Source organism: Microbacterium sp. CCNWLW41, from assembly GCF_037083505.1.
Genome location: NZ_JBAOJP010000019.1, coordinates 1 through 56256 on the forward strand (window position 1 = coordinate 1; position 56256 = coordinate 56256).

Annotated in this window: 48 protein-coding genes; 16 read left to right on the forward strand and 32 right to left on the reverse strand. The window is 72.1% G+C overall.

Going from position 1 to position 56256, the window contains the following annotated elements; all coding sequences use genetic code 11:
- Positions 1-373 (reverse strand): carboxylesterase family protein (locus V6R91_RS35695; protein WP_336399266.1); only part of this gene is annotated, 373 nt, incomplete at its 3' end.
- Between the two features lie 214 nt (positions 374-587).
- On the opposite strand from V6R91_RS35695, the gene V6R91_RS35700 reads away from it, so the two are divergent.
- Positions 588-1205, forward strand: a complete 618-nt coding sequence (locus tag V6R91_RS35700; protein ID WP_336399267.1) for a TetR/AcrR family transcriptional regulator — start codon at positions 588-590, stop codon at positions 1203-1205.
- Positions 1202-2776 (forward strand): carboxylesterase/lipase family protein, encoded by a 1575-nt coding sequence (locus V6R91_RS35705; RefSeq protein ID WP_336399268.1) that lies wholly within the window; start codon positions 1202-1204, stop codon positions 2774-2776. The genes V6R91_RS35700 and V6R91_RS35705 overlap by 4 nt, the downstream gene beginning before the upstream one ends.
- Positions 2777-3220: 444 nt before the next feature.
- On the opposite strand, the gene V6R91_RS35710 is transcribed toward V6R91_RS35705, so the two are convergent.
- Positions 3221-6703, reverse strand: a complete 3483-nt coding sequence (locus V6R91_RS35710; RefSeq protein ID WP_336399269.1) for a bifunctional proline dehydrogenase/L-glutamate gamma-semialdehyde dehydrogenase — start codon at positions 6701-6703, stop codon at positions 3221-3223.
- 271 nt (positions 6704-6974) lie between these two features.
- Here V6R91_RS35710 and V6R91_RS35715 point away from each other — a divergent pair, with 271 nt between their 5' ends.
- A complete protein-coding gene (locus tag V6R91_RS35715; RefSeq protein ID WP_336399270.1) occupies positions 6975-7862 on the forward strand; it encodes a LysR substrate-binding domain-containing protein in 888 nt (295 codons plus the stop codon).
- Positions 7863-7962: 100 nt separating this feature from the next.
- Here V6R91_RS35715 and V6R91_RS35720 read toward each other — a convergent pair whose 3' ends face one another.
- The 6 genes from V6R91_RS35720 to V6R91_RS35745 form a co-directional block, all read right to left on the reverse strand.
- A complete protein-coding gene (locus tag V6R91_RS35720) occupies positions 7963-9744 on the reverse strand; it encodes a sulfatase (RefSeq protein ID WP_336399271.1) in 1782 nt (593 codons plus the stop codon).
- 61 nt (positions 9745-9805) lie between these two features.
- Positions 9806-10552 carry an MgtC/SapB family protein gene (locus V6R91_RS35725; protein ID WP_336399272.1) on the reverse strand — a complete coding sequence of 249 codons (747 nt, stop codon included), beginning with the start codon at positions 10550-10552 and terminating at the stop codon, positions 9806-9808.
- Positions 10553-10576: 24 nt separating this feature from the next.
- Positions 10577-11431: an ATP-binding cassette domain-containing protein gene (locus V6R91_RS35730; protein ID WP_336399273.1), complete on the reverse strand. Its 855-nt coding sequence runs from the start codon at positions 11429-11431 to the stop codon at positions 10577-10579.
- Positions 11428-13260 carry a dipeptide/oligopeptide/nickel ABC transporter permease/ATP-binding protein gene (locus V6R91_RS35735; RefSeq protein ID WP_336399274.1) on the reverse strand — a complete coding sequence of 611 codons (1833 nt, stop codon included), beginning with the start codon at positions 13258-13260 and terminating at the stop codon, positions 11428-11430. The genes V6R91_RS35730 and V6R91_RS35735 overlap by 4 nt, the downstream gene beginning before the upstream one ends.
- The gene (locus V6R91_RS35740) at positions 13257-14198 is read right to left on the reverse strand and encodes an ABC transporter permease (RefSeq protein ID WP_271060179.1); all 942 of its coding nucleotides are present in this window, start codon (positions 14196-14198) and stop codon (positions 13257-13259) included. Before V6R91_RS35740 ends, V6R91_RS35735 begins: the two co-directional genes overlap by 4 nt.
- Positions 14199-14254: 56 nt before the next feature.
- A complete protein-coding gene (locus V6R91_RS35745; RefSeq protein ID WP_336399275.1) occupies positions 14255-15787 on the reverse strand; it encodes an ABC transporter substrate-binding protein in 1533 nt (510 codons plus the stop codon).
- 203 nt (positions 15788-15990) lie between these two features.
- Between V6R91_RS35745 and V6R91_RS35750 the strand changes: the two genes are divergently transcribed.
- Positions 15991-16659, forward strand: a complete 669-nt coding sequence (locus tag V6R91_RS35750) for a TetR/AcrR family transcriptional regulator (RefSeq protein ID WP_336399276.1) — start codon at positions 15991-15993, stop codon at positions 16657-16659.
- A 30-nt stretch (positions 16660-16689) separates the two neighbouring features.
- On the opposite strand, the gene V6R91_RS35755 is transcribed toward V6R91_RS35750, so the two are convergent.
- The 4 genes from V6R91_RS35755 to V6R91_RS35770 all read right to left on the reverse strand — a co-directional run bounded on the left by V6R91_RS35755 (position 16690) and on the right by V6R91_RS35770 (position 20605).
- A complete protein-coding gene (locus tag V6R91_RS35755; RefSeq protein WP_336399277.1) occupies positions 16690-17715 on the reverse strand; it encodes a DNA-methyltransferase in 1026 nt (341 codons plus the stop codon).
- Positions 17712-18761: a lipoate--protein ligase family protein gene (locus tag V6R91_RS35760; protein ID WP_336399278.1), complete on the reverse strand. Its 1050-nt coding sequence runs from the start codon at positions 18759-18761 to the stop codon at positions 17712-17714. Before V6R91_RS35760 ends, V6R91_RS35755 begins: the two co-directional genes overlap by 4 nt.
- Before the next feature lie 61 nt (positions 18762-18822).
- Positions 18823-19698, reverse strand: a complete 876-nt coding sequence (locus V6R91_RS35765) for an alpha/beta fold hydrolase (RefSeq protein ID WP_336399279.1) — start codon at positions 19696-19698, stop codon at positions 18823-18825.
- Between the two features lie 175 nt (positions 19699-19873).
- Positions 19874-20605, reverse strand: coding sequence for a copper homeostasis protein CutC (locus tag V6R91_RS35770; RefSeq protein WP_336399280.1), 732 nt, complete (start codon positions 20603-20605; stop codon positions 19874-19876).
- 183 nt (positions 20606-20788) lie between these two features.
- Between V6R91_RS35770 and V6R91_RS35775 the strand changes: the two genes are divergently transcribed.
- The 7 genes from V6R91_RS35775 to V6R91_RS35805 all read left to right on the forward strand — a co-directional run bounded on the left by V6R91_RS35775 (position 20789) and on the right by V6R91_RS35805 (position 28304).
- A complete protein-coding gene (locus V6R91_RS35775; protein ID WP_067250753.1) occupies positions 20789-21229 on the forward strand; it encodes a MarR family winged helix-turn-helix transcriptional regulator in 441 nt (146 codons plus the stop codon).
- Positions 21230-21234: 5 nt separating this feature from the next.
- Complete coding sequence (locus tag V6R91_RS35780; RefSeq protein WP_336399301.1) at positions 21235-22599, forward strand: MFS transporter; 1365 nt, start codon at positions 21235-21237, stop codon at positions 22597-22599.
- Positions 22600-22750: 151 nt separating this feature from the next.
- Positions 22751-24433: a molybdopterin-dependent oxidoreductase gene (locus V6R91_RS35785; protein ID WP_271060172.1), complete on the forward strand. Its 1683-nt coding sequence runs from the start codon at positions 22751-22753 to the stop codon at positions 24431-24433.
- Positions 24434-24515: 82 nt separating this feature from the next.
- Positions 24516-25493 carry an ABC transporter ATP-binding protein gene (locus tag V6R91_RS35790; protein WP_336399281.1) on the forward strand — a complete coding sequence of 326 codons (978 nt, stop codon included), beginning with the start codon at positions 24516-24518 and terminating at the stop codon, positions 25491-25493.
- Entirely contained in the window at positions 25490-27103 is a 1614-nt protein-coding gene (locus V6R91_RS35795; RefSeq protein ID WP_336399282.1) for an ABC transporter permease, read from the forward strand. The genes V6R91_RS35790 and V6R91_RS35795 overlap by 4 nt, the downstream gene beginning before the upstream one ends.
- Positions 27104-27172: 69 nt before the next feature.
- Entirely contained in the window at positions 27173-27682 is a 510-nt protein-coding gene (locus tag V6R91_RS35800) for a GbsR/MarR family transcriptional regulator (protein ID WP_231819849.1), read from the forward strand.
- 232 nt (positions 27683-27914) lie between these two features.
- The gene (locus V6R91_RS35805; protein ID WP_336399283.1) at positions 27915-28304 is read left to right on the forward strand and encodes a hypothetical protein; all 390 of its coding nucleotides are present in this window, start codon (positions 27915-27917) and stop codon (positions 28302-28304) included.
- A 126-nt stretch (positions 28305-28430) separates the two neighbouring features.
- Here V6R91_RS35805 and rhuM read toward each other — a convergent pair whose 3' ends face one another.
- From rhuM to V6R91_RS35845, 8 genes are all read right to left on the reverse strand, one after another.
- On the reverse strand, positions 28431-29393 hold the full coding sequence (gene rhuM / locus V6R91_RS35810) for a RhuM family protein (RefSeq protein WP_336399284.1): 963 nt from the start codon (positions 29391-29393) through the stop codon (positions 28431-28433).
- A 159-nt stretch (positions 29394-29552) separates the two neighbouring features.
- Positions 29553-30773, reverse strand: coding sequence for an ornithine--oxo-acid transaminase (rocD, locus tag V6R91_RS35815; RefSeq protein ID WP_336399285.1), 1221 nt, complete (start codon positions 30771-30773; stop codon positions 29553-29555).
- Positions 30773-31666: a dimethylargininase gene (ddaH, locus tag V6R91_RS35820; RefSeq protein WP_271060165.1), complete on the reverse strand. Its 894-nt coding sequence runs from the start codon at positions 31664-31666 to the stop codon at positions 30773-30775. The genes rocD and ddaH overlap by 1 nt, the downstream gene beginning before the upstream one ends.
- Positions 31667-32521: 855 nt before the next feature.
- Positions 32522-33802 carry an EndoS/ChiA family endoglycosidase gene (locus V6R91_RS35825; RefSeq protein WP_336399286.1) on the reverse strand — a complete coding sequence of 427 codons (1281 nt, stop codon included), beginning with the start codon at positions 33800-33802 and terminating at the stop codon, positions 32522-32524.
- Between the two features lie 147 nt (positions 33803-33949).
- A complete protein-coding gene (locus V6R91_RS35830; RefSeq protein ID WP_336399287.1) occupies positions 33950-34897 on the reverse strand; it encodes an NAD(P)-dependent alcohol dehydrogenase in 948 nt (315 codons plus the stop codon).
- A gap of 182 nt (positions 34898-35079) precedes the next feature.
- Positions 35080-35307: a helix-turn-helix transcriptional regulator gene (locus tag V6R91_RS35835; protein WP_336399288.1), complete on the reverse strand. Its 228-nt coding sequence runs from the start codon at positions 35305-35307 to the stop codon at positions 35080-35082.
- Complete coding sequence (locus V6R91_RS35840; protein WP_336399289.1) at positions 35307-35738, reverse strand: hypothetical protein; 432 nt, start codon at positions 35736-35738, stop codon at positions 35307-35309. The genes V6R91_RS35835 and V6R91_RS35840 overlap by 1 nt, the downstream gene beginning before the upstream one ends.
- 81 nt (positions 35739-35819) lie before the next feature.
- Complete coding sequence (locus tag V6R91_RS35845; RefSeq protein WP_336399290.1) at positions 35820-39671, reverse strand: proline dehydrogenase family protein; 3852 nt, start codon at positions 39669-39671, stop codon at positions 35820-35822.
- A 181-nt stretch (positions 39672-39852) separates the two neighbouring features.
- On the opposite strand from V6R91_RS35845, the gene V6R91_RS35850 reads away from it, so the two are divergent.
- From V6R91_RS35850 to V6R91_RS35860, 3 genes are read left to right on the forward strand one after another with little or no spacing between them, the layout of a single operon-like run.
- The gene (locus V6R91_RS35850; RefSeq protein ID WP_271060159.1) at positions 39853-40503 is read left to right on the forward strand and encodes a hypothetical protein; all 651 of its coding nucleotides are present in this window, start codon (positions 39853-39855) and stop codon (positions 40501-40503) included.
- Entirely contained in the window at positions 40500-41099 is a 600-nt protein-coding gene (locus V6R91_RS35855; RefSeq protein WP_336399291.1) for a hypothetical protein, read from the forward strand. The genes V6R91_RS35850 and V6R91_RS35855 overlap by 4 nt, the downstream gene beginning before the upstream one ends.
- Positions 41096-41662, forward strand: coding sequence for a hypothetical protein (locus V6R91_RS35860; protein ID WP_336399292.1), 567 nt, complete (start codon positions 41096-41098; stop codon positions 41660-41662). The genes V6R91_RS35855 and V6R91_RS35860 overlap by 4 nt, the downstream gene beginning before the upstream one ends.
- Here the strand turns inward: V6R91_RS35860 and V6R91_RS35865 are convergent.
- The 9 genes from V6R91_RS35865 to V6R91_RS35905 all read right to left on the reverse strand — a co-directional run bounded on the left by V6R91_RS35865 (position 41626) and on the right by V6R91_RS35905 (position 50175).
- Entirely contained in the window at positions 41626-43011 is a 1386-nt protein-coding gene (locus V6R91_RS35865; protein WP_336399293.1) for a hypothetical protein, read from the reverse strand. The two genes, V6R91_RS35860 and V6R91_RS35865, sit on opposite strands and share 37 nt — an antisense overlap.
- Positions 43012-43071: 60 nt before the next feature.
- Complete coding sequence (locus V6R91_RS35870; RefSeq protein ID WP_336399294.1) at positions 43072-43608, reverse strand: DUF4190 domain-containing protein; 537 nt, start codon at positions 43606-43608, stop codon at positions 43072-43074.
- 112 nt (positions 43609-43720) lie between these two features.
- Positions 43721-44284, reverse strand: a complete 564-nt coding sequence (locus V6R91_RS35875) for an acyl-CoA thioesterase (RefSeq protein WP_271062790.1) — start codon at positions 44282-44284, stop codon at positions 43721-43723.
- A 92-nt stretch (positions 44285-44376) separates the two neighbouring features.
- Positions 44377-45621: an alpha/beta fold hydrolase gene (locus V6R91_RS35880; protein ID WP_336399295.1), complete on the reverse strand. Its 1245-nt coding sequence runs from the start codon at positions 45619-45621 to the stop codon at positions 44377-44379.
- Positions 45618-46418, reverse strand: a complete 801-nt coding sequence (locus V6R91_RS35885; protein ID WP_336399296.1) for an N-acyl homoserine lactonase family protein — start codon at positions 46416-46418, stop codon at positions 45618-45620. Before V6R91_RS35885 ends, V6R91_RS35880 begins: the two co-directional genes overlap by 4 nt.
- A 29-nt stretch (positions 46419-46447) precedes the next feature.
- Positions 46448-46900 (reverse strand): carboxymuconolactone decarboxylase family protein, encoded by a 453-nt coding sequence (locus V6R91_RS35890; RefSeq protein WP_067248847.1) that lies wholly within the window; start codon positions 46898-46900, stop codon positions 46448-46450.
- Entirely contained in the window at positions 46897-47796 is a 900-nt protein-coding gene (locus tag V6R91_RS35895) for an NAD(P)-dependent oxidoreductase (protein ID WP_336399297.1), read from the reverse strand. Before V6R91_RS35895 ends, V6R91_RS35890 begins: the two co-directional genes overlap by 4 nt.
- A gap of 28 nt (positions 47797-47824) precedes the next feature.
- Positions 47825-48745 carry a carbon-nitrogen hydrolase family protein gene (locus V6R91_RS35900; RefSeq protein ID WP_336399298.1) on the reverse strand — a complete coding sequence of 307 codons (921 nt, stop codon included), beginning with the start codon at positions 48743-48745 and terminating at the stop codon, positions 47825-47827.
- Between the two features lie 86 nt (positions 48746-48831).
- Positions 48832-50175 carry an MFS transporter gene (locus tag V6R91_RS35905; protein WP_271063057.1) on the reverse strand — a complete coding sequence of 448 codons (1344 nt, stop codon included), beginning with the start codon at positions 50173-50175 and terminating at the stop codon, positions 48832-48834.
- 112 nt (positions 50176-50287) lie between these two features.
- On the opposite strand from V6R91_RS35905, the gene V6R91_RS35910 reads away from it, so the two are divergent.
- Together V6R91_RS35910 and V6R91_RS35915 are read left to right on the forward strand one after the other, a co-directional pair.
- Positions 50288-51193, forward strand: coding sequence for a LysR family transcriptional regulator (locus V6R91_RS35910; RefSeq protein WP_067248837.1), 906 nt, complete (start codon positions 50288-50290; stop codon positions 51191-51193).
- Between the two features lie 91 nt (positions 51194-51284).
- Positions 51285-51791, forward strand: coding sequence for a GNAT family N-acetyltransferase (locus V6R91_RS35915; protein ID WP_219085770.1), 507 nt, complete (start codon positions 51285-51287; stop codon positions 51789-51791).
- A 109-nt stretch (positions 51792-51900) separates the two neighbouring features.
- Here V6R91_RS35915 and pntB read toward each other — a convergent pair whose 3' ends face one another.
- The 3 genes from pntB to V6R91_RS35930 form a co-directional block, all read right to left on the reverse strand.
- Positions 51901-53301 carry a Re/Si-specific NAD(P)(+) transhydrogenase subunit beta gene (pntB, locus tag V6R91_RS35920; protein WP_336399299.1) on the reverse strand — a complete coding sequence of 467 codons (1401 nt, stop codon included), beginning with the start codon at positions 53299-53301 and terminating at the stop codon, positions 51901-51903.
- On the reverse strand, positions 53298-54839 hold the full coding sequence (locus V6R91_RS35925; protein WP_271062182.1) for a Re/Si-specific NAD(P)(+) transhydrogenase subunit alpha: 1542 nt from the start codon (positions 54837-54839) through the stop codon (positions 53298-53300). Before V6R91_RS35925 ends, pntB begins: the two co-directional genes overlap by 4 nt.
- 270 nt (positions 54840-55109) lie before the next feature.
- Positions 55110-56256: cytochrome b/b6 domain-containing protein (locus V6R91_RS35930; protein ID WP_336399300.1), on the reverse strand; the 1147-nt coding region annotated here is incomplete at its 5' end.

Below are 56256 nucleotides of genomic sequence, written 5' to 3' on the forward strand. Positions count from 1 at the left end.
TGGCGGGTTTTGGTGGGGGGGGGGCCCCCCCCCCCCCCCCCACCCACCCCCACCACTCGGGGAGGTGGGGCGTGAAGACGTTGACGTTGAGCGTGGCGTCGCCGGGCACGCTCGGCTCCGGGATGAGGGTCACCCCCGGATCCCCGCGCTGCGCGGTGGCTCCGAACTCCGCGGCGTCGAGCACGCCCTCCCACGGCGCCTTCGGGACCGGCGCGGCGAAGCGACGCTCCCCGACCGGCGCCTCGGCGAACGGGATGCCGAGGAAGGCGGCCGACCGCGGATACCCCGCCCCGCCCGTCGTCGGGCGCCAGCGCCCGCGCACCGCCCCTGCGGCGGTGCGAACCTCGGGGTGGGCAGTCTCGGTGCGCTCCATGGGGTTCCTCTCGGTCGGGTCTCGGAAGGCGGGATCGGGCGGGGTGAGGGTCATGGCTGCTCCACGTCGAGCGGATCGAAGGCAATAAGGCAATACCGAACGCGGTTTGGTTTCTTGTGCTCAGCGTGCCATTCCGCCGCCTCCCGCACAAGGGATCCGGGCAAGAAAGTCGAACATGATTCGGTTTTGCCGCCCGCGTCAGTACCCTGGAGCCATGACCCCGCGAGGCGCATACGCGAAGGGCGTCGCCAAGCGCGAGGAGATCCTGCAGACCGCGCTGGGCCTCGTCGCCGCCCGCGGCTACCGCGCCGCCTCCGTCCGTGACATCGCCGAGGCCGTGCGGCTGAGCCCCGCCGGGCTCCTGCACTACTTCGGCTCCAAGGAGGATCTGTTCCTCGCGATCCTGCGCGCCCGCGACGAGCAGGACGCGATCCCGCACGCCGGCCGGCCGTTCCTGGACGCCTTCCTCGACGTCGTCCGGCACAACGCCGAGGTGCCGGGGCTCGTGCAGCTCTACACCCAGCTCGCCGCCGACGCGGCCGACCCCGAGCATCCCGCCCGCGCGTTCTTCACGGAGCGCACGGAACGGCTGGAGCGAACCGCGCGGGCCGCCGTGGTCGAGGCGCAGGCCGCGGGGCACATCCGCGCCGATCTCGATCCCGCGTGGGTGGTCCGCACGGCGCACGCCCTCGCCGACGGACTGCAGAACGCGTGGATGCTCGACCCGACGATCGACATGGCCGCGGACATCCGTCTCTTCCTGTCGCTGCTGCGTCCGTCCGCGACGGGCGGCCCGGAGTCCTGCTCGGTCCCCGGTACGCTGACGCCATGACCGACTCGGACACCCCCGCCGTCACCGGGGCGGCCCCGGTCGTGACGACCTCCGCGGGCCCGGTCCGAGGGATGTGGCGCGGTACGCCCGGCACTCCGACCGGCTCCGCCGCGTTCCTCGGGATCCCGTTCGCCGCGCCGCCCACCGGACGACGACGCTTCCTCGCGCCCATCCCGCCGGAACCCTGGACCGAGGTGCGCGACGCGACCGCCTACGGTCCGACCGCGCAACGCGGGGACAAGGGCGAGACGCTCATCCCGGAGCCCAGCATCCCCGGCGCCTCGACCCTCAACGTCAACGTCTTCACGCCCCACCTCCCCGAGTGGTCAGTTTCTGCGGGTTCAGACGGCCGCAACCCGCAGAAACTGACCACTCGGCAGGGGGAGGGGGACGCGGCGGGGCTGCCGGTCATGGTGTGGATCCACGGGGGCGGGTACACCGACGGCTCCCCGGCCAGCCCCTGGTACGACGGGCGCGCCTTCACCCGCGACGGCGTCGTGACCGTGTCCATCTCCTACCGCCTGGGCTTCGACGGCTTCGGGATCGTCGGCGGAGCGCCCGCGAACCGCGGCGTGCTCGACTGGATCGCCGCGCTGGAGTGGGTGCGGGAGAACATCGCCGCGTTCGGCGGCGACCCGTCGCGCGTCACGATCGCCGGCCAGTCGGCCGGGGGCGGGGCGGTGCTCCGCCTCCTCGCCCTCGAGCAGGCCCAGCATTTGTTCCACGCCGCCCTCGCGATCTCCCCCGCCCTCGCGGACCTCCCGCGCGACCGCGTGGAGGCGCGCTCGCACCGGCTGGCCGAGCTCGCCGGATGCGACCCCGATCTCGACGGCTTCCGGAGCGTGCCGGAGCGGCGGATCATGAAGCTCCAGCCGCAGGCCGCGCTCCTCGGGCGCACCGGCATCGCCGCGGTCACGGCGACCCTCACCGACGGCCTGCCGTGGGGACCGGTGATCGACGGAGAGCTCGTCACGACCTCCACCGTGGACGCCCTCCGTGCGGGCGTCGGCGCGGACAAGCCGCTCCTGCTGGGCGCGACCGACGACGAGTTCACCATGGTGCTCGACGACGTACGAGGCAGGCTCCGCCTCATCCCCGCCGCCTGGCTTCTCGCACGATTCCTCCGGGACCGCCCGGTGCGCCGCGCCTGGCTCGCCGCGAACCGTCCGCAGCGACGGAAGGGGACCGCCGCTGTGCTCGGGCGCTTCGTCACGGACTCCGTGTTCCGATCCCTCGTCATCCGTGCGGCGGAGGCGCGGGGCGCGGCGCCGACCTGGGCCTACCGCTTCGCCTGGGTCTCCCCCACCAAGGGGTGGTCGTGCCACTGCCTCGACGTGCCCTTCTGGTTCGACTGCCTCGACGATCCGCACGTGGCCCGCCTCGCCGGGGAGCATCCTCCGCAGGAGCTGGCGACGGACATGCACGGCGCCGCGGTGGCCTTCGTCCGCACCGGGGATCCCGGCTGGGCACCATGGCGCAGCGCGCCGGGCACCGCACGGGTGTTCGGCGCTCCTCCCGGCGAGCCCCTCGTCTCGACGACGGCGTACGACGACGCCCTCCCCCTCGCCTGACCCCGCGTCCTCGTCCCCTTGTCACGCCCGCGTCCTCTGGCCCGCCGCATCAGGCACACGCGCCGGATCAGGCACACGCCGAATCAGGCACACGCGCGAGATCAGGCACGCCACCCTCTGATCCGCCTGAACGCGCGCGAACGCCTGAACTCACGCACGAGCACCGCGCCAGCGCACGCCACATCAGGCACGCGCTGAATCAGGCACACGCGCGAGATCAGGCACGCAACCCTCAAATCCGCCTGAACTCACGCGAACGCCTGAACTCGCGCACGAGCACCGCACACGCGCACGGCACACGCACGCACAACACACACGCCAGATCAGGCACACACGCCAGATCAGGCACACACGCCAGATCAGGCGCAATCGCTCCAGATCGGCCTGAGCTCGCGCGAATGCCTGAACTCGCGGGCGGCCTCGGCGGCCGCCCGCGAGTCGGCGTCAGTCGCGCACGGGAGCGAGCGTCGGGATCTCGTAGCGGTGCGGCGTGCCGAAGCGGTGCGCCGTGACCGAGACCGCCTGCTCGCGCAGGAACGTCAGCAGCTCGACGCGGCCGGCGGAGACGACCGGATTCGCATAGATCGCCAGGCTCGGGGATCCCCCGACGGCCTCGGCGGTCGCGCGCGCACCGGCGCCGATGAGCCGGACCCGCCCGTCGCGGGCCGCGAGGCGCACGGCGTGCGCGGCCCATGCGGCGGCGTCCTCGACGGCCACGGTCACGTCCTGCGACCCCAGCCAGGCGAGCACGGAGGCGGGCAGCGTCTCGGCCGTGCTGACCGTGACCCGACCCCCGGCCCGGCGCCCCGCGGCCGCCACGCGCACGAGCTCGGCCACACGCCCGCCCTCGAACCGGATCGTCACCGGCACCGCCTGATACCGGAACGCGTTCTGCTCCGTGACGAGACCCGAGGCGTCGCGGACGATCCCGAACTCGCCCGCCCAGGCGTCGATGTCGGTCGCGAGCGCCGCGCGGAGCCAGGCGACGTCCGCCTCGCCGCCCTCGACCGCCGCGAGGGCGCCGACCGCGGTCGTGCCGAGCGCGTCGAGCTCCCGGGTGGTCCGCGCGGGGGCGTCCGCCCAGTCCGCGAGCCCGACGAGGTAGTTCGGCCCGCCCGCTTTGGACCCGGCGCCGACGGCAGCCTTCTTCCACCCGCCGAACGGCTGACGCTGCACGATCGCACCGGTCGTGCCGCGGTTCACGTAGACGTTGCCCGCCTGGATCGAGGAGAGCCACTGCTGGATCTCGTCCTCGTCCAGCGAGTGCAGGCCGCTGGTGAGGCCGTAGTCGATGTCGTTGACGATCTCGATCGCCTCGTCCAGCGTCTCCGCCGTCATGATGCCGAGCACCGGTCCGAAGTACTCCACCTTGTGGAACTCCGATCCGCGCACGACGCCGTCACGGATGCCGGGGCGCCAGAGCTGTCCCTCGTCGTCGAGCCGCTGCGGCTCGAGGAGCCAGGACTCGCCGGGCTTCAGGGTGGTGAGGGCACTGAGGAGCTTGCCCTCGGCCGGGCCGATGAGCGGGCCGATCCGGGAGCTGCCGTCACTGGGCTGGCCGACCGCATACGAGCGGACCGCGTCCACGAGCTGGCGACGGAAGCGCTCGGAGCGCGCCGCCGAGCCGACGAGCACGACGAGGGATGCCGCGGAGCACTTCTGGCCAGCGTGGCCGAAGGCGGAGTACGCCACGTCCTTGGCCGCAAGGTCCAGATCGGCGCTCGGGGTCACGATGAGGGCGTTCTTGCCGCTGGTCTCCGCGAGCAGGGGCAGATCCGGCCGGAAGCCGCGGAACAGCTCCGCCGTCTCGTACCCGCCCGTGAGGATGACGCGGCCGACGGCGGGATCGCTCACGAGCTGCGTGCCGAGCTCGCGCCCGTCGAGCTGCACGTACTGCAGCACGTCGCGGGGCACGCCCGCCTCCCAGAGCGCCTCGACCATGACCGCACCGGAGCGGCGGGCCTGACGGGCCGGCTTGATGATGACCGGGGATCCGGTCGCGAGCGCCGACAGCACGGACCCGGCGGGGATCGCGACGGGGAAGTTCCACGGCGGGGTCACGACCGTGAGCCCGACGGGCTGCATGGTCGCGCCGTCGACCTCGGCGAGCGCCCGCGCGCTCTCGGCGTAGTAGTGGGCGAAGTCGATCGCCTCGGAGACCTCGGGGTCGCCCTGCTCGAGGACCTTGCCCGCCTCGGATCCCATGACCTCGAGGAGGTCCGCGCGGTGCGCCTCGAGGACGTCGCCGGCGCGGTGCAGGATCTCCGCCCGACCATCGGCGCCCAGGGCGCGCCAGGCCTCGCCCGCGGCCACGGCGCGTGCGATCGCGGCGTCGACCTCGTCCGCGGAGGACAGCGTGTTCGCGGCGACCGTGTCGTCGCCGAGCGTCGAGTCGGCCATGCGGGAGCGGATCGCGTCCCCCCACGCCCGGTTGGCCGCCAGCGAGGGGTCGGTGTCGGGGGTGTTCTCGAAGCCGCGTGCCCGCTCGGGCGCGCCGACCTCGACCGGGGCCGAGCGGTCCTGGACGCGGTTGGGCCCGGGGACCTCGGTCGGCACCGTGCGCACGGACGCGAGGAAGCGCTCCCTCTCGCGCTCGAACAGCGCCGGATCGGCGTCGAGGTCGAACACCGCGGACATGAAGTTCTCGGGGCTCGCCCCCTCCTCCAGACGCCGGATGAGGTAGGCGATCGCGACGTCGAACTCGTCCGGGTGCACGACCGGGGTGTAGAGCAGGAGCGAGCCGACGGTGCGCTTGACGACCGTCGCCTGCGCCGAGGCCATTCCGAGCAGCATCTCGAACTCGATCCCGGCCGTCACGCCGCGCTTCTCGGCCAGGAGCCACGCGAGGGCGATGTCGAAGAGGTTGTGCCCGGCGACGCCGATCCGGACGTTGCCGACGTGCTCCGGACGCAGGGCGTACTCGAGCACCGCCTTGTACGAGGAGTCGGACTCCTGCTTCGTCGACCACGTGGCCAGCGGCCAGCCGTGCGTCTCGGCGTCGACGGTCTCCATGGGGAGGTTCGCGCCCTTGACGACGCGGACCTTGATCGGCGCCCCGCCGGCCGCGACCCGGGCCGCGGCCCACTCCTGCAGGCGGATCATCGCGCCGAGTGCGTCGGGGAGGTAGGCCTGCAGCACGATGCCGGCCTCGAGGTCGTGGAACTCCGGCCGATCCAGGATCGAGGTGAAGACCGCGATCGTGAGATCCAGATCCTTGTACTCCTCCATGTCCAGGTTGATGAACTTCTTGCCGCCGGCCGTGCCCCGTGTGGCGATCCGGTACAGCGGCAGGAGCGCGTCGGCGGCGTGGGCGACGGCCTCGTCGAAGGCCCACGGGCTGTGCGGAGCGACGGTCGAGGAGACCTTGATCGAGACGTAGTCGACGTCGTCGCGCTGCAGGAGCCGCCGCGTCCCCTCCAGGCGGCGGGCCGCCTCGTCCTGGCCGAGGATGGCCTCGCCGAGGAGATTGACGTTCAGGCGCACGTCCTGCTTCTCCCGGATCGCCCGGATGGCGGCGCCGAGCTTCGCGTCGCGCGCGTCGACGATGAGGTGGCGCACCATGCCGCGGAGGACCCGGCGGCTGATCGGCACGACGACCCCCGGCAGGATCGGGGCGACAGCGCCGCCGAGGGCGATCGCGGCGCGGAGCGGAGCCGGAAGGAACGCCGGGGTGAGCGGGACGAGCTCGCGGAGCTTCCGCGCGGCGACGGCGGTGTCCTCGGGGCGGACGACGCCGTCGACGAAGCCGACGGTGAAGTCGAGGCCGTGCTCGTCGCGCAGGACGCCGGCGAGGCGCTGCGCGGCGGCGTCGACGGGGACCTCGCGGCTCTCGACGAGCCAGCGGCGCACCAGCGCGACGGCGTCGTCGGCGAGGGCGGAGAGGTCGGCGACGCCCGTGGCGGTCGCGGAGGACGGGGTGGGGGTCACGGCGGTTCCTCGGTCTCGGGTCGTGCGCGCGCGGGCACACGCACGCGCGGGGATGATCCCAGCATGTGCCTGTTCATCCGCCGAGAAAAGCGATCTTTCCCGATGCACACCCTTCGGTATTCTCGAATTATCCGCACTCCCGGGTCCGCCTCTTCCGAGTGGTCAGTTTTGTGGGTTCCGGCCGCCCGAACCCACAGAAACTGACCACTCGATGGGGCGGGCGGGGCGAGGACGCGGAGTGTCGGGACGCGGGGGCGAGGAAGGGGCCAGGATGTTCGAACTGCGACGGCTGCGACTGCTGCACGAGTTCGCGTTGCGAGGGACCGTCGCCGGGGTCGCCGCATCGCTCTCGTTCAGCCCCTCCACAGTGTCCCAGCAACTGGCCCTGCTGGAGAAGGAGGCCGGCGTCCCGCTCCTCGAACCCGACGGGCGGCGGATCCGCCTCACCGCGCAAGGCCGGCTCCTCGCCGAGCACGCCGCACGCGCCCTGGAGCTCGACGAGGCGGCCCGCGAGGCGCTCGCCTCCGCCGACCGTCTCGCCGAGACCGTGCGGATCAGCGCCATGCCCACCGCTGCCGAGTCGATCGTCCCCGCCGCGCTCAGCCTCCTCGCGGAGCGGGAGCCCTCCCTGCGCGTCGAGATGACCGAGGCGCCGCCCGAAGAGGGACTCTTCGAGCTCGCCGCGCGACGCTTCGACCTCGTCATCGCCGAGCAGTACCCCGGGCACACGCGCGAGCGCCGGGCAGGCACCGCGCACGTCCTGCTCGGCCACGATCCCCTGCGGCTCGTCCTGCCGCCGGACGAGCCGCCCCGCGCCCTCGCCGACCTCGCGGACCGCGCGTGGGTGATGGAGCCGGCCGGATCGGCGGCGCGCCAGTGGACCGTCCAGCAGTGCCGGGCGGCCGGATTCGAGCCGGACGTCCGCTTCGAGGCCGCCGACCTCACCGCCCACATCCGCCTCGTCGCCGCGGGGCACGCGGTCGGGATCCTGCCCGATCTCGTCTGGAGCGAGGAGCGTGCGGACGTGACCCTCGCCGACCTCCCCGGCACGCCCGTGCGCGAGCTCTTCACGGCCGTGCGCACCTCCGCGCGCCGATCCGCTTCCCTCGCCGCCGTGCGTGCGGCCCTCACCGACGCCTTCGCCGCCCTCCGCCGCTGACCCCGCCGACCTCGCTCCGGCACTGACCCGGACCGCCGCCGCTCCGCCGCTGACCCCGCCCGACGGGGCACCGGCCCCGCGCGCCCCCGCGCCGCCGGGATCAGCCGATCGGCACCCGGCTCGCCCGGAGCCGCGCATCGAGCTCCCGCAGCGCGGGGGCGTCGATCTCCACCTTCATCGCGGCGACCTCCAGCAGGGTCATCGCTCCCGCCATGCGCGACATGTGCGGATTGTCGAGGAACGGCAGGGCGTCCAGCACGACGGCACGGACCGCGTCGTCCTCGAACAGCTCACGGATCGTCGCGGTGGCCACCACCGACCCCTCGCCGAGATCCTCGGCCGTGGGCGCGGCGGTGAGCCCGCGCTGCACCTGCTCCCATTGCGCCCCGATGAGCAGGTGCGCGCTCGTCACCGGGCCCTCGGCGGGAAGGCCCAGCCGTTCGTACTGCTCCGGGGGCGCATCGCTCGCCCGCATCTGCTCCACGAGCAGCGTCGCCATCCGCAGCTCCAGCTCGTCGTCCCGCAGGGGCCGGTCCTGGGTCGGGTCGGTCTCCAGGTCGAACAGCAGGGTGCCGTACGCCCACGGGCTGCCGAACGCGAAACCGGGGACCTTCAGCACGGGCGCGCCCTTGGTGAAGGAGAATCCGGGGTGCAGCTCGGCCCCGTGCAGCTCGGACGGGGCGAAGCGTCCGCCCATGTGGGTCGTCATGAGCGTGTAGTCGTAGAGCGGTGCGTTCGAGGGGTCCGCGCACGCACGCATGTACACGTACCGCCCGTCGGTCACGTTGACATGCCCGCCCGCGTTGCCGAACAGGCCGGCGTGCCTCACCGGCTCGTCATGGGCGACGGTGCCGGCGAGCGCGCGGCCCTGCATGTCCGGCGTCGCGGCGAGCCCGAAGAAGTCCAGCAGCGTCGGGGCGAGATCGATCGTCTGCACGAGGGCGGCGCGCCGCTCCCCGGCGACGCCGGTGCGCGGGTCCCACACGAACAGGGGGATGTGGATGTTCTCGTCGTACCAGGGCTGGACGTTCTTGCCCCACCAGTTGTGCTCGCCGAGCAGCAGCCCGTGGTCCGTGCAGACGATGAGCATGGTGTCGTCCCACAGGCCCTGCTCGTCCATGACGTCGAGCACCCGGCCGAGAGACGCGTCGCACATCGTCACGAGCGCCATGTACTCGTTGCGCAGCTGCTCCACCTCGGCGTCGTCCTCGATCACGCGGCGGTAGGCCGGCCAATCGAAGCTCGGCCCCTCGTAGCCGGTGTCGTAGAGCCGCCGGTACTGCTCGTAACTGAAGAACGGCTCATGGGGATCGAACGCCTCGATCTGCAGGAACCAGTCGTCCTCCTGGGCGTTGGTGCGCAGGAACTCGATCCCGGCGTCGAAGGTGAGGGTCTGGGGGTGATCGGCCTCGTCCTGCAGATGGGCGCGGTTGATCCAGTCCTGCCGCCAGACCCGGTCGCTGCGGCGGACCACGGTGTCGGGGATCTCGGGATCGGCGACCTGTCCCTTCCAGGCGTCGCCCTCCTGTCCGCGGAAGAACTCGAAGGTCGAGAACCGCCCGTGGTAGGTCGCCCCGCCGTCTCCCCAGTAATGACGGTTGTCGGTCACGAGGTGCGTATGGACGCCGGCGTCGCGGAGCATCTCGGGGACGGAGTCGTCGAACGGCTCCAGCGGTCCCCACGAGCGGTGCAGGAAGTTGTACCGCCCGGTGTGCAGCTCGCGCCGAGCGGGGACGCAGGGCATCGATCCGGCGTAGCAGTTGTCGAACGTCGCGGTGCGCTCCATGAGGCGGGAGAAGTTCGGGGCGACGACCTCGTCCGCGCCGTACGGCGGCAACAGCTTGCGGTTGAGGGTGTCGTACATGACCATGATGGCTTTCATCGTTCTTCTCCTTGATCCGTCTCCCGCCCGGGATCGCCGGGCGGTCGTGGGGGTGGTGGGGTCAGTCGTCCGCGTCGTCCTCGGCCCACCAGCGCACCGACATCACCTTCGGGTCGAGGCTGAGGCGCTGGACGGCGCGTTCGAGCAGCGCGGCGTCGGCGTCCGCGCGGGCGAGCAGGTCGGCGTGGACGACGACCCGCGAGTTCTTGGCGTTGGAGGAGCGCAGAGAGCGCAGCGTCAGCTCGGGACGACTCACGGCCTGGAGGACGAGGGCACGCACGCGGTGCTCGCTCTTGTCGGTGGTCTTGGCCTCGAGGACGTACTCGACGGGGCGGACCGGGCCGTCGTCGTCCTCCGCGGGCCCGTCCTCGGCCGGTCGGCGGCGACGATTCACGAGCCGGCTCACCGGGCGCATCAGGGTGTTCGCCCCGACGACGGATGCGGCGCCGACCAGGGCGAGGACGAGCAGGCCCGCCCCCGCCAGGGATCCGATCGCCGCGGCGCACCACAGGGTCGCGGCGGTGTTGAGACCGCGGATGTTGAGGCCCTCACGGAGGATCACGCCGGCGCCGAGGAAGCCGATCCCGGACACGACCTGGGCGGCGACCCGGGTCGGGTCCGCGGTCACCCCGTCGAAGCCGTAGGCGCCGAGCACGACGAACAGCGCCGAACCGCCTGAGACGAGCGCGTTCGTGCGGATGCCCGCCATCCGCGACCGCCACTGGCGTTCGAGCCCGATCGCCGCCCCCAGCAGGATGGCGGCGGCTACCCGCAGGGCGAGCTCGAGCGTCTGCATGCTCAGATCCATGGTGTCCGGTCCTCGTCCGCGCGCTCAGGCCGCCTCGATGCGCGCCTGCGCCTCCGCCTCGAGCAGGCGGCGTCGCTCCGCGCGGCGTTCCTGCTGCGCGGCGGGGTGCGGCACGGGCGCGGCCATGAGCAGACGACGCGTGTACGCGTGGTCGGGATCCGAGGTCACGACCTCACCGCGGCCGAACTCGACGATGTCGCCGCGGTACATGACGGCCACCCGGTGACTGACGTGGCGGACGACAGCGAGGTCGTGCGACACGAAGAGCAGGGCCACGCCAGTGCGCTCCTGGATCTCGATGAACAGGTCGAGGACCCGGGCCTGCGTGGACAGGTCCAGGGCGGAGACCGGCTCGTCGCACACGATGAGCCGCGGCGCCAGGGCCAGGGCCCGGGCGATGGCGATGCGCTGACGCTGCCCGCCGGAGAACTCCCGCGGGAGCCGGGCGCCCGCGTCGTCCGGCAGTCCGACCTGGCGCAGCAGCTCGGCCACGCGCTCGCGCGCGGCGTCACGACGCACGCCCTGGACCTGCAGCGGCTCGGCGAGGATGTCCTCGATCCGAAGAGCCGGGTTCAGCGACCCGTACGGATCCTGGAACACGACCTGGATGTCGCGTGCGAGGCGGCGACGCTGAGCGCGGGGCGCACGGGTGATGTCCGCGCCGTCGAAGCGGATCACGCCGCCGGTCACCGGGGCGAGACCGAGGATCGCGCGCCCGAGCGTCGTCTTGCCCGAACCGGACTCGCCGACCAGGCCGACCGTCTCTCCCGGACGGATGTCCAGCGAGACGCCGTGCAGGATCTCGACGGGCGGACGACGGAATCCCTTGCGGGGATAGGCGACGCGGAGGTCGCGGACCTCCAGCAGCGGAGCGGTCACAGCACGGCCTCCTTCTGTGCGGCGGCGGACGAGGCGGCGTCCGCTCCGGCGGGGACGTCCCCGTCCGAGTAGTCCGGGCGGGCCGGGCCGCCGTCGAGGATCGAGCCGAGGAGCATCCGGGTGTAGGGATGCCGCGGGGCGTCGAAGAGAGTCGCCACGGGCCCGGCCTCGACGACCCTGCCCGTCTGCATCACCACGACGCGGTCGCAGAGGTCCGCCACGACGCCGAAGTTGTGGGTCACGAGCATCATCGCCATCCCGCGCTCCCGCTGAAGGTCGCGGAGGATGTCGAGGATCTCCGCCTGGACCGTGACGTCGAGCGCGGTCGTCGGCTCGTCGGCGATGACGAGGTCCGGCTCCCCCGCGATCGCGCCCGCGATGAGCACGCGCTGGGCCATGCCGCCGGAGATCTCGTGCGGATAGGAATCGAACACCCGCTGCGGGTCGGCGATCCCGACCCGTTCCAGCAGCGCGAGCGCGCGGGCCTTGGCCGCCGCGCGGCCGAGACGGGAGACCACCACGAGCGGCTCGACGAGCTGCGCGCCGATCCGGTACGCCGGATCCAGATTGCTCATGGGCTCCTGCGGGATGTAGGCGATGCGGGTGCCGCGCAGCCCCACGGCGCCGGTGCGCCGATCCAGCTCCCTGTCCTCGAACAGGATCCGGCCCCCGGTGACTCTTCCGCCCGGCGGCAGGAGTCCGAGGATCGAGAAGGCAGTCTGCGACTTGCCCGACCCGGACTCGCCGACCACGCCGAGGACTTCCCCGGGACGGATCGAGAACGACACCGACTCCACCACCGTCTTCACCGTGCCGTCCCGACCGGGGTAGCCCACGGACAGGTCCTCGACGCGCAGCAGGGCTCCCTCCGAGGCGTCCTCCGCCACGACCGGCGCCTCGACCGTGCGCACCGCGGTGGTCGACGCCGTCGGCGCAGGCGCCGACGGCGCGGCGGCGTCGGTCCCCTCCAGCGCGTCCCGGACGGCGTTCCCGAGCAGGACGCAGGCGGCGACGAACAGGCCGATCGCCAGCCCCGGCCAGATCAGCATGGCCGGCGCCTTGTACATGGCCGCGAACGCATCCTGGAGCATGCCGCCCCAGGTGGGGGTGTTCGGATCGCCCAGGCCGATGAACTCCAGGCCCGCCTGGATCACCACGGCGATGCCCGCCACGAAGGCCGCCTGGATGATGATCGGGGCGCGCACTGCCGAGAGCACGTGACGAGCGATGATCGCCGCGTCCGAGAGCCCGGACACGCGCGCCGCGTCCACATAGAGCTCGTTCTTCACACCCATCACGAGGTTGCGCACCAGACGGTAGAACTGCGGCGCCACCATCACGCCGAGCACCGCCATCGTGACCAGCGTGTTCGGGCCGATGACGGCGAACAGCGCGACGAGAACGATCTTGCTCGGCAGGACCAGGACGAGATCGGCGATCCAGCTCGCGACGGTGTCGAACGTGCGGCCGACGTACCCGGCGAGGAGCCCCACGGTCACGCCCAGGAGGACCGAGATCACCACGGTCACGGCGGCGCCCGCGAGGGTGAGCTGACCGGCGACGAGCAGCCGGCTGAGCACATCGCGCCCGGAGGCGTCGGCGCCGAGCAGATGACCAGCCGTGCCCGGGGGGACGTTCGCCGCAGTGATGTCGACGAAGGCCGGGTCGTAGGGGGCGATGAGCCGGGCGATCGCGCTCAGCAGCACGATGAGGGCGATCGTGACGAGCGAGGCGGCGCCGAGCGGGTTGCGCAGGACGGCCCGGAAAGCGCTCGGACGCTCGCGGCGGCGCCGCGCTGTCGTGACGGACTGGGTGGTCGGGGTCGTCATTGCACACGCACCTTCGGGCTCGCCCAGCCGTTGACCAGGTCGATGAGCAGATTCACGACCACGACGACGACGGCCATCGTCATCACCACGGCCATGACGATCGGGATGTCGCCCCGCAGCGTGGCGTTCAGCGCCAGCATGCCGAGGCCGGGGATAGCGAAGACCTTCTCGATGACGACGGAGCCGCCGATCATCGCGATGAACTGGAGGCTGAGCACGGTCATCGCCGGGCCCAGGCTGTTGCGCAGGATGTGACCCGTGATCACCCGCCGCTCGGGAAGGCCGCGCGAGCGCAGGGTGCGCACGAAGTCCTGGCGGGAGACGTCGAGGACGGATCCGCGGATCTGCTGCGCCGCGCCGGCCACGCCGCCGATCGTGATCGCGATCACCGGGAGGGTGATCGACAGCAGCCAGCCGGAGACCGATTCGCGCGGCTGGACGAACCCGGTCGCGGGAAACAGCGGCACGCTGATCGCGAGGGCGACGACGAGGACGAGCGCGACCCAGAAGTTCGGCAGCGCCACGCCGACCACGGAGACGACCTGGACGACGCGGTCGACCCACCCCCGCCGGATCGCGGCGATCACGCCGAGGACCACGCTGATCACGGCGACCGCGAGAAGCGAGACGACGACGATCGACAGGGTGACCCCGAGCCGCGAGACGACCGCGTCGGAGACGGACTCCGCCGTGAACCACGAGCGTCCGAGGTCGCCCCTGACCATCTGGCCGAACCACGACCCGTACTGCACGAGCAGCGGGCGGTCGATGCCCAGCTCGGCGGCCTTGGCCTGCACCTGCGCCTGGGTCGCCTCCGGGCCGAGGATGCTCCGGGCGATGTCGGCGCCGCCGGCGTACATGAGCGCGAACGCGACGAAGGAGATCGCCACGACGAGGACCACGCCGGCGAGCAGGCGTCTCAGGAGGAATGTCAGCATGTTCGGATCCCTTCCGGGCGGGGCCCGGCCGTGCGCCGGCCGGACCCCGCGACCGTTCAGCTCGCGGGCGCGTAGCTCGCGAGGTAGGGGACGTTGCTGCCGAGCTGCATCTGCGTCGACGTCTGGGCGTCCGTGAGCTGGATGACGGAGGTGAACACCCACACCCCGAACCACGCGTTCTCGGTGACGTACTCGTTCACCGCCTGGTAGGCCGCGGTCTGCGCGTCTCCCGTGGTCGCCTGGATCTCGGTGAGCAGCGCCTCCAGCTCCGGGGTGGTGGTGTGCATCGGGTTCCACGCGCCGTCCGGCGAGATCATCTTGAAGATGTCGCGCCACGGGTGACCGGAGCTGGAGCCGAAGGAGGCGATGGCGTACTTCCCGCCGAGCAGGTCCCCGACGAGGTTCTCGGACGACACCTTGTCCCAGGTGACGGTGATCCCGACGTCCGCGAGCTGCTGGGTGACGTACGGCTGGGTGAGATCGCCTTTGACCTCGGGCATCGTGATCTCGAAGCCGTCGGGATAGCCGGCCTCGGCCAGCAGCTTCTTCGCCTTCTCCGGGTCGTACGCGTAGGCGTCGTCGAGCGCTCCGACGTATGCCGGGCTGTCGGGGTTGAAGATCTGCTGCGACGCCGCGCCGCTGCCGCCGAAGATGTTCTTCACGATGGCGTCGCCGTCGACGGCGTGGTTGAGGGCCTGGCGCACGCGCACATCCCCCAGCGCGGGAACCTGCTGTCCCGCACGATCGAACACGATCAGTCCCAGCCAGGTGACCTGCGCCTCGTTGATCGTCAGCCCGGCCGCCTCGGCCTCGGTGCGCACGCTCGCATCGACGTCCGCGGTGTTCACCTGGCCGGACTTCAGCGCGTTCAGGCGGGCGGTCACGTCTTCCATCGGCTTCACGACGACCTTGTCGTACGGGTAGGCGTCCGGGTTCCAGTAGTCCGGGTTTCGCACATAGCTGTATTGACTGCCGCGGATCGTGGTGTCCGCGTCCAGGAGGTAGGGTCCGGATCCGACAGGGACGGTGGCGAACGAGTCGGTTCCGAACGCGGCCGGCGACGCCATGGCACCGGCCACCAGGCACAGGTAGTAGGTGAAGGCCGGATCCGGCGCGCTGAGGCGGATCTCCACGGTCAGGTCGTCGACGACCACGACCTCCTCGACGAGCCCCACCATGTACACGGCGACGCCGGTGCCGGCCTGGAGGTGCTCGATGTTCGCCTTCACGGCGGCCGCGTCGAACGGCGTCCCGTCGCTGAAGGTGATGCCTTCGCGCAGGGACAGCGTGAGCACCGTGTTGTCGTCGTTGTAGGAGAACTCCTCGGCCATGTTCGGCTCGATCTCACCGGTCGGGGTGTAGCGGAGCAGGGTGTCGTAGACCGGCTGCCAGTACTGCACCTGGAACCCGGTGTCGAGCTGGCCGGTGTCGAACGACGACACGTCCTGACGGGCAGCGACAGTGAGCGTCTGCGCGCCGCCGGCGTCATCGCCGCTCGCGGCCGCTCCCCCACCGCATCCGGCGAGCACCAGCACGGCGCTCAGGGCGAGGGCGACTCCGCCCGCCCGCTTCCTACCTGACCATCGCATGAAGACCTCCTTGTCGACACTGCCGCTGTGGCGAAGGCGAGAGGGTGCTCGGCCTTCGCGCTAAAATTACCGTGCACATGGTCGGTTTAGCAAGGATCAGATCCCGCCGCCCCATCGCGGGCCCGCCGATCCCGTCCCCTCGCGCACCGATCGCTAGTGTGTGAAGGCACCCACACCGGGACCACCCGGCGAAAGGACATGACATGGAGGCCGCAGCGGAGTCCGCCGCGCCGCGCAAGCGCCGCAGCCCCAAGGGGGAGGCCCGTCGGCAACGGATCCTCGACGTCGCGCGCACGATCTTCTCCGAAGGCGGCTACCACTCCGCGTCGATCGCCGACATCGCCGCCCGCGCGGGGATCTCTCAAGCCGGACTCCTGCACCACTTCCCGTCCAAGCCGGAGCTGCTGCTGGCGGTGCTCAACTCCCGCGACGCGGAGGCCGTGCGCCAGTTGCGCGATCGGAACCTCACCGGCGTCGCATACCTCAACGAGTATCTGCGCACGCTCTGGGACCACGCGGCCGATCCGGTGCTCGTCCAGCTGAACGCGATGATCTCCGCCGAGGCCCTCGCCGAGGCCCATCCCGCGCACGACTACTTCGTCGAGCAGCACCGGGTGCGCCTGGCCGACTTCACCCGGAGCATCGAGGAGACGTTCGACTTCGACGCGATGCCGTCCGGTGTGACCGCGGAGACCGTCGCGCGATGGGCCATCGCCCTGGCCGAGGGCATGCGCCTGCAGATGCTGTACGAGGACGCGGGGAAGGTCGATCGCTCCGGGACCCTCGCCCTCTTCTTCGAGTCCTTGCGCCCGTACCTGCGCGATCCGGAGCCGATCACGACCCCCGGGGACGAGCCGGTCGGCCCCCGCTGAACCGTCGAACGGCGCAAGGGGCGCCCCGAGTCAGCCCCCGCGGACCGTCGCGTGCGGGATGCGGCGGGTCATCACGCGGATCGCCTCCGGGTTGGTGTCGACGAGCACCGCGTCGCGCCCGAGGGCCGAGGCGACGGCGCCGGTCGTCCCGCTGCCGGCGAAGAGGTCCAGGACCCGGTCGCCGGGGCGGCTCGACGCCTGCACGATCCGACGCAGGATCCCCTCCGGCTTCTGCGTCGGATACCCCGTCTTCTCCCGGCCCGTCGTCGGCACGATCGTGTGCCACCAGACGTCCGTGGGGAGCTTCCCGCGTTCGGCCTTCTCCGCACTCACGAGGCCGGGGGCCATGTACGGCTCGCGCTCCACGTCGTCCGCGTTGAACACGTGCGCGCCCGGGTTCTTCGCATAGACGAGGATCGTGTCGTGCTTGGTGGGCCAGCGCGTGCGGGGCTTGGCGCCGTAGTCGTAGGCCCAGATGATCTCGTTGAGGAACCGGTCCCGCCCGAACACCGCGTCCAGCATCACCTTGGCGTAGTGCGCCTCACGGTAGTCGAGGTGGAGGTACAGCGTGCCGTCGTCGGCCAGGAGCCGCCACGCCTCCTCCAGCCGGGGCATGAGGAAGTCGCCGTAGTCGTCGAAGCGGTCGTCGTAGGTGTGCAGCAGCTCGCGCACCCGCTCGTACCGGTGCCCGTGGAAGCCGTGGTTGACCTCGCGCGCCGTCCCGCCCGTCCGAGCCTCCGTCTCCGGTCCGGCATCGCGGAACCTGTCCGGCCCTGCGGGCCCCGCGCCGGTGACCGCCGGGGCGGTCCCTCTCCCGCCGCCCGTGCCCGGCTCCCCGGCGCCGGCGCCCCCGGGCGGGACGTCGGCGCGGCGCGCCGTCACCAGGTGCCGCTCCTGCGCGCGACCCGTGTTGAACGGCGGATCCAGATACGCCAGCGTGAACGCCCCCGAGGGCAGGCCGGCCGCGACCTCCAGGCTGTCGCCCTCGACGATCTCCACGGCGCCGAGGCGCGGCGGCGCCGGCTCCGCCTCGGGATCCGTCCGGACGCTCGTCACGGAACTCGGTTCAGCCAGGCGTCGGTGGCGAACTTCGACGCGACGAGCGCCTCCGCCTCCGCGTACTCGTCCGCGGAGATCGTGCCGTCCTCCGCCGAGGTGAGCGAGCGGAACGTGTCGACGAAGCGCTGGATGACCTCCGCACGCGTCCGTCCGGTCTGCGTGCGCAGCGGGTCGACCCGCTTGGCGGCCGAGGCGGTCCCCTTGTCGCTGAGCTTCTCGCGCCCGATCCGCAGCACCTCGGTCATGACCTGTCCGTCGATGTCGTACGAGAGCGTGGCGTGGTGCAGCACGCCGCCGTTGGCGAGGCGCTTCTGCGCCGCACCCCCGATCTTTCCGCTGGGTCCGGCGATGTCGTTGAGGGGCTGGTAGGTCGCGTCGATCCCGAGCGACCGCAGCGCCTGGAGCACCCAGTCGTCGAGGAACGCGTAGGAGTCAGCGAACGTCATCCCCTGCACGAGCGAAGCGGGCACGTAGAGCGAGTACGTGATGATCTGGCCCGCCGCCATCAGCATCGCCCCGCCGCCGGAGATGCGCCGCACGACGTCGAAACCATGCCGCGTCGCGCCTTCGGGATCCACTTCGTTGCGCAACGACTGGAAGGATCCGATCACCACCGCGGACTCGTCCCACTCCCAGATCCGCAGCGTCGGACGCCGCAGCCCCGCCCCCACGCGCGTGGTGAGCACCTCGTCGAGCGCGAGGTTCATCCGTGGCGAGACGGCGTCGTCGTGCACGATCTCCCAGTCGAAGTCGCGCCAGCCCGGCGCGGTCACCAGGGCACGACGCACCGCGGTGCCCACCGCGTCGGGCGTGAAGCCCAGCAGCTGAGCCCCCGCGGGGAGCGCCGCGCGCACGGCCGCGGCGATCCCGGAGGCGTCGGTCTGCGTCGGCAGGCCGGTCACCGCGGCGTTGATCGCGTCGAGCGCGGTGTCCGGCTCCAGGAAGAAGTCCCCCGCGAGCCGGAAATCGACGATGGTGTCGTCCTCGACCTCGAAGTCGACGACGACGAGCTTCCCGCCAGGGACCTTGTATTCTCCGTGCACGGATCCAGCCTACGGCTGCTGCCGCGGCCGTGCCCCGTCGGTCGCCGTCCGTGAGGGCGGATCAGCGGGCGGGGATCCGCGCGTTTAGCCAGGCCAGGATGTCCGCCCTCACCTCGTCCTGCTGCAGCTCGTTCAGGATCTCGTGCCGTGCGTCCGGATAGACGAGGGTCGTGACGTCCGTGAAGCCGGAGCGGGTGCGGTACTCCTCCGCGAGCCGGTGCACGCTGCGGGGCCCGCCGACCGGGTCGTCCCTGCCGACGAGGAGCAGCAGGGGGACGTCGGCGCCCGCCCGCCCGACGAGGTCCTTGCCCGGACGGCCGTAGAGCCGCGCGGCCTCGATCGGGCCGAAGAGCTTCAGCAGCGGCTCCTGGGTGGTCAGGGGGTCGGCGGCGAAGTCGGACCACACCTCGGGGTCGCGCGACAGCCACTCCAATCCCGTCGCCCCCGGTGCCTTCCAGCGCGCATTGAGGGGCAGGGAGTTGAGGAACCGCGGCGTGCGCAGGGCCGATCCGCTGAGGATCACGGCGTCGTACGCGTCCGGATGATCGTTCAGCAGCATCTGGGAGAGGAAGGAGCCCCAGGAGTGGCCGAACAGGACCAGGGGCAGGTCGAGGTTCTCCGCGCGGATCAGCTCCGTGAACTGCCACTCCGCCGCGACGGCCGCGCGCATGCCACCCGGCCCGAGCCGGCCGAGACGATCCGCACTGCCGTGCTGCCGCATCCCGGTGCGGCCGTGCCCGCGGTGATCGTCGGCGTAGACCGTGAACCCGGCGGCCGTGAGGGCCTCGATGAGCGCGCCGTACCGCCCGGCGTGCTCGCCGACGCCGTGCAGGAGCTGGACCGCCGCGCGCGTCCGGTCCGTGCGTGCCGGATGGACGTCATAGACGATCGCGATGCCGTGCGCGTCGGTGAACTCGGCGGTGCGGGGCTCTGCCATGCCCCGAGTCTACGGAGCGGGCGCCGGTCGTCCGACTCGCGGCGTCACGGGACGGCGCGCTCCTCGATGCCGCCGGCCCGCGCCCTGGGTCTTTCGCCGCCGGCGGTGAGGGCCGCCCGACCCCCTGCCGCCCGGCCCCTTTCACCGGCCGCCTGTCGCCGGCGAGGGCCGCGGATCAGCGCCCGAGCGCCGCCGCCACCGCCCTGGCCTGGTCGAGATCGGTGACCTCGTACCCGCCGACACCGTCGGACGCGGAGCCCATCCGGACCCCGCCGTCCTCGGACACCGTCCGCTTGGCTGAGAAGTGCAGAGCGTCCACCCCGGTCTCGGCGAGCGCCACCGCGTTCGCCGCGGTCACCCCGCTTCCGGCCATGACCTGGATCTCCCCCTCGGCAGCGGCGACGAGGGCGCGCAGGGTGTCGATCCCGTCGATCGCCGCCGAGGCGCCGCCCGAGGTGAGCACCCGACGGAAGCCGAGTCCACGGACGATCCGCAGGGCCTCGACCGGGTCCGCGATCACGTCGATCGCCCGGTGCAGCGTGACCGAGGCATCCCCCGCGGCATCGCGGAGCCGGACGAGCGCGTCGACGTCGAGTCCTCCGGCGGCGTCCAGCGCCCCGACCACGACGCCCGCCGCCCCGCCCGCGATGGCGTGGCGGACGTCCTGCACCGACACCTCCAGCTCGTCCGGGGTGTAGTGGAAGCCGCCTGCGCGCGGACGCACGAGCACGTGCACCTCGACCCCCGAGTCGCCCGCCGCGGCGACCGCCGACGCCAGGGTGGCGGGCGACGGGGTGAGCCCGCCGAGCGGCAGGGCCTGGGCGAGCTCGACGCGCGCGGCGCCGATCTCTCGAGCGATGCGGACGCCGGCGGCGTCCTGGACGGCGAGTTCGAGGGCGAGGGTCATCCCTCCATTCTCCCGGCTCCGCCCCGCCCGCCCGACCACGCCCCTCCCCCGCGGCCGAGTGGTCAGTTTCTGTGGGTCGCGGGCCTCGGAACCCACAGAAACTGACCACTCGATGGCGGGGAGGCGGGTGTTCGGGAAAACGCGTGCCCGCCCGACGGGAAATTTAGTTAGACTGTCTAAGTAATGACCGACCCCGAGGATCCGATCCAGACCACCGCCACCGACCTCCGCCTCGCCACGTTCCGCCTCGCCCGACGCCTGCGCTCGGTCCGTGCCGTCGATGCGATGAGCGACGCCCAGCTGGCGGTGCTCGCCACGCTGCGGATGCACGGACGCCACTCGATCACCGCCCTCGCCGAGCGCGAACGGGTCACCGCGCCCTCGATGAGCGCCATGGTGAACGGCCTGGAGGAGCAGGGGTTCGTGACCCGGATCCCGGACGACGACGACCGCCGGCGGGTCCACGTCGACATCACCGAGAGCGGGCGCGAGATCGTCGCCGAGACCCTGCGCCGTCGCGACCAGCTCCTGGCCGACATGCTCGCCGGTCACGACTTCACCGAATCCGACCTCCGGGTGCTGCGCGAGGCGAGCGCCCTCATGCGGAGGGTGGCCGACCGATGAGCGCCATGTTCCGCTCCTTCTCCTCGTACAACTACCGGGTGTGGTTCCTCGGCGCGATCGTGTCCAACATCGGCGGGTGGATGCAGGCCACCGCGCAGGACTGGGTCGTGCTCACCGAGCTCACCGACAACGACGCCACGGCCATGGGCGTGACGATGGCCCTGCAGTTCGGCCCGCCCCTCGTGCTCGTGAGCCTCACCGGATGGGTCGCGGACCGCTTCGACCGGCGGAAGGTCCTGCTCACCACCCAGTCGGCCCTCATGGTGCTCGCCATCGGCGTCGCGATCCTCCTGCTCACCGGCGTCATGACACTCCCCCTCATGCTCCTGTTCGCCCTCGGCTTCGGGATCTGCAACGCCTTCGACGCCCCGGCCCGCCAGGCCTTCGTCTCGGACATGGTGCGCCTCGAGGACGCCTCGAACGCGGTGGCGCTGAACTCGGCGTCGTTCAACATGGCACGCCTGATCGGCCCGGCGGTCGGCGGCCTGCTCATCGTCGCAATCGGATCCGGCTGGGTGTTCGTCGCCAACGCGGCGACGTTCCTCGCCATGATCGTGGCGCTGCTGCTGGTGCGCCGCAGCGAGCTGATCCCCCGCGTGAAGGGGCACCGTTCGGGCGGGCTCGCGGAGGGGTTCCACTACGTCCGCCGCCGCAGCGACCTGCTCGTGGTGTTCACCATGGTGTTCCTCATCGGCGCCTTCGGCATGAACTTCCCGATCTTCGCCTCGACCATGGCGCTGGAGTTCGGACGCCAGGCGGACGGGTACGGGATCCTCAGCTCCGTGCTCGCCATCGGGTCCCTCGCGGGCGCGCTCCTGGCCGCCCGCCGCGACCGCGCGCGAGTACGGGTGCTCGTGATCGCGTCCGCGGGCTTCGGCGTGGCCTCCATCGTGTCGACCTTCATGCCCGGCTACTGGTCCTACGCGGCCACGCTCGTGTTCGTCGGGTTCTCCACCGTGACGATGCTGACGACCGCGAACGGCTACGTGCAGACCACGACGGACCCGGCCCTGCGCGGTCGCGTCCTGGCGCTCTACATGGCCGTCATCATGGGCTCGACGCCCATCGGCGCGCCGATCGCGGGCTGGATCGTGGACGCGTTCGGCCCTCGGGCGGCGATCATCGTGGGCGGGGCCGCGGGACTCATCGCGTTCGCCATCGGGATCACCTGGATGAGCGTGTCAGGTCGCCTCCACCGTCGCGAGGACGCGCGGTTCCTCCTCACCCTGGACGAGACCCGCCCGCTGTCCGTCATCAAGGCCATGGATCCGCGGGCGGTCCCGCCGCAGCAGGAGGACCCGGTGACGACCGCGACCACCCCGATCCGGATCGAGCCCGAGGGGGACTGCCCCGACGGTCGTCGCGCCTGACGCGGCCGGACCAGGATCGCCTGCGCGGACCCGGATCGCCCGCGTGTCGCCGGTGCGACCTCGGCCCCGGTCGCACCCGCTCCGCGAACCGGTTCTGACGAACTCGTCATCTTCGGCCCCACACGTCGGCGCACGCTCCTACGCTGAGCGCATGAGCACGGACGCGCCCGCCCCGCCTCGCGCCCTCGCCGCGGCCGCGGGCATCGCGGGCTCCCTCCTCGGGGTCGGCGTCGGCGAACTCGCCGCGACGCTGCTCGCTCCCGCCTCGGGCCCGCTCGCCGTCGTGGGCGGCGCCCTCATCGACGCCGCCCCCGCCTGGGCGAAGGACGCCGCGATCGCCTGGTTCGGCACGGCGGACAAGGCGGCGCTGCTGGCCGGGATCGCGCTCGTCCTCCTCGCCGCGGCGGCGCTGGCCGGCATCGGCGAGGCCCGCTGGCGGCGCGCCGGATCCGTCGCCGTCCTTCTGATCGGCGTCGGCGTGGGAGCCCTCGCGCTGACCCGCGCCGACGCCGGAGCGTTCGCCTGGGTGCCCGCCGTCCTCGCGGGCCTCGTCGCGGCGGCCGCGCTCGGAGCGCTCGTGCGGACGCTCGCGCCGACCCGGCTCCCCGCTCGCCCGCAGGAGCGCCGCGAGCCGTCCTCGGCGACGACGAGCGATGCCCGCCCGGAGGGTGGCGGCCACGGTTCCCTCCGCGACGACGGATCCGCCGGGGGCGGCACCGCGCCGGCACCGCGGGACCGGGATGCGGCGGGCGCAGGGCGGATCGGCCGCCGCGGCTTCCTCCTCGGCGCGGGAGCCGCCGCCGTCGCGGGCGTGGTGATGACGGTCGCCGGCTCGGCGCTGCGCGCGGGCTCCGCGGCCGTGACCGCCGTGCGCGAGGCGGTCCGCCTTCCCCGTCCCGCCACGCCGGCGCCGCCGATCCCGCCGGGCGCCGCCCTCGACGTGCCCGGCCTCACCCCGCTGATCACCCCCAATCGCGACTTCTATCGCATCGACACGGCCCTCGTCGTGCCCTCGATCGATCCGGGCGCGTGGCGGCTGCGGGTTCACGGGATGGTCGACGAGGAGGTGGAGCTGACGTGGGACGAGCTCCTGGCGCTGCCGCTCACCGAGTCGGCGACGACCCTCTCCTGCGTCTCCAACGTCGTCGGCGGCGATCTCGTGGGAACGGCGGTGTGGCTCGGGCATCCGATCCGCGAACTCCTGGCGCGGGCCCGACCCCACCCGGACGCGGACATGGTGCTGTCCCGCTCCCAGGACGGGTTCACCGCGGGCACGCCGCTCGAGGCGCTCACGGACGACCGCGACGCCGTGCTCGCCGTCGGCATGAACGGCGAGCCGCTGCCTCCCGAGCACGGCTTCCCGGTGCGGATGGTGGTCCCGGGTCTCTACGGCTACGTGTCGGCGACGAAGTGGGTCACGGAGCTGGAGGTCACCCGCTTCGACCGGGCGAGGGCGTACTGGACGGATCGGGGGTGGTCCGCACGAGGCCCGATCAAGCTCCAGTCCCGCATCGACGTCCCGCGGAGGGGACGCGAGACCCGCGCGGGTGACGCCGTGATCGCCGGCGTCGCGTGGCGGCCGGGCACGGGGATCGGCGCCGTGGAGGTCCAGGTGGACGACAGACCCTGGCAGCGGGCGCAGCTCGCCCCCGCGATCTCCGCCGACACCTGGGTGCAGTGGCGGCTGCCGTGGCGGGCCGAACCCGGGGACCACCGGATCCGCTGCCGCGCGATCGGCGCCGACGGCGAGGTGCAGACGGCGACGGAGTCGCTGCCCGCACCGGACGGCGCCACGGGCTGGCACACGGTCCGGGCGACCGTCGCGCCCGCGTGAGCCCGGGTGCGCCGCGATCCTCACGGAACCCTAACGCTTCACTCTCTTCACGAATTCGTGAAATCCGCGTACGCTCGCCGTCATGAACACGATCATCCGCACGCGCGGGCTCACCAAGCACTACGGTCGCGTGCACGCCCTCGACGGACTCGACCTCCACGTCGACGCCGGCCAGGTGCACGGCTTCCTCGGCCCGAACGGCGCGGGCAAGTCCACGACCATCCGCATCCTCCTCGGGCTCGCCCGGCGCACCGGCGGCGAGGCCGAGGTCTTCGGCGAGGAGCCGTGGAGCGCCGCCGCCCGCCTGCACCGGCGCATCGCCTACGTCCCCGGCGACGTCAGCGTCTGGCCGAACCTCTCCGGCGGCGAGGCCATCGACCTCCTGGCGCGGCTGCGGGGAGCGCGGACCACGCATCCGTCCTATCGCGCGCAGAAGCACCGCCTGATGGACGCGTTCCAGTTCGACCCCACGAAGAAGGGGCGCTCCTACTCCAAGGGCAACCGGCAGAAGGTCGCACTGATCGCCGCCTTCGCCGTTCCGGCGGAGCTCTACATCCTGGACGAGCCGACCAGCGGCCTGGATCCGCTCATGGAGGTGATGTTCCGCCGCGAGGTCGCCCGCGTCCGCGAGGCCGGGGCGACCGTGCTGCTGTCCAGCCACATCATGTCGGAGGTCGAGCAGCTGTGCGACCGGGTGTCGATCATCCGGGAGGGTCGGATCGTGGAGTCCGGCACCCTCGCTGAGCTGCGGCACCTGACGCGGACGGAGATCTCGTTCGACGGCGAGGACGCCGCAGGGCTCGCCGGCATCCCCGAGGCGCACGACGGGACGGCCCAGGAGGGGCGCGTCCGGTTCACGGTCGACAGCGACCGGGTCATCGCCGTCCTTCCCGAGCTGGTCCGCCGCGACGTCACCGGCCTCCGGATCGAGCCGCCGTCCCTGGAGGAGCTGTTCCTCCGCCACTACGGCGACGACCTGGCCGACCAGGAGCGCGACGACGAGCACGAGGCCGGCGGCGACGCGCCGCGCACCCGGCGGACCGCGAAGGCCGGCCGATGATCGCTCTGCTGCGCCAGCGGCTGCGCCGCGATCGGCTCCAGCTCCTGCTCTGGATCCTCGGCACCGTGGCGCTCGCCCTCGCCGCCGTGGGCGGGGCGTCCTCGTCCTACGGCACGGAGAAGGAGCGCACGGAGGTCCTGGCCACCGTCATGGCGAACCCCGTGATCCTGCTGTTCCGGGGCCTCCCCTCCGGCGCCGAGCGGGCGGCGTTCACGCTGTTCCTGATCCTGCCGTTCCTGGCGATGCTCGCCGGGTTCCTGAGCACGTTCCTGGCCGTCCGGCACACCCGCGCCGAGGAGGAGCTCGGACGCGCGGAGCTCGTCGCCGCCACGGCGGCGGCCCGGCTGACGCCGCTGCTCGCCACGATCGTGCACGGCGTGCTGGCCGACGTCGTCCTGGGCCTGCTCGTGGCCGCGTCGTTCCTGTCGGCGGGCTTCCCCGCCGCGGGATCGGCTGTCGCCGGGCTCGCCGTGGCCTCGGTCGGCCTGTGCTTCCTGGGCGTCGGCCTCGCCGCCGGGCAGATCATGCGGACCTCGCGCGGAGCCAACGCCCTGGCCGTGTGGCTCCTCGTCGGGACCTACGTGATCGCGGGGCTGGGCAACGCCCTGGGCACGCCGAACGACGACCTGACCCGAATGGAGTCGAGCCCCCTCGCCTGGTTCTCGCCGTTCGGGTGGGCCATGAACACGCGCCCGTACGCAGATGACGCGGTCTGGCCGGCCCTGCTGGGGATCGGCGCGGGCGCGGCGCTGACGCTGGCCGCGATCGGGGTGCAGTCGGTGCGTGACATCGGGGCGGGGATCGTGCCCGAGCGGCGCGGACGGACGGACGCTCCGGCCGCCCTGGCCTCCGGGGCCGGACTCGTGTGGCGGCTGACCAGGGGGTCCGTGCTCGGATGGGCCGCGGGCGCCCTGGTGACGGGACTGCTGGCGACGAGCCTCGCCGCGGTGGTGAACGAGATCGGGACGAAGGTCGAGGCCGTCCAGCGGATCTTCGAGGCGCTGTCGGACCGCGGGGGCCTCGAAGAGGGGCTGATCGTGATCTTCTACATCATCGTGGGCGTGCTCGCGGCGTGCGCCGCGGTGCAGACCGTGTGCCGCGCACGGCAGGAGGAGGCGCACGGCACAGCCGAGGCTGTCCTGGCGACCGCGGTCGACCGGGTCCGCTGGCTCGCCGGCTACGTGGGGGTGGCCGTGCTCGCCGTCGTCCTCGTCGCGGCGGCGGCGGTCGCCGGATCCGCCCTCGGCGTGGCCGGGCGCGGGGACGAGGCCGGTCCGCTCCTGCGCGGGGCCGCCCTGGCCGGCGCCGGGCAGGCCGCGGCGGCGTGCGTGTTCCTCGCCCTCACGGCGCTGGTGTTCGTGCTCCTGCCCCGGGGCACGGTCGCCGTCGGCTGGACCCTCGTGCTGCTGGCCGTGATGGTCGGCCTGTTCGGCCCGCTGTTCTCCCTGCCGGACTGGCTCGCGAACGCCTCGCCGTTCGCGCAGACGCCGACGGTCTCGGGCGACGAGATCGATCCCCAGGGTGTGTGGTGGCTGATCGCGGCCGCCGCGGCGGGCATCGCCGCCGCGCTCGGGCTCATGCGGCGTCGCGAGCTGCACCCGGCAGGATGATCCGTCCCGTCCGGGCCCGGAAAGCACCACGGGCCCGGACGCGACGAGCACGGATGGGAAGATGGACGGATGACGACCGACGCGGCCGCCGGCACAGGACCGGGGAAGGAGCCTCCCGCGCACCAGGGCGTCGACGCGGCCGAGGACGCCGCGGCGATGATCGCGTCCGTCGGCTTCCCCCGGATGCCCGCCCGCGTCCTCATGGCCCTCATCGCGGCGCCCGCGGAGGGCTACACGGCCGGAGACCTCGCCGAGCGCCTGGGCGTGAGCGCGGCCGCCGTGTCCGGCGCGGTCCGCTACCTCCAGACGATCCAGGTGATCCGCCGGGTGTCCCGCCCGGAGACGCGGCGCGACCGCTACGTCATCGTGTCGGACACCTGGTACGGCCTGATGACCAACAACGGGCCCATCTACGAGCGCCTCGCCGCCCACATCGAGGCCATCGGCGACGCGCACGCGGACGACCACGCCGCGCGGGACCGGGCCGCGGAGATGGCGGACTTCTTCCGCTTCATGGCCGCGCGGATGCCGGCGCTGGTCGACGAGTGGGAGGCCCAGCGGCGCTCCCGCGACGACTGAGCCGCCCCGGTCCGCGACCGGCGCCCGCATGGACGGCCGTTCTCGGCGACGTGGTCGGACAGGCGGCGCCCGGCGTCCGACGTGGCGGCGCACCGGGTAGCGGCGTCCGACGTGGCGGCGCGCCGGGTAGCGGCGTGCGACGTGGCGGCGCGCAGCGCGATCCCATGAGCACGCGCCGGCCGTTTGTCAATGCCCTCGGACGAGGTCGGATCCGGGGTCTAGCGTGCCGGGCATGGACGAGCAGCAGGACCGGAACACCTCCCCGCACGACGACGGATCGGGGCAGCACCCGCACACTCCGGGTCAGGATCCGCGCGGCAGCGGCGAACCCCGCCAGCCCGAGGACGACGCCGTCGAGCCGGACCCCACCGACCCCGACCTCGTCGTCGCGGATCGATCGCTCGCCGAGCAGGAGGGGGCGACCGGCGCCGGGCACGTCCGCGACGAGGACTCGGCGTCGGACGAGCCCCGGACCGATCCGGAGGCACCGCAGGAGCAGACCGCACCGCGCCAGGACGCGCCGCTCGGCGGCGACGAGAGCACGCAGGAGCGCCTGCAGGCCGACACCGAGGTGGAGGAGGACGCGATCCGCGGCCTGGATCCCGACGATTCCCCCGCCTGACGCCCGCGGACTCTTCGGATCCTCGTCAGATCCTCGGTTTCGGGGCGGAGAGCGGGGGTTCGGGGTGCCGGACGGGCCCGTTTCGGTCCGTCCGGCGCCCCAAACCCCCGACTCCGGACCCCGCCGTCAGCTCGCGAGGGGTTCGCCGTTGAGCATCCGGAGGACGAGCGCGATCATGAGGTCCTTCTCCTTCGGATCACTCATCGCGATCAGAAGGGTGATCGCGGCCAACGCGTTGTTCGAGATCAGCGTCGTCCCATCGGGACCGCGCAGGGCACCGTTGCGCTCTAGGAAGAGGACGAAGAGGGCCGCTCCCGTACGCTTGTTCCCGTCCGACAAGGGATGATCCTTGATCACGAAGTAGAGGAGGTTCGCGGCCTTCTCCTGCGCCGTCGGGTAGAGCTCGCTTCCCCCGAAACGCTGGTAGACGGCGCCGATGACCCCTCGGAGCGCATCCCCTCGCTCGCCGCCGAGAAGGGTGTCCTCCGGGAAGTCCCGTCGGATCCGCTCGATCACGGACCGCGCTTCGTCATACGTCAGCACCCAACGCTCAGCGTCCCCCGCACCGGACCGCAACTCACCCTCGTCGTAGTCGCGCAACGTCCGCAGGCTCGGTAGATATCCCGCCAGGACGTCGGCGACCCCTGCCGCGACGGCGTCGGTACTGCGCGCCAGCACCGTGACAATCGACCCGATCTCATCCAGCCGGCGCTGGTTGGTCGCAGCCCCCTCGACCACGTACCGCTTCAGCACCGATGTGGCCCACGCCCGGAAGTTCACCCCCTCGGGCGACTTCACGCGGTATCCCACCGAGAGCACCATGTCGAGGTTGTAGTGCTCGACCTGTCGTTGAACCCACCGGCCGCCCTCCTCTTGAACTGTCGCAAATTTTGCGACAGTTGGGAGTCCTGCCAGCTCCTCTCGCCGCGCGTTCGCGACGTGCTTTCCGATCGTCTTCACGTCGCGACCGAAGAGGGTGGCCAGCTGAGCCCGCGTCAGCCAGACATCCTCACCCTCCGTGCGTACCTCCAACGAGACCGAGCCGTCCTTCGACCGATACAGCTCAGCGTGGGGCTTCTCCTCCGCCATGCGACGCCCTTCTCCGATGCTGGTGCCTCGACCCTAGCGCCGACTCGGAAGGGGAGAGTAGACGGATCGGTTTCGGGGCGGAGAGCGGGGGTTCGGGGTGCCGGACGGGCCTGTTTCGGTCCGTCCGGCGCCCCAAACCCCCGACTCCGGACCCCGCCGTCAGCTCGCGAGGACGACGCGGAGCTGCTCCAGCGCCCAGTCGATCTCGGTGGGCCGGATCACGATCGGCGGCGCGATCCGGATCGTCTGGCCGTGGGTGTCCTTCACCAGGACCCCGCGCTCGGAGAGCTGCTCGGCGATCTCGCGTCCGGTGCCGCGTGCCGGATCGATGTCGACGCCGGCCCACAGACCGGCCACGCGGATCCCTGTGACGCCCTGTCCGATGAGGCTCTCCAGCCCGGTGCGCAGGTGGTCGCCGAGGGCCTTCGCGCGCTCCTGGAACTCGCCGGACTCCAGCATCTCCACCACCCGCAGGCCGACGGCGGCGGCCAGCGGGTTCCCGCCGAAGGTCGAGCCGTGCTCGCCGGGACGGATGACCCCGAGCACGTCACGGTTCCCGACGACGGCGGACACGGGCAGCAGCCCTCCGCCGAGCGCCTTCCCCAGCAGATACAGATCGGGGACGACGCCTTCGCGGTCGCAGGCGAAGGTCTCGCCGACACGGCCGAGTCCGGACTGGATCTCGTCGGCGATGAACAGCACGTTCCGCTCGTCGCAGATCTCCCGGATCCGACGGAGATACCCGTCCGGAGGGATGATCACGCCCGCCTCGCCCTGGATCGGCTCGACGAGCACCGCGACGGTCTCGTCCGTGATCGCCGCAGCGATGGCGTCCGCGTCCCCGTAGGGCACGACGTCGAAACCGGGGGTGTACGGACCGAAGTCGTCGTGCGCGGTCTCGTCGTCGCTGAAGCTGACGATCGTCGTCGTGCGTCCGTGGAAGTTCCCGGCGGCGACGACGATGCGCGCCGCCCCGTCGGCGACGCCCTTGACGCGGTACCCCCACGCGCGGGCGACCTTGATCCCCGTCTCCACGGCCTCGGCGCCGGTGTTCATCGGGAGCACCAGCTCCTTGCCGCACAGGCGTGCGAGCCCCTCGGCGAACGGCTCCAGGCGGTCGCTGCGGAAGGCGCGGCTGATGAGCGCGATCCGTCCGAGCTGCTCCTCGAGAGCCGCGACGAGAGCGGGGTGGCGATGCCCGAAGTTCACCGCCGAGTACGCCGCGAGCAGGTCCAGGTAGCGCTTGCCCTCGACGTCCGTGACCCACGCGCCGTCGCCGCGGGCGATCGTCACCGGCAGGGGCCGGTAGTTCGTCGCGACGTGCGGCTCCGCGGCGTCGGGCGCCGTCTGCTGGTCGGTGGCGTGGAGGGCGTCCGACATCAGGCGCCCCGCAGCTCGAGGGTGCAGCACTTGATCCCGCCGCCGCCGAGCAGCAGCTCGGAGAGGTCGACGGTGATCGGGTTGTAGCCGCGCTCGCGCAGCTGCTTCTCGAAGCCGGTCGCGCGCGGCGAGATGATGACGTTGTAGCCGTCGCTGGCCGAGTTCAGGCCGAACACCGCGCCGTCCTCGTCCGAGACGAGGATCGCGTCCGGGAACCGCTCCTCGAGGATGGCGCGGCTGGCGTCGTCGAAGGCGCCGGGCAGGTAGGCGATGTTGGCCCGCTCTGGTCCGCCGTTCTCGACGCCGACGACCGGGTCGAGGACCGTGAGGGCGGTGTCGAGGTGGTAGAAGCGCGGGTCGACGAGGTTCAGCGAGACGACCTCGCGGCCGAAGACCTCACCCACCTCGCGGTGGCTGTCGCCGGTGGAGCGGAAGCCGGTCCCGGCCAGGATCACGTCGCCGGCGAGCAGGAAGTCCCCCTCGCCCTCGTTGACCTCCTCCGGCAGGACGGTGTCGAAGCCGTTCGCGCGGAACCACTCCGCGAAGGCCGGGGCCTCGCCCTGACGCTCGGCGAAGCGGAACTCCGGCACGTAGGCGCGGCCGCCGATGACGAACCCGCCGTTGGCGGTGTAGACCATGTCCGGGTAGCCCGCGAGCGGCTCGATGAGCTCCACCTCGTGGCCGAGCTCCACGTACAGGTCGTACAGCTTCTGCCACTGCGCGACCGCCTTGGCGGTGTCGGTCGGGTTCGCCGGCTCCATCCACGGGTTGATCGTGTAGCTGACGGTGAAGTGCTCGGGTCGGCACATCAGGTAGCGGCGGTGGTGCGCGGTGCGGGCTCCGGCAGGCTCGGCGATCGGACGGGCGGTCGTGGCGGTCTCAGGCGTCGACATGGATGCTCTCCTCGGAAAGGGATGCGGCGGACGCTGTCCAGGGGCCCGGCGGGCCTTCGACCCGGGCTCTCGCGGAGCTGCCGGGGAAGATGCGACACGGGCACGCCAGCGTCCATTCTCGCACCACATGCCCCCCGCCGCCATCCGGCGCCCGTCAGCGATCCCGCCCCTGCCCCGGAGGTATCCTGCGGCGGATCCCTTCGCCGCCCCGATCGGAGAAGCCCGCCTCCGGCGGAGAGACCCATCGATTCTCTCCGTCGGATCGACAGACCTCCGCGGGAGCAAGAGACCTCCGCGAGAGCGGGAGATCTCCGACGCAAGCATCACGGACTGCCGAGACCCGCACGCAGGATCCGGGACCCAGACTGCGGAGACCCCCTCTTCCCGCGGAGGAATCTCAGGAATGCCACCGCCAGAGCGGGAGAACTCCGCGGAAGAGCCACGAACCCACCTCCCCGGTCCCGCCTTCCCGTTCCGTCACCCTTTGCGCGGAGAACTCCACTCCCACGGAGAGATTCCGGGAGTCCTCCCGCCCGAGCAGCAGAACTCCGCCAGAGAAGCAGAAGTCCGCCAGAGCAGCAGAACTCCGTCAGAGAAGCAGAAGTCCGCACAAGAATCACAGATCCAGCTCCCCGACCCCGCTTCCTGTTCCCACGGACGACCCCACCAGCCGCGGACGAATCCCGCGGATCCCTCCGTCGGAGCGAGCGAAGTCCGCGGGACGGAAAGGACGCCGCGGGAAGGAGAGAACTCCGCGGGACGGACAGGACGCCGAGGGAAGGAGAGAACGCCGCGGGGCCGGGATCCGCGGCGGGACCCCGGCCCCGGCACACGCGGCCGGTCGAGCGCCTGGGGTCAGCCCCAGACGGGGTGGCCGGCGAGGGTGGCCGCGGCGGAGTCGGCCGTGTCCCACCAGCGCTGCGTGACCGACACGGTCATCGGCGGGCGCACCGGACGGTCGAGCGTGGCGGTCCAGGTGCCGTCGGAGCCGACGACCGCCGTGGCCGGGGACGGCAGTCGCCCCTTGCCCGAGGTCATCAGCCGCACCTCCGCGCCCGCCACGCCGGTGCCGGTCACGGTCGCCTTGTCGGCTCCGAGCGCCGCGGTGGGCGCGGGCGGTGCCGCGGGCGTGACCCCGGCGGCCTCGTCCTGCATCGCGATCAGACGCTTCGACCAGGAGAAGTCCGACTTGGTGATCGTGTCGTCTCCGACGACCTTGCCGTCGCGGTCCACGGCGTACGAGAAGATGCCGCCCTTGGTCGCGCCCTGCGGCTGCCACTGCGCGTACTGCGCCGCGCGCGAGGTCTCGAACGGATCGCGCGTGTCGCCCCAGTCGGCGCCGCGCTCCTCGTAGAAGGAGAAGCCGATCAGGTACTGGCAGGGGTGGAAGTAGGGGGCGTAGGAATCCCAGGTCCGCTGGAGCCCGGAGACCTGGCGACCGTACGACTGGACGAGCACGTAGGAGACGTAGGGGGCGATGCGCGCCGTGAGCGGATGCGTGCCCTCCTTGTTCGTGTCGTAGACGAACAGCCGGTCGGTGCCCGACTGCGGCCCGATGTGCGCGCTCAGCGCCTCGAAGACCCCGGCGGCGCGGTTCACCTGCGCCGCGGAGAGCTCGCGCTCCATGTCCACGTCCAGGCCGTCCAGTCCGTCGTCGGTGACGTACTCCGCGAGGATCTGCTGTGCCGCGGCGTCGTAGGCCTCGGGGGTGTCGGCGGCGGGCGCGTCCAGGATCACGCCGATGTCGACGGTGCGGACGAGCTTCGTGCCCTGGGCGTGCAGGTTCGGGACGTACTCGTCCCGCAGCACGTCCCAGAACTTCGAGTCGTCGCTGACGTAGTTGCTGAACACGAACGCGACGTCGACCCCGCGGGGCAGGTCGTCCATGCGCTGCTCGTTGAAGGCCGGGTTCTCCGGCTCGTTCTCGCTTCCGGGCCACGATGCGTACTTGTCGCGCCAGGTCCGGTAGTACGCGAAGTACTGCGGTTCCGCGGAGCACTGGGCATCGGAGCCAGGCACGGACGCCGCAGCCGGGACCTGCGCGGCCGGGACCTGCGCGGCCGCCGCCGGAGCCGCGAACAGCAGCCCGGAGGCGGCGACTCCCAGCGCGGTGAGAACGGACAGGGACTTCTTCATCGTCTCTCCAAACGTCGTCGTCGGATCCATCCATCGCTCATAAAGCGATTTAGTGAGACGCTAGCAGACGACGAATTTGTCGGGAAGTGTCCTTAACTTTTCCCGCTATACCGATTCAGTTCCGGTGCACCGCGTCCCCGTGGAACCTCACGCCCCGTCCGCGACCCGGACGACGACCTTCCCGCGGACGTGCCCGCCGCTCACCTGGACCAGCGCCTCCCCCGCCTGGGCGAACGCCGCCTCCCGCTCGACGACCGGCGCGATCCGCCCCCTCGCCATGAGCGACAGCACGTCCCGGGTGATCTCCGCGTGCGGCTGCGCAGCGAGGGACACGGCCCTGCGGCGGGACCCGATCGAGCACAACGCCGCACGGATCATTCGCGGCACGGGGCCGAGGACGCGTCCGCCGTCGCCGGTGACGAGGACGACGCGGCCCCCGTCACGCACGAGCCGCTGCAGCCGGCGCACGGGCACGCGACCGGCGATGTCGACGACCGCGTCGAAGCTCGCCGCCGCCAGCGCGTCGAGCGCTTCCCCCGCACCGCCCTCCGCGCGGTGGTCGAACACCCGCGTCGCACCGAGCCCCTCGACCAGCTCGCGACTGCGATCCCCGCACGTCGCCCAGACCTCGGCGCCCCGCAGGACGGCGATCTGCACGGCGAAGGTCCCGACACCCCCGGACGCGCCGAGCACGAGCACCCGGCCGCCCGAGCCGCCCACGCCATCCGCCGGGCCCGTCGCGAGCCCCGCGGCATCCCAGGCCTGCCACGCGGTGCCGGCGGCGATGGGCACGCACGCGGCGAGCGCGGCATCCACGCCTGCCGGCCGGATCGCGATCCGGTCCGCGGGCACCGTCGCGTACTCGGCCAGGCCCCCTCCCCCGGGCAGTTCAGCGACGACCTCGTCGCCGAGGCCGACGCCGTCCACCCCGGCCCCGAGGGCGACGACGGTGCCGGCGACGTCCATGCCTCGCACCGGGAACCGGGGGCGGATCAGTCCGTAGACGAGGCGCACCAGGAGCGGGTCCCCACGCAGCAGCCGCACGTCGCCCGCGTTCAGCGCCGTGGCCCGCACGCGCAGCAGCACCCCCCCCACGCCCCGGACGCGGCGTCGGAAGCTCCTGGAGGCGGACCCCCTCCGCCGGGCCGTACGTCTCGCGGACCCACGCCCGCATGGAGCCCGGGATCTCCGGCCGCCCCGGCGCCGGGCCACCGCCCTGCGCCCGCCCTCTCAGACCGTCGTCTCCGCTCACGTCCACGTCGTCATCCCCGCTCACGTCAGCCCTCCCCGGGCACGTCCGGGTACTGGAACAGGTCGTCGATCGCCACCCCGAACGTGCGGGCGATCTGGAAGGCGAGCTCCAGGGTCGGCGAGTACCGCCCCTGCTCGATCGCGATCAGCGTCTGCCGGGTGACCCCGATGCGTCGCGCCAGCTCCGCCTGCGTGAGTCCGGCGTCCTCGCGGTGCGCCCGGATCGTATTGGTGACGCGGGTGGGCTTGACCATCACACGAGCCCCCGGCGATACGCGATCACGCGGGCGACTCCGCCGAGGATCGAGGACACCGCGAACCCGGCGAACATGACGTGCGCGATCCAGAACACGTCGGCCCGCACGGCGCACAGCACGAGCACCCCGAGGCCCGCGATCACGAGGAACGCGTGCTCGACGCGCCCACCCATCCACCCGATGTCGCGGTCGCGGATGTCCGTCGCCATCGCCTCCCGATCGCGCGCCTTGGCGAGGATCCACCACCCGATCGTCAGGAGGATGCTGAGCAGGATGCCGCCGCCGATCGTCCCGATCATCAGCGGGGGCCAGTCGACGCCGGTCAGGGGGCCGCCGGCCGCGGCGACGGACAGCAGGATCGCGTAGACGGCGACTCCGGCGATGCCGACGACGAGCTCCGTCCACGCCGCACGCTCGTGATAGACCATGGCGACCTCCGATGTAAAAGATTCTTTACAGGAAAGGTACGACCGCGCGAGTCAGAATGTCAAGAATCTTTTACTTCGGGATCAGATGACGGACTCGCTCCACGGATCCGGGTTGCCGTAGCGGTGCGCCGTGATCGAGATCGACTGTTCGCGGAGGAACGGCAGCAGCTCGATGCGCCCGGCGGTCGTCACCTCGCCGGAGTGGATCGCAAGGTCCGGGTCCCCGTCCACGGCCTCGGCGAGTCGTCGGTGCAGGCCCGCGACCGCCACCGTGGGTCCGACCAGCCGCACGCGGTCCGCGACGCGCGGTGACTCGGGATCGCGCTCTGCCGTCCCGCGGCGCGCGATGCGCTGGATCCACTCGTCGTCCGACTCCACGAACACCACGAACCCCTGGTCGCCGAGCACGCGGCGGACGCCGGCGGGAAGGCCGACCGGCGTCGAGAGCGTGACCTCCGCACCCGTGCGGATGCCGGCGAGCGCGACGCGCAGCAGCTCCCGCCACTCGGCGTCGCCGGTCGCCCGCACCGCCACCGGCACTGGGCGGTAGCGGAAGAGGTTGCGTTCGACGCCGAGACGCGAGACGTCCCGGACGCGGCCGAACTCGCGGTCCCAGGCCAGCGCGTCCGAGAGCGCGGCCCGGCGCAGCCACTCGAACGCCGGGTAGTCGAGCGACGGCTGGGCCGCCTCGATCAGCGCCGTGATGCGCGTGTCCAGACCGCGCAGGTGCAGCGTGCTCGACGCCGCCCCTCCGCCGGTCCCCCGCCAGGATCCGAGGCCCACGAGGTGGTTCGGCCCGCCCGCCTTCGCTCCGGTTCCCACCGAGGACCGCTTCCAGCCGCCGAAGGGCTGACGCTGCACGACGGCGCCCGTGATCCCGCGGTTGACGTAGAGGTTCCCCGCCTCGACGCGGTCCAGCCAGAGGGCGAGGTCGTCCGCGCTCTGGGTGTGCAGCCCGGCGGTCAGCCCGTAGTCCACGGCGTTCTGCAGCTCGATCGCGCGCTCCAGCGTCGGGGCGAGCATGATCCCGAGCACCGGCCCGAAGAACTCCTCGCGGTGGAACCGGGAGCCCGGCTGCACCCCGAGGCGGATCCCCGGACGCCACAGTCTCCCCTCGGCGGCCAGTGCGGCGTCGAGGTCCGTCGGCTCGACGGGCTCCGGACGGATCATCCACTTCTCGTCGCCCTCCAGCTCCGTGAGCGCCCACAGGAGCTTGCCCGAGGGGCGCTCGATGACCGGGCCGACCTCGGCCAGCGGATCCGACGGCAGAGCGACGTGGAGCGACCGGGTGGCGTCGGCCAGCTGCCGGGCGAAGCGCTTCGACCGCCCGACCGGGCCCACGAGGATCGCGAGCGAGGCGGCCGAGCACTTCTGCCCGGCGTGCCCGAAGGCGCTGCGGACGAGGTCGGCGACGGCGAGGTCGAGGTCGGCCGAGGGGGCGACGACGATCGCGTTCTTGCCGCTCGTCTCCGCCTGCAGCGGCAGGTCCGGACGCCAGCTGCGGAAGAGCGCCGCGGTCTCCCAGGACCCGGTGAGGATCACCCGGTCGACGTCGGGGTGCGTGATGAGGCGCCGGCCCAGCCCGCCCTCGTCGATGTCGACGAGCGCGAGGACGTCGCGCGGGATCCCCGCGTCCCACAGCGCCGCCGCGATCACGGCCGCGCAGCGGCGCGCCTGCGGAGCGGGCTTGAAGACGACGCCGGATCCGGCCGCGAGCGCGGCCAGCACCCCGCCGGACGGGATCGCGAGCGGGAAGTTCCAGGGCGGTGCGACGACCGTCACCCGGGAGGGCACGAACGCCGCTCCGGGGATGGTGTCGAGCTCGCGCGCCTTCGCCGCGTAGTACTTCGCGAAGTCGACGGCCTCGCTGACCTCGGTGTCCGCCTCGGCGAGGACCTTCCCGGTCTCGGACGCCGCGACCTCGATCAGCTCGTCGCGGCGCGACTCCAGGACCGCCGCCGCACGCAGCAGGATCTCCGCACGCTCCGACGCCGGACGGGTTCCCCACCCCGGAGCCGCGTCGCGCACGCGCCCGACGACCCGTTCCAGCTGGTCCGGATGCTCGATCCGCGCCGACGGCAGCAGGCCGGTGCCTGCCGTGGACCCGGGGATCCGCTGCAGGATGCCGCGGGCCCATTCGCGGTTGGCCGCGAGCGCGGGGTCGGTGTCCGGCGTGTTCGAGAACCCGGGGGCGCCGAGCGCGGCCTCGCGGGTGTCCTCCCGCTCGGCGTAGACGGCGGTCTCCACGAAGGTGTCCGCGGGATCCGCCGAACGGGCGATCCCCAGGACCGCCTGCGTGAGGGGGCCGTCCAGGTCGAGGGCGTCCGAGGCGCGCACCATGGATTCGTGGACGGGGGCGGCGCGGTCCTGCGAGCGGCGCGGGCCGATGCGCAGGTCCGGGTCGACCGAGCGCTCCAGGGAGGCGCCGAACCGGGTGATCTCCCGGTCCAGCAGATCGTGGTCCTCGTGCAGGCGGAAGGCGGCGGAGAGGAAGTTCTCCGGCGAGGCGTTCTCCTCCAGCCGGCGGACGAGGTAGCTGATGGCGACGTCGAACTCGTGCGGGTCCACGACGGGCACGTAGAGACGCACCGGTCCCACGTCGCGGCGCACGGCCTCCACCTGCGCCTGAGCCATCCCCAGCAGCATCTCGAACTCGATGTCGGACGCGGCGTTGTCGTCGCCGGCGGTGGGCGCGGTCAGGCCCCGCTCCTGGGCGAGGAGCCACGCGTAGGCGACGTCGAAGAGGTTGTGGCCGGCGATCCCGACCCGCACCGCGCGCGTCGCCTCCGGCCGCAGCGCCTCGTCGAGGCAGCGCAGGTAGTTGGCGTCGGTGTCGACCTTCGCGTCGTACGGCGCGGCCGGCCAGCCGTGCACGGCGGCCTCGACCTTCTCCATGGCGAGGTTCGCGCCCTTGACCAGACGCACCTTGATGCGCGCACCGCCGTGGTCCACCCGGTCCTGCGCCCATGCGGTCAGCTCCCGGAGCGCCGGCAGCGCGTCGGGCAGGTACGCCTGGAGCACGATCCCGGCTTCGAGGTGCTTGAGGCGCGGATCCTCGAGGATCCGCGTGAAGACGGCGATCGTAAGGTCGAGGTCGCGGTACTCCTCCATGTCGAGGTTCAGGAACGTCGTGCCGGTGAGCGCCCCCGCGCGGCTGAGGGGCCCGGTGTGCGCGGCATTCGCGTCCGGGGCCGGATCGCCCGGCCGGTGCCCGGTGGCCGGATCCGCGGCCGTGAGGTAGAGCGGGAGCAGGCGGTCGACGATCTCCTGGACGGTCTCCTCGAACGCCCACAGCGAGATCCGGCTCTTGATCGCCGAGACCTTGACGGAGACGTAGTCGACGTCCGGCCGGCGGATGAGGTCGTGGATGCCGTCGAGCCGCCTCCGCGCCTCGTTCTCCCCCAGCACGGCCTCGCCGAGGAGGTTCAGGTTCAGTCGCGCGCCGCTCTCCCGGATCCGGGCGATCGCAGGGCCGAGCTTGTCCGGACGGGCGTCGACGATGAGGTGGCCGACCATGTCCCGGAGGACCCTGCGGGCGATCGGGACGGTGGGGGCGGGCAGCGCCGGCGCGATCCCTCCGCCCACGCGCACGGCGGCCTTGAGGTACCACGGGAGGAAGTCCGGGACGAGCGGTGCGATCCGACGCAGACCGCTCGCGGCGGCGCCCAGGCTCTCGGGGCGCATCACGCCGTCGACGAAGCCCAGGGTGAACGGCAGTCCGTTCGGGTCCTGCAGCACCCCCGCCAGGCGCTCGGCCCCGGACTCGGCCGCACGCCCGCGGGCGGCGCGGCGGACGCTCCCCTCGGCCCGCGGCTCCGCCGACGCGCCCCCGCCCGCCTCGGCGGCGGCGCCGGCCTCCTCGATCCACCGCTGGGCGAGCTCCACGGCCCGCCGTGCGCGATCCCGGTCCTCGTCGCTCAGCTTCTGCGGCATATGCGTGTCTCGTCCTCCTGATCGCCCGTGCCGGGCGTGCTCCTCCCAGCATGACGCGCTGCGGCGCGGCTCGGCCCGAGGCTCGCTGACCGGGCGCCGCGTGTCCCCGGTTCTGCGCTGCCTCGCGCGCGGGCGCACGCGCGCACGGGCGCCCGCGTGCGCGGCGCTCTATGCTGTGCGGGTGGGGGAAGGATCCGAGGGACCGAGGGCGTGGATGCGCTCCGCCGTCGGGCGCATCCCCACGCCCTGGCTCATCACGGCCGGCGCCGGACTCCTTCTGGCGTCCACCGCGGCGTTCGGGGGCCTCGCCACGATCGCGGACGACCCTCCGCACCTCACGGCCGGCGGCGAGTACGCCGGGGCGGGGTTCGAGATGAGCGTCGTGCGTGCGGACATCGTCGACGCCTACGCGAACCTTCCGGCCGAGGCCCAGCTCTCGACCCACCGGGTCCTCCGCCTGGAGATGGCCGTCGAGAACACCGGAGTCTTCCCGCGGAACACCGACGCGCGCGGATCCGTCCGCGAGGTGGAGGTCCGCGGCTTCCCCGGTCCGCCCGGTGCGATCCTCCGGGCGGACGACCGCACCTTCAGCCCGTGGCTCCAGCCGGGGGTCCCGTCCCGGCTCGTCCTCGTGTGGGTGGTCCCGCGCGATACGCCGACCGGCGAGCTCGAGCTGGCCCTGCCCCTGGCGAGCCAGAAGGCGGACTCCACCCGACAGACGGCGTGGACCTACGACGGCGTCGGCGCCTACGTCACGCTGCCGTTGACCGACGGCGGTGCAGGCGATGCCGAGCCCGCCGAGGACCCGGTGAGGGAAGACGGACCCGGATGAATACGAACGCATCCCGCGCCCTGCGCGGACCGGCGTCGTGGGCGATCACCGCGGCGTTGCTCGCGGTCGGCGGCGTGGTCGTGGCCCTCACCCCTCCCGAGCACGCCGGTGAGGAACCGTTCCCCGTGGTCGTCGAGATCGGCGAACGCGGCGTCGGCCGCAACATCGACGTCACGGTGCACGACGTCCGTCGGGTGCGCGAGCTGTCCGAGCCGCCCGACGACACCTCCTACCTGCCGCGGACACCGTGGACCGCGACGGGCAACTGGGTCGTCGTGGATCTGGACGCCGCCGCCGTCGTCCAGCAGGTGGGAGCCCAGCTCGGCGGCGCGTTCCTGGAGATCGACGGACGCACGTACCAGGCCACCGAACGCCCGGAGTCGCTCTATCGGATCCCGCTCGTCCCCGGTGTCCCGCGCTCGGGCAGCGTCGCCTTCGAGCTTCCCGACGGGTTGTCCCCGGGCCGCGCCGTGCTCGCCTTCTCCGCGACCTGGGACCCCCGGGTCGACTCCCAGATCCGGGTGCCCATCGACCTCTCCGACGTCTCGGTCCAGGATTCCGGGGTGCTGCGTCCCAGCGAATGGGCGACGCCGTGACCTCGCCTCAGGACGCCGTTCGCCAGGGGCGGGGCTGGTGGCGGGCCAACCGCCTCTCCCTGCTCGCACTGCTCCTTCTGGTCCCCGTCACCGGTGGCGTCATCGGCGGATACGAATGGTGGGATTACTACTTCGCACGTCCGTCGTTCCCCGTGGCGCCGGATGAGGACGGCACCGTCGACCTCGCCGGAGCCGTGTGGGGCCCGGTCCGAGCTGCCGTCATCGAGGACACCACCGACCTGACCGTCCCTCCGGGGGCGAAGGTGATCGGCGTCGCCATTCCGGTCGCACCGGACGACCCCGACGGCAAGCCAGGTGAGGTCGCCTGCCTGCAGCCGATCCTCGTGCAGCAGAGCACGGGCCGTCGCTGGGAGCCGATGCGTTTCGAACTGGGGCTCCGCTTCTCGGACGACGAGCCGGAGACCTGCGCTCTGCAGGGACCTGAGCCGTTCGAGCTCGTCCTTCCCTACATCGTGCCGGAGGACGTCCAGGGCCTCTTCTGGATCGACGTCACCTCATCGGACAGCTATCCGTCGTTCCCGCGGTTTCCCGTCGATCCCTGATCCGCGATGACCTCCGGGGAGAGCTCCGGCGCGACGGTCGGAGGCACGATCCCGTCCACCGCCGCCGAGCCGGTGGTCACCGCATGCCGGCCGGACGCGGCGGGAACCGTCGATCGACGCAGAGCCCCCAGCGCATGGTCGTACCCCGCGGCGACCAGGGCGACCCGGACCGGCTCCGTGACGAGGAAGATGAGCAGGAACACCGCCGTGTCCGCGACCCGCCAGAACCCCGAGTAGTCCTGGGGACCGAAGGCGCGGATGAGGAGGATCCGCAACAACGGCAGCGCGGCGAGCAGCATCACGTACAGGAGGACGTACGAGGCGACCGACACCGGTCCGGCCCGCCACATGAGCAGCAACGCGGATCCGATGGGCTTCACCTGGGAGCCGAGCTGGTCGCCGACATCCTTCACCCGCCGCCGGAACCAGCCGGGGGCGGTCCCGTACCGACGCCGCAGAGCGACGATGTACCGGTTCTGCAGGTAGGGCGAGGACAACGAGACACGACCGACCGCGATGGCCTGGCCGTAGATGACCCCGGCGACCGCCAGCCAGGCGAGCGGCTCCAGCAGGATCGCACCGAGTTGGCCGAGAAGCCACTCGGCCCCGTCCCAGATCCCGCTGACGAAGCTCACCCGCTCCGCCAGCCAGGCGCGCACGTCCTCCACCCAGACCACGACCGCGCGCTCGGAGACCCAGTGCCGCACGACAGACGTGAGATCCTTCAGCGTCCAGACGAAGAAGAAGACCCACACCGTCTCGAGGTAGACAGCCCCGACAGCGAGCCCCTTCGGCAGCTTCGACTCCCACCTCTTCCATGCCATCCGCAGCCCGAAGGCGATGACGATGATCGCGATCGTCCAGAATCCGATGCCGGACCCGGACGCCGCGGCCGGCTCCGCGGGCGCCCCTTCCGGTTCTTGCAGCGCTCTCACCAGCTGCCAGGCCACGATCCCCTGACGGACCTCGCCGACCTTCTCCCGATACTCCGCGGTGTCCTGATCCAGGAGCCCCCAGGCGGCGTAGACGGCGAAGAAGGGCAGCATCCCGGCCAACAGCGCCTGCACGAACGCCGCGCGGCGCTCCCGCGGATCGGCCGGACGCGGCGCGATCGCACTGAGCTCCCGCAGGCCGTCACGGACGACGAGGAACATCCCGACGTACGCGGTGAGGCGGGCGAGCACCGCCAAGGGCAGCAGCAGCAATCCGCCCGTCTCCCAGTACCCGCCGACGAAGCCCGACGCCTCGATCGCCACGTACCGCCCGAGCATCCCGGCGAGGAACCACGCGAGGAGCATCGGCCACCGCATCCACAGCACGCGGCCGGTCGTGGCGAGGATGGTCAGCACGGCCGTGCCCCTTCGCGACGACCGTCGCCGCTGACGGTCATGCCCGTTCCGCCCGCCGCGTCAGAGCCCGAGGGTCGCGGCCGCCGCTCCCAGCGCGTATCCGCTCTGTTCCGAGGCGACGACGACCCAGCCGACGATCACCAGGCCGGTGACGACGGCCGCCACGACGAAGCCCAGCGCACCGAGCACGATGCCGGTGATCGACAGCCCGCGTCCGCCCGGACGACGGGCCGCGATGATGCCGAGCACCACGGCGACGACGGAGAGGATCAGCCCGATGAGGGGGATCCAGCAGAGCAGGAACGCGAGCCCGCCGAGAATGATCGCGGTGATCGCCATCCCGCCGGCGGGAGCCGGCGCCGGCGCCCCGTAGGCCGGCTGCGCGATCGGGTATCCGTAGGGTGCGGCCTGCGGCGCGCCGTAGCCCGTCTGCGGGGGCGCGGCGTAGCCCGGCTGCGACGGGGCGGCGTAACCGGGCTGAGGCGTCGCGTAGCCCGGCTGCGCAGGCGCGGAAGGCGGAGGCGTCTGCGGCGTCGCGTCGCCCGGATACGGCGGGACCGCCGGATACTGCGGCTGGTCGTTGCGGTCGTCGGACATCTGGTTCCCCCTCGGTCGCCCGTGACGCGGACGGATGCCCGCGTCACGATGCTATCGCCGGGCGCCTTCCGTGTCCCGCCGCGGACGGGGTCGGGGCCGCGCCGGCCGGCGGTCAGGCGGTCCAGGTGCTGGGGGCGGGCGCCTTGGTGGGCGGCAGTGCGGACGCCTGTGCCCAGTCGTGGATCCACGGATCCACCTCCGGCAGCCCGTCGGGCCGGCCGACCGCGGCGAAGAGCTCGTCGTGCGGCACCGTCCCGCCGGTCCGGCGCAGCATGCGCGCCCGCACGATGACGCGGGCGTAGACCTCACCGCCGACGACCGCCCGATGCTCCATGAGCACGGCCTTGTCGTCGTGGCCGATCAGCCGCGATTCGACGTCGAAGCGCTGCCACAGCTCGAGCGATTTGCGGAAGGTCACGGTCTCGCTGGAGACCACCGCGTACCAGCCGCGCTCCCTCATCGCGTCGAACAGCCCCGTGCGGATCAGCAGGTCCCACCGCCCGAGGTCGAACAGCGACAGATAGCGCCCGTTGTTCATGTGACGGAGGATGTCGAGGTCCGTGGGCAGGGTCGTGAGCCGGATCCGGCCGACCGCGGTGGGGTCCAGCAGCCCTTCCCGCCGCGCCCGGCGGCGTGCGGAGAGGATCACGAGGAGGGTGCGCCAGATCACGTTCACGATCCGGGATCCTAGCCAGATGCGGCACGATCGCCGCGATCCGTTGTGGGATCCGCACAGTTCCCCGGGTCACCCTTCGGAGGCGCCCGCGGTCAGCGGCGGCGGCGCACCGGGTCGGCGTCGCGCACCCGTTCCAGCGCGGGCTCCAGATGACGGGCGAAGGCCGCGGGGTCCTCGGCGTGGGGGAAGTGGCCGAGCTCGGGCATCTCCCGGAACGACGCGTTCGGGATCGCCGCGGCGAGCGCCCGCGACGCGTCCGGCGGCACCGTGGTGTCGTAGCGGCCGCTGAGGACGGCGATGTGCGGGCTCGCCGCCGTCAGCAGGTCCGCGACCTCGTCGAGGTCCCACTGCTGGTACGAGTCGATGTCGGCGGCGTAGAGCCCGGATCCGCCCGAGGAGTACCCCCACCAGACGCGCTTGCGGAACTCCGGCGGCGAGGCCGGGTTCATCAGGCCGTACGTCCACTCGGGGACGAAAGTGCTCTGGTCGACGCCCGGGGCCCGCAGCTGCGGCACCGAACGCCCCTGGACGCGCACGCCCGCCTGGCAGGACACCGCGCCGCCGAACCGGTCGGGGCGGGTCGCCACGGCGTGCACGACGGCCGCGCCGGCCATGGACGCGCCGAGGAGGAGCGGACGGTCCAGGCCGATCGCGTCGGCGGCGGCGACGAGGAAGTCCGTGTACGACGCGGGCGTGAGCCGCCACCCGCCGATCGGGACGCCGAAGGCGGGACTCGAGCGCCCGTGCCAGGGGAGGTCGACGGTGACGAGCTCGTACCGGTCGGTGAGGTCCGTCTCCGTCATGAGCCCGTGCCACTGCGTGGTGTCGCTTCCCGCCGTGGCCAGCGCGAGGACGGGGGTCCCCCGGCCGCACCTCTCCACGTGGACGTCGGCGGTGCCCAGCGCGGAGGACACGCGCCGGTACTCCCCCCGTGCCCGCAGCGGTCGGGCCGGACCGAACGGCCGCGCCTCGGGCGACGCGTCGCCGAGGCCGACGGCGCGCGCCGCGTCGAGGAGCGTCCGGACGAGCGTCAGGTGGCGGGCGTACGCGTCGGCGTCGCCGCTGAGGACGATCCGCCCCGTCCGCACGAGGTGCACGACGCTCTGCTCTCCCGGCGCGGGCGATGCCGACAGGAACGCCGCCCACACCTCGTCCGGCGCATGGAGCGAGAAGGCGGGGCCGGATCCCGAGGGGACGTCCTCGGGCGCGAGGGCGCCCGCGGCGGCGCGGAGGCGGAGCCCCCAGCCGTCCCCCTCGAGCCCGAACAGCACGTCGCGGCCGGCCAGCACGAGCGAGACCTCCGGCGCGGCGGCCGCGCGCAGGATCCGCTCCTTCACGTCCGCTCCCCGATGCTCGCCCCGAGGCCGGCCAGCGCCCCGCCGAGCGGCGCGTGCCGTGCCAGCTCCCCCGCGTCGTGCCCGCTCACGATGTGCGTCGCTCCGCTCCCGCGCAGCCGTTCCAGCGCGTCGAAGGACCGCGGGAGGTCGGCCATGGACTGGAACAGCATGTCGCGCTCGACCTCCTCGTGGAAGTGGACGGCGTCGCTGGCGAGGACGACGACGCCGTCGGTCGTCGGCACGGTGACGATGCTCTGTCCCGGTGTGTGCCCGCCCACCACCGAGACGACGACGCCGGGAACGATCTCGTGGTCCCCCTCGAACTCGTGCAGTCGTCCCTCGCGGCGGGCTCCGGCGAGGGCGTCCGCCGCGCCGGGGTCGCCGAAGTGCGCGAAGAGCGTCTTCTCCGCCATCGCCCCCGTCCAGAACTCGTGCTCGGCGCGGGCGATGTGCACGGGCGAGTTCGGGAAGGCGGCGAGGTTGCCGATGTGGTCGTAGTGCGCGTGCGTGATGACCACGGGGTGCCCGGCGAGGGGATCGACGCCCAGCGCGCGCAGGGCGTCCACCGGGTCGATGAGCACCTCGCGCCCCCGGCGCAGCCCCTCCTCCCGGGTGTACCCGGTGTCGACGATCACCGCCTCATCGCCCCGGCGGAGCACCCACAGGTAGTAGTCCAGCCGATGCGGACCGTCCGGCTCGCCGTAGAAGGCGTAGTTCATGAACGCCTCGGACCGGGTCGTCAGCCGGGTGCCGTGCTTCAGGACGACCACCTGCCACGGCGCCGACGACGCGGACACCGATCCCTCCGCCTGACCGTCGCGCGCGCTCAGGATCCGGATCCGCCCTCGTGCACCGCGACGCTCGGCTCGATGCCCTCCGCCCCGACGACCTCGCGCCAGGCGTCGAAGCCCGTCTGGAAGGCGACGATCCCGGCCTCCGGGAGGGCGATCTCGATCGCCTCCAGGATCTCGGTCGGGGTGAGCCCGAGGTCGAGGGCGACGCGGATGTGCGACTGGATGTGCCCCTTCGAGGCCCGCATCACCGTCAGCGAGACGATGAAGATGAGCTCCTTGGTGCGGCGGTCCAACGTGCGCTGGTCAAGGTACGCGGCGGAGACCATGTGGTTCGCGGCCTGGAGGACCGGGAAGTCCTGCTTCGCCATCACCTTGTGGTAGTCGAGGACGTAGCCGCGCTTCGCGGCCATGTCGTCGATGTACGCCTGCGGGTCGGCGTCCGTCTGCGGAGCAGTGTTCGCCGACAGGTCCTGGGCCTCGGTCATTCTCGGTTCTCCTTCGGTGCGGTCGGGTCGGCGTCGCCCAGTCCGTACAGACGGGCGATCTCGGTGTGGTCGGGCGCGTCGCCGAGTTGCGCTCGCCCGTCGCGCAGGCGCTCGGACACACGGTCCACGACGGGGGTGTCGAGCCCGTCGGCGATGCTCATGGCGATCCCGATGTCCTTGAGCATGAGGTCGTAGGCGAATCCGCTCGCGAACGTGCCGGGGAGGATGTGCCCGGGGAACTTCACCTCGCTCGCCTGGCTCCGGCCGGTCGCGGCGTTGAGCACCTCCGTCATGACCGCGGGTTCGATGCCGAAGCGACGGGCAATCACGAGCGCCTCGCTGGCGACGGCGATGTTGCTCGCGCTGACGAGGTTGTTCAGGGCCTTCGCCGCGTCCCCGGATCCGGCGGGCCCGACGTGACGGATGCTCGCCCCGAGGACGTCGAGATGCGGGCGCGCGCGCTCGACGGCCGCAGCGGTTCCTCCCGCCATGATCGCGAGCTCGCCCGTCACGGCCTTCGCCACCCCGCCGGAGACGGGAGCGTCGACGTAGTCGATGCCCCGCTCGGCGGCGGCCTTCGCCAGCGCGCGCGTGCTCGACGGCTCGCTGGAGCCCATGTCGATCACGAGGGCTCCGGGCGCGAGCCTCCCCAGGAGGCCGTCCTCCCCGGTGAGCACCGCCTCGACGTGCCGGCTCGCGGGGAGCATCAGGATCACGGTCCCGGCGTCGGCCGCGGCGTCCGCCGGGTCGGCGACCGCGGTCGCCCCGCCCTCCGCGACGACGTGCGCGACCGCCTCGGCGGACAGGTCGAACACCGTCGTGGGAAAGGCCTTCGCGTGCCGGATCGCCATGGGCGCGCCCATGTTCCCCAGCCCGATGAACAGCGTGGTCGTCATGCGGTTCCTCTCTCTCCGGGCGCCGGGCTCACTCGAAGCTCACGGCGTGCTGCGCCCGGGTGTTCACGCGCAGCTCGAAGACGTCCGGGCGTGCGTAATGGCCCACGGCGTCGAAGTCGAGGTGCCCGCGCGTCCTGTCCGCGGGATCGATCTCGGCGTAGAGGATCGCCTCCTCGTCGAACACCGGTCCCGCGAGCACGGCGCCGGAGGGGGCGACGATCATGCTCCCGCCGCGCATCACGATGTCACCGCCGGGGGGCTCCTCGTCGAACGGGTGGTCGTCCGGGAACGCGTCCCGCGTGAGGAACTGGCAGGCGGACAGCACGTGCGTGCGTCCCTCCAGCGCGATGTGCGTGATCGTCGCCGCCCAGGTGGGCCGGTCGTCCGCGGTGGGCGTGCAGTACAGCTCGACGCCCTTCGCGTACATCGCCTGCCGCAGCAGCGGCATGTAGTTCTCCCAGCAGATGACGGTGCCCACGCGCCCGGCGCTCGTCTGCATGGTGTCCAGCGTCGAGCCGTCGCCGAACCCCCAGACCACTCGTTCGCCGCCCGTCGGCATGAGCTTGCGGTGGATGCCCGCGACGCCCTCGTCGGGGTGGATCATGACGGCAGTGCAGTACAGCGTCCCGCCGGCGCGCTCGATCACGCCGATCACGATCGCGAGTCCGTGCTCGCGGGACGCCTCGCACAGCCGCGCGATCTCGGGCCCGTCCAGCGCGACGGCGGCGTCCGCATAGCGCCGGTACTGCTCGCGCCCCTCCGGCGTGCGGATCCCCACCGGCGCTCCGAAGGCCGACCCCTTGGGGTAGCCGCCGAGGAACGCCTCGGGGAACACCGCGAGGGTCGCTCCCGCGGCCGCCGCCTCGGCCATCAGCCCCACGGCCTTGGTCGTGGACGCCTCGGCGTCGAACGGGATCGCCGCGGCCTGGACCACCGCCACCTTCTGCATGTCTGTGCCCTCCTCAGGGGTCGAACGGATCGGGATCGATCGGGATCGGGATCGGCGGGTCGGGCCGTCCCGCGGACTCGGCCGGGTCAGCCGCGGGAGATGTCGATGCCCTTGGTCTCCCGCAGGGTCGGGAGCAGCACCGCGAGCGCCAGGACCGCGACGGCCACGACGTAGAACGCCGGGGAGATGAGCAGTCCCGTCCCCGCCACGAGGGCCGCGGCGATGAGCGGGCCCGGGCCGGCGAGCAGGGCGTAGGCGACGTTGTACCCGATGGCGGATCCGGTCGCACGGATGGAGGCGGGGAAGACCTCCACCAGCAGCACGTTGTTGACGACGGCCGTGCAGGCCACGAACAGGGCGAACGGCACGAGCGCGACGCCGGCGAGCCACGGGTTCCCCGTGCTCATCAGCAGGAACGCCGGGATGCTCCAGACGATCAGGCCGATGAGGCCCGTGAACAGCACCGGGCGACGACCGAGCCGGTCGACGGCGATCCCGACGAGCGGGTTGAAGGCGACGTAGATCGCCATGACGATGCCGCAGACGACGAGCGCGTCCAGACGGGGCATCCCCACCGCGCCCGAGAGGAAGTTGTTCATGTACGTGATCAGGTAGTACAGCGCGACCCCGAAGATCCCGGCGAACGCGAGCGTCATCACGAACGCCTTCACCTTCTCCCCGGTCGGGGTGTGCTCGACCGAGCCCTCGGCGCGCTTGCGCTCCAGCTCCTCGAACACGGGGGTGTCCACGAGCTTGCGGCGGATGTACATGGCGACCACGGCCATCAGGAACGAGGCGAGGAAGGGCAGGCGCCACCCCCAGGAGTTCAGCGCGTCCTCGGGCATGGCGGCCGTGAGCACGGCCGCGGTGAGCGTCCCGACGAGGAACGCCAGGCCCGCGGTGCCCGTCACGACGCTCGCGTAGACGGCGCGGCGGTGCTTCGGCGCGCTCTCGCCGATGTAGGCGGCCGCGCTCGTCCACTCGCTGCCGGCGAAGCCGCCCTGCAGGAGGCGGAGGATCACGATGATGATCGGGGCCGCGATCCCGATGGTCGCGAACGACGGCGTCAGACCGATCAGCGCCGTGATGATCCCCATCCCGAGCACCGTGATGATGAGCACCGTCCGCCGCCCGAGCCGGTCGCCCAGCGGGCCGAGGATCAGCGCGCCGAACGGCCGCGAGATGAACCCGACCGCGAACACCGCGAGGGAGGACAGCATCTCCGCCGTGGGATTGCCGGACGGGAAGAACTGCGCGCCGATGATGGCGGCGAAGTAGCCGTAGATCGCGAAGTCGAACCACTCCATGAAGTTGCCGATGCCGACCGCCACCATGCGCTTGGTGCGGTCCTGGCGGCTGAGGGTGAGGAGCAGTGCGGTGTCGGACGAGGCGGGCGCGTCGGGTCCCGGCGCCGTGCGGGTGTCATCCATGCGTGATCTCCTTCGGTCACGGGTGGGGGAGTTCGGGTCTTCCGCCACTCTCCGAGGATCTTGATCAGCAGTCAAACAGATGTTTATCATGTGCGGTATCAACAGAATTGCTTTGCACCAGGTCGATCTGAACCTCCTCGTGGTCTTCCAGGCCCTCATGCAGGAGGGGAGCGTCACGCGCGCCGGCTACAAGCTGAACCTCTCGCAGAGCGCGGTGAGCGCCGCGCTGGGGCGACTGCGCAAGCTCTTCGACGATCCGCTGTTCGAGCGGACGCGCGCCGGGATGACGCCCACCGCGAAGGCTCTTTCCCTGTCGTTGAGCATCGGGCCGAGCCTCAGCACGATCGCCTCCGTGATCCTCGAGGACGTCGAGTTCGAGCCGTGGCAGAGCTCGCGGACCTTCCATCTGGCGATGTCCGACGACATCGAGATGCTCTTCGGGCCGTGGGTGGCCCGGCAGAAGGTGGATCACAACTGGGGCGTGAACTTCGCCATTCACCAGACGAATAGTCACCTCTGGCGGGAGACGCTGGACAACCCGCTCATCGACCTCGTGCTCACCACCACCCCCGCGCACGCGGCCTCCGACTTCCAGTCCGAGCCGCTGTTCTCGGGCGACTACCGGTGCCTCTACAACCCGCGGCTGCTGTCGCTGTCCGATCCGCTCACCGAGCGCGAGTACATCGAGACGCGGCACGTGCGGGTCTCGTACGACCTGCAGCGCGGGTGGGTGGACGACGTGCTCGCCGCCATGGGCCACAAGCGCAACACGCTCTGCACCATCAGCCACTTCAGCGGCCTGGGCGCGATCCTCCTGGACCTTCCGGTGATCGCGACGATCCCCGAGCACGTGGCGCTGCGCATCGCCGAGATGCTCGACCTGCGCGCCTCGCCCGTCCCGATCCAGATGCCCCGGTTCCAGATCTCCGCCCTCTGGCGCACCGAGGTCGACGGCCTGATCGAGAACCACTGGATCCGCCGCCTGTGCGCCTCGTTCGTCCAGGCGCGATCGCTGTGACGACGCGCGTCCCGACGGCCCCGGCGTCGCGCGTCGTCACTGAGCGACCGCTCGATTTCCACTCTGCGGATCGCCCGCGTAGAGTCGCGGCATGAGCGCCGAAGCCCAGCCTGATGTCATCGTCCGGCCCGTCCGAGATGTGGACGCCGAAGCCCTCGGTCGCGTGCACGCGCAGTGCTGGCACGAGACCTACGACCACCTGATCAGCAAGGCCGCTCTGGAGAACGTCTCCCCCAAGCGCCTCGCCGAGCTGTGGACCCACTGGGCCGTCCAGGGCCCCGAGTTCCTCATGCGCGCCGCCCTCGTCAACGGCGAGATCGTCGGCTTCGTCGGCTCCGGACCCGCCCGGGACAAGGACGCCCCTCGCGGCCGCGAGCTGTACTTCATCTACCTGCTCGACAACTGGCACGGCACCGGCATCGGCCAGCGCCTGTTCGACGCGGCGGTGGAGAAGGACGAGCCGCTGTACCTCTGGGTGGCAGAGGACAACCCGCGTGCGCACCGCTTCTACACGCGCAACGGCTTCGCCCTGGACGGCGCGACGCACACCGAGCCGTTCCTCGGCGAGACGCTGACCGAGGTCCGCTTCGTGCGCTGATCCCTCGCAGCACGAAACCCCCTCTGCACGCCGACACCCCCTCTGAGATCCGTATCTCAGAGGGGGTGTCGGTGTCAGGAGGGGGTTTCGGCGGGGTGGCCCCCGCCCGTCAGAGCGCGCGGATGATGTCCTCGACCCGCTCCTTCGCGTCGCCGAAGAGCATCTGCGCGTTGTCCCGGAAGAACAGCGGGTTCTGCACGCCCGCGTAGCCCGCGGCCATCGAGCGCTTGAACACGATGACGTTCTCCGCCTCCCACACGCGCAGCACCGGCATGCCGGCGATCGGGCTGCCCGGATCCTCCGCGGCCGCCGGGTTGACGGTGTCGTTGGCGCCGATCACCAGCACGACCGACGTCGCGGCCAGGTCGTCGTTGATCTCCTCCATGCTGAGCACGATGTCGTAGGGGACCTTGGCCTCGGCCAGCAGCACGTTCATGTGCCCCGGCAGGCGCCCGGCGACCGGGTGGATCCCGAACCGGACGTCCACGCCCCTCTCGCGGAGCTTGGCCACGAGATCCGCCACCGGGTACTGCGCCTTCGCGACGGCCATGCCGTACCCGGGCGTGATGACGACCGTCTGCGCCGAGCCGAGCAGCTCCGCCGCGGACTCCGCCGTGATCTCGCGGTGCTCGCCCTGCTCCTCCTCGCCCGCGGCCTGCGCGGCGATCCCGAACCCGCCGGCGATCACCGACAGGAACGACCGGTTCATCGCCTTGCACATGATGTACGAGAGATAGGCACCGGAGGATCCGACCAGCGCGCCCGTCACGATGAGGAGGTCGTTGTTCAGGAGGAAGCCCGCCGCCGCGGCCGCCCAGCCGGAGTAGCTGTTGAGCATCGACACGACCACGGGCATGTCGCCGCCGCCGATGGAGGCGACGAGGTGCCAGCCCAGGGCGAAGGACAGCAGCGTGACCGCGATGAGCAGCCACAGCTGCTGGTCGATCACGAACCACACGGTCAGCGCCAGGAAGGCGACGAGAGCGAGGACGTTGAGGACGTTCTTCCCCGGGAGCATCAGCGGCTTCGAGGAGATCCGGGCGGAGAGCTTCAGGTTCGCGACGATGGATCCGGTGAAGGTCACGCCGCCGATGAACACGCCGATGAAGACCTCGGCGTTGTGGATGCCGGCCAGCTCCGGCGCGATCTCACCGTGCGAGAGGTAGCCGTTCCAGCCGACGATCACGGCCGCGAGCCCGACGAAGCTGTGCAGCAGCGCGATGAGCTCCGGCATCCCGGTCATCTCGACGACGCGGGCGCGCCACAGGCCGATCGCGGCGCCCACGGCCACCGCGCCGATCATGAGCACGAGTCCGAGCGTGGCTCCCGGCCCGCCCCATCCTCCGGCGACGGAGAGCGCGAGGGTCGCGACCAGGGCGATCGTCATGCCCGAGATGCCGTAGGCGACGCCGGCGCGGGCGGACTCGTGGCGGCTGAGCCCGGCGAGGCTCAAGATGAACAGCAGCGCGGCGACGATGTAGGCCGCGCCGGCGAGCGCGTCGACGGTCACTTCTCGCCGCCCTTCGTGAACATGGCGAGCATTCGGCGGGTGACCGCGAAGCCTCCGAAGATGTTGATGCTGGCCACCAGCACGGCGATCGCGGCGAGGACCTGGACGACCGGGTCCGGGTTCATGATCTGCAGCATCGCCCCGACCACGATGACACCGCTGATGGCGTTCGTGACGGACATGAGCGGGGTGTGCAGCGCGTGGTGGACCTTCCCGATCACGTAGAACCCGATGACCACGGAGAGCACGAGCACGGTGAAGTGCTGCGGGAGCGGAGCCGGGGCGACCGCGTTGACGGCGAACAGCGCAGCGATCCCGAGGACGATGAGCCCGATCCTCCGCCCCGCGGACATCCGCTTCCTCTCCGGCTGCGGCTGCGCCTCGACGACCGCAGGTGCCGCGGCGGCGGGGGCGGCGGCGACCTGCACGGGCGGCGGCGGCCACGTGACCGCGCCGTCGTGTACGACGGTGACGGAGCGCTGCACGATGTCGTCGACGTCGATCGTCAGGACCCCGTCCTTGCCCGGCGTGAGCAGGGCCACGAGATTCGCGACGTTCGTCCCGTAGAGCTGCGACGCCTGGGCGGACAGGCGGGAGGCGAGGTCGGTGTAGCCGAGGATGACCACGCCGTTGTCCGTGACGACGCGTTCTCCCGCGACGGAGCCCTCGACGTTGCCGCCCTGCGCGGCCGCCATGTCGACGATCACGCTGCCGGGACGCATCCGGGCGACGTCCGCCGCGGTGATGAGTCGCGGGGCAGGGCGGCCGGGGATGAGCGCGGTGGTGATGATGATGTCGACGTCCGCGGCCTGCTCGGTGTAGATCTCGGCGGCGCGACGGTCGTAGTCCTCGCTCGTGGCCTTGGCGTAGCCGTCGGTCGACTTCTCCACCTCGACGTCGACGGGGAGGTAGGTGCCGCCGATCGAGCTCACCTGGTCCGCGACCTCGGGGCGGGGATCGGTCGCGCGGACGATCGCGCCGAGGCTGGAGGCGGCGCCGATCGCGGCGAGGCCCGCGACGCCCGCACCGGCGACGAGCACCTTGGCCGGCGGGACCTTGCCCGCCGCGGTCACCTGGCCGGTGAAGAACCGGCCGAACTCGTGGGCGGCCTCCACGACGGCGCGGTACCCGGCGATGTTCGCCATGGAGCTGAGCACGTCCATCGACTGCGCGCGGGAGATGCGCGGCACCGCGTCGAGGGCGAGCGCGGTGATGCCGCGCTGCGCCAGCGCCTCGAGGAGGTCGGGACGCAGAGCCGGAGACAGCAGCGCCACGAGCGTCGCCCCGTCCGCCAGCGCGTCGATCTCGGCGGCGGTCGGCGCCGCGATCTTCAGCACCACCTCGGACGCCCACGCCTCGGCGGCCGGCACGATCGCGGCCCCCGCCTCGCGGTACTCCGCGTCCGGAGCGGACGAGCGCTCGCCCGCCCCGGCCTCGACGACCACGTCGTATCCCAGCCGGCGGAGTGTCGCCACCGTCGCCGGGGTCGCGGCGACGCGCGCCTCCTCCGGCCCTTCCTTCACGATTCCGATCTGCACGCTCGAGATCCTTCCGTCCGACGACTTCGTCGGGCTCGCGGCGCCCGTATCGGGGTGCGGACGCCTGATGACCGGTCAAGGCTACTGAAGGCGCCGGAAGGATCCGCAGTCCATACCGGTATACCTTCGCGTAATTTTCCGAGTTCTTTCGATTGTTACGTCACGCGTGCGGCACGCGGACACGACGGCGCCGGGCCAGGCCCGAAACGGCGCCGGCCCCGGGGACGGCGGATGCCCGTGCCGTCCCCGAACCGGCGTATCGCCCGGGCGTCAGCGGCCGCTGACGCTGCCGAACACCCTCGCGATGGGCGCGACGACCAGCGGCCCCGCGGCGAACCAGCCGATCGCGATGACGGCCAGCGAGGCGAGGAAGACCCAGAACCCGGTCCACGTCACCGCGTCCTGCGACGCGAACATGTGGTTGAGGTTGCGGAGCATCCCCGTCAGCAGCACGAGCGCCACGTGCACGACGATGAAGCCGACGAAGTACAGCATCACCGGGAAGTGCACGGCGCGGGCCCACTCGACCGGGTACGCCTTCGACAGCCCCTCGGCCTTCTTGGGCCACATCCCCGACATCCGGAAGCCCGTGATCGCAGCGAGCGGGGCGGCGAGGAAGACGGTGGCGAAGTAGGCGAGCTGCTGCAGTGCGTTGTAGTTGTTCCAGCCGTTCTCGTGCGGCCAGTCGAGCGACACGTACTGCAGCGCCGACGACAGCGCGTTCGGGAAGACCTCCCAGCTCGTGGGCACGATCCGCACCCAATGGCCCGTGACGATCAGCAGCACGACGAAGATCACGCCGTTGACGAGCCAGAGCACGTCGAGCGCCTGGTGCAGCCACAGGGTCAGGCTGATCTTGCCCTTCGGGTCGTTCCTCGGCGACCAGAACGCCGTGGGGCGCTTCTCGGTGCGCACCCGGAGCCCGGATCGGATGATCAGGACCATCAGGAACATGTTGAAGAAGTGCTGCCAGCCGATCCAGGGGGCGAAGCCCGGCTCGACCGGGATGCCCGGCTCGTACTCGCCGGGGAAGGCGGCGAGGAAGTCCTGCATGAACGGCATGCTCAGCAGCGCCCGGACGAACACGACGGCGGCGCCGGCCAGCAGTGCCAGCCCTGCCGCGCCGAGCAGGCCCGCGAGGACCTGGGGCCAGGTGGGCCGACGCCGACCCGACGGCTCCTCGGCGGGGACCGGATCCCGCGGCGCCGTCCCGTGCCACGCGGTGCGACGGAACGGCAGCGGGACCGAGACGTCGGGGACGGAGGGAGCCGTCGCCACGGATGCCGCGACCGGGACGGCCGCGGCGGGCGTCTCGGCGGCGTCCGCCGGCTCAGCCTGCGACGCGGCCTGTGCCCGCGCGGCGGCGGTCCCGGCGGGCGGCCAGGGCTCGCCGCCGTCCACGCGCGGCAGCCCCCGG

Coding starts and splice junctions, on each gene's coding strand:
- V6R91_RS35740 (WP_271060179.1), bottom strand. CDS start 14,198: ATGCTGACATTCCTCCTGAGACGCCTGCTCGCCGGCGTGGTCCTCGTC.
- rocD (WP_336399285.1), bottom strand. CDS start 30,773: ATGTCGGACGCCCTCCACGCCACCGACCAGCAGACGGCGCCCGACGCC.
- V6R91_RS35785 (WP_271060172.1), top strand. CDS start 22,751: ATGAGCACGGACGCGCCCGCCCCGCCTCGCGCCCTCGCCGCGGCCGCG.
- V6R91_RS35905 (WP_271063057.1), bottom strand. CDS start 50,175: ATGGATGACACCCGCACGGCGCCGGGACCCGACGCGCCCGCCTCGTCC.
- V6R91_RS35790 (WP_336399281.1), top strand. CDS start 24,516: ATGAACACGATCATCCGCACGCGCGGGCTCACCAAGCACTACGGTCGC.
- V6R91_RS35745 (WP_336399275.1), bottom strand. CDS start 15,787: ATGCGATGGTCAGGTAGGAAGCGGGCGGGCGGAGTCGCCCTCGCCCTG.
- V6R91_RS35770 (WP_336399280.1), bottom strand. CDS start 20,605: ATGACCCTCGCCCTCGAACTCGCCGTCCAGGACGCCGCCGGCGTCCGC.
- ddaH (WP_271060165.1), bottom strand. CDS start 31,666: ATGTCGACGCCTGAGACCGCCACGACCGCCCGTCCGATCGCCGAGCCT.
- V6R91_RS35705 (WP_336399268.1), top strand. CDS start 1,202: ATGACCGACTCGGACACCCCCGCCGTCACCGGGGCGGCCCCGGTCGTG.
- V6R91_RS35715 (WP_336399270.1), top strand. CDS start 6,975: ATGTTCGAACTGCGACGGCTGCGACTGCTGCACGAGTTCGCGTTGCGA.
- V6R91_RS35775 (WP_067250753.1), top strand. CDS start 20,789: ATGACCGACCCCGAGGATCCGATCCAGACCACCGCCACCGACCTCCGC.
- V6R91_RS35840 (WP_336399289.1), bottom strand. CDS start 35,738: ATGGTCTATCACGAGCGTGCGGCGTGGACGGAGCTCGTCGTCGGCATC.
- V6R91_RS35720 (WP_336399271.1), bottom strand. CDS start 9,744: ATGAAAGCCATCATGGTCATGTACGACACCCTCAACCGCAAGCTGTTG.
- V6R91_RS35900 (WP_336399298.1), bottom strand. CDS start 48,745: ATGCAGAAGGTGGCGGTGGTCCAGGCCGCGGCGATCCCGTTCGACGCC.
- V6R91_RS35700 (WP_336399267.1), top strand. CDS start 588: ATGACCCCGCGAGGCGCATACGCGAAGGGCGTCGCCAAGCGCGAGGAG.
- V6R91_RS35895 (WP_336399297.1), bottom strand. CDS start 47,796: ATGACGACCACGCTGTTCATCGGGCTGGGGAACATGGGCGCGCCCATG.
- V6R91_RS35780 (WP_336399301.1), top strand. CDS start 21,235: ATGTTCCGCTCCTTCTCCTCGTACAACTACCGGGTGTGGTTCCTCGGC.
- V6R91_RS35855 (WP_336399291.1), top strand. CDS start 40,500: ATGAATACGAACGCATCCCGCGCCCTGCGCGGACCGGCGTCGTGGGCG.
- V6R91_RS35725 (WP_336399272.1), bottom strand. CDS start 10,552: ATGGATCTGAGCATGCAGACGCTCGAGCTCGCCCTGCGGGTAGCCGCC.
- V6R91_RS35890 (WP_067248847.1), bottom strand. CDS start 46,900: ATGACCGAGGCCCAGGACCTGTCGGCGAACACTGCTCCGCAGACGGAC.
- V6R91_RS35765 (WP_336399279.1), bottom strand. CDS start 19,698: ATGGCAGAGCCCCGCACCGCCGAGTTCACCGACGCGCACGGCATCGCG.
- V6R91_RS35735 (WP_336399274.1), bottom strand. CDS start 13,260: ATGACGACCCCGACCACCCAGTCCGTCACGACAGCGCGGCGCCGCCGC.
- V6R91_RS35845 (WP_336399290.1), bottom strand. CDS start 39,671: ATGCCGCAGAAGCTGAGCGACGAGGACCGGGATCGCGCACGGCGGGCC.
- V6R91_RS35835 (WP_336399288.1), bottom strand. CDS start 35,307: ATGGTCAAGCCCACCCGCGTCACCAATACGATCCGGGCGCACCGCGAG.
- V6R91_RS35870 (WP_336399294.1), bottom strand. CDS start 43,608: ATGTCCGACGACCGCAACGACCAGCCGCAGTATCCGGCGGTCCCGCCG.
- V6R91_RS35915 (WP_219085770.1), top strand. CDS start 51,285: ATGAGCGCCGAAGCCCAGCCTGATGTCATCGTCCGGCCCGTCCGAGAT.
- V6R91_RS35795 (WP_336399282.1), top strand. CDS start 25,490: ATGATCGCTCTGCTGCGCCAGCGGCTGCGCCGCGATCGGCTCCAGCTC.
- V6R91_RS35750 (WP_336399276.1), top strand. CDS start 15,991: ATGGAGGCCGCAGCGGAGTCCGCCGCGCCGCGCAAGCGCCGCAGCCCC.
- rhuM (WP_336399284.1), bottom strand. CDS start 29,393: ATGGCGGAGGAGAAGCCCCACGCTGAGCTGTATCGGTCGAAGGACGGC.
- V6R91_RS35805 (WP_336399283.1), top strand. CDS start 27,915: ATGGACGAGCAGCAGGACCGGAACACCTCCCCGCACGACGACGGATCG.
- V6R91_RS35800 (WP_231819849.1), top strand. CDS start 27,173: ATGACGACCGACGCGGCCGCCGGCACAGGACCGGGGAAGGAGCCTCCC.
- V6R91_RS35825 (WP_336399286.1), bottom strand. CDS start 33,802: ATGAAGAAGTCCCTGTCCGTTCTCACCGCGCTGGGAGTCGCCGCCTCC.